The 57,671-nt window shown below is 64.9% G+C and carries 50 protein-coding genes (1 of these 50 running past the window's edge); 40 read left to right on the forward strand and 10 right to left on the reverse strand.

The window, feature by feature from the left end; translation table 11 throughout:
* The first annotated feature begins 3 nt into the window (after positions 1–3).
* From dnaA to X265_RS00055, 11 genes are all read left to right on the forward strand, one after another.
* Positions 4–1,416: a chromosomal replication initiator protein DnaA gene (gene dnaA, locus X265_RS00005; protein WP_128969527.1), complete on the forward strand. Its 1,413-nt coding sequence runs from the start codon at positions 4–6 to the stop codon at positions 1,414–1,416.
* 260 nt (positions 1,417–1,676) lie between these two features.
* Positions 1,677–2,795, forward strand: coding sequence for a DNA polymerase III subunit beta (dnaN, locus tag X265_RS00010; RefSeq protein ID WP_128963055.1), 1,119 nt, complete (start codon positions 1,677–1,679; stop codon positions 2,793–2,795).
* 199 nt (positions 2,796–2,994) lie between these two features.
* On the forward strand, positions 2,995–4,131 hold the full coding sequence (gene recF / locus X265_RS00015; protein WP_128963056.1) for a DNA replication/repair protein RecF: 1,137 nt from the start codon (positions 2,995–2,997) through the stop codon (positions 4,129–4,131).
* A 118-nt stretch (positions 4,132–4,249) separates the two neighbouring features.
* Positions 4,250–5,005 carry a hypothetical protein gene (locus X265_RS00020; RefSeq protein WP_128963057.1) on the forward strand — a complete coding sequence of 252 codons (756 nt, stop codon included), beginning with the start codon at positions 4,250–4,252 and terminating at the stop codon, positions 5,003–5,005.
* A gap of 152 nt (positions 5,006–5,157) precedes the next feature.
* Positions 5,158–5,844 carry a hypothetical protein gene (locus X265_RS00025; RefSeq protein ID WP_128963058.1) on the forward strand — a complete coding sequence of 229 codons (687 nt, stop codon included), beginning with the start codon at positions 5,158–5,160 and terminating at the stop codon, positions 5,842–5,844.
* A gap of 283 nt (positions 5,845–6,127) precedes the next feature.
* A complete protein-coding gene (gene gyrB / locus X265_RS00030) occupies positions 6,128–8,563 on the forward strand; it encodes a DNA topoisomerase (ATP-hydrolyzing) subunit B (RefSeq protein ID WP_128963059.1) in 2,436 nt (811 codons plus the stop codon).
* 160 nt (positions 8,564–8,723) lie between these two features.
* The gene (locus X265_RS00035) at positions 8,724–9,191 is read left to right on the forward strand and encodes a hypothetical protein (protein ID WP_128963060.1); all 468 of its coding nucleotides are present in this window, start codon (positions 8,724–8,726) and stop codon (positions 9,189–9,191) included.
* Between the two features lie 122 nt (positions 9,192–9,313).
* On the forward strand, positions 9,314–10,609 hold the full coding sequence (gene murA, locus X265_RS00040; RefSeq protein ID WP_128963061.1) for a UDP-N-acetylglucosamine 1-carboxyvinyltransferase: 1,296 nt from the start codon (positions 9,314–9,316) through the stop codon (positions 10,607–10,609).
* Between the two features lie 200 nt (positions 10,610–10,809).
* Positions 10,810–12,204 (forward strand): MATE family efflux transporter, encoded by a 1,395-nt coding sequence (locus X265_RS00045; protein ID WP_128963062.1) that lies wholly within the window; start codon positions 10,810–10,812, stop codon positions 12,202–12,204.
* On the forward strand, positions 12,201–12,689 hold the full coding sequence (locus tag X265_RS00050) for a DUF2867 domain-containing protein (RefSeq protein ID WP_128963063.1): 489 nt from the start codon (positions 12,201–12,203) through the stop codon (positions 12,687–12,689). The genes X265_RS00045 and X265_RS00050 overlap by 4 nt, the downstream gene beginning before the upstream one ends.
* On the forward strand, positions 12,686–13,336 hold the full coding sequence (locus X265_RS00055) for a 2-hydroxychromene-2-carboxylate isomerase (RefSeq protein WP_128963064.1): 651 nt from the start codon (positions 12,686–12,688) through the stop codon (positions 13,334–13,336). The genes X265_RS00050 and X265_RS00055 overlap by 4 nt, the downstream gene beginning before the upstream one ends.
* 31 nt (positions 13,337–13,367) lie before the next feature.
* On the opposite strand, the gene X265_RS00060 is transcribed toward X265_RS00055, so the two are convergent.
* Positions 13,368–13,772 carry a VOC family protein gene (locus X265_RS00060; RefSeq protein WP_128963065.1) on the reverse strand — a complete coding sequence of 135 codons (405 nt, stop codon included), beginning with the start codon at positions 13,770–13,772 and terminating at the stop codon, positions 13,368–13,370.
* 41 nt (positions 13,773–13,813) lie between these two features.
* Entirely contained in the window at positions 13,814–14,929 is a 1,116-nt protein-coding gene (locus tag X265_RS00065) for an FUSC family protein (protein WP_128963066.1), read from the reverse strand.
* A 119-nt stretch (positions 14,930–15,048) separates the two neighbouring features.
* Between X265_RS00065 and X265_RS00070 the strand changes: the two genes are divergently transcribed.
* The gene (locus tag X265_RS00070) at positions 15,049–16,419 is read left to right on the forward strand and encodes an MmgE/PrpD family protein (protein WP_128963067.1); all 1,371 of its coding nucleotides are present in this window, start codon (positions 15,049–15,051) and stop codon (positions 16,417–16,419) included.
* Between the two features lie 4 nt (positions 16,420–16,423).
* On the opposite strand, the gene X265_RS00075 is transcribed toward X265_RS00070, so the two are convergent.
* Both X265_RS00075 and X265_RS00080 read right to left on the reverse strand, forming a co-directional pair.
* Positions 16,424–17,851 (reverse strand): serine hydrolase domain-containing protein, encoded by a 1,428-nt coding sequence (locus tag X265_RS00075; RefSeq protein ID WP_128963068.1) that lies wholly within the window; start codon positions 17,849–17,851, stop codon positions 16,424–16,426.
* A 145-nt stretch (positions 17,852–17,996) separates the two neighbouring features.
* Positions 17,997–19,058 carry an AraC family transcriptional regulator gene (locus X265_RS00080; RefSeq protein ID WP_128963069.1) on the reverse strand — a complete coding sequence of 354 codons (1,062 nt, stop codon included), beginning with the start codon at positions 19,056–19,058 and terminating at the stop codon, positions 17,997–17,999.
* A gap of 222 nt (positions 19,059–19,280) precedes the next feature.
* On the opposite strand from X265_RS00080, the gene X265_RS00085 reads away from it, so the two are divergent.
* The 3 genes from X265_RS00085 (at position 19,281) to X265_RS00095 (ending at position 23,632) form a co-directional block, all read left to right on the forward strand.
* Positions 19,281–20,198 (forward strand): pirin family protein, encoded by a 918-nt coding sequence (locus X265_RS00085; RefSeq protein WP_128963070.1) that lies wholly within the window; start codon positions 19,281–19,283, stop codon positions 20,196–20,198.
* 62 nt (positions 20,199–20,260) lie between these two features.
* The gene (locus X265_RS00090) at positions 20,261–21,175 is read left to right on the forward strand and encodes a phosphoribosylaminoimidazolesuccinocarboxamide synthase (RefSeq protein ID WP_128963071.1); all 915 of its coding nucleotides are present in this window, start codon (positions 20,261–20,263) and stop codon (positions 21,173–21,175) included.
* A 240-nt stretch (positions 21,176–21,415) separates the two neighbouring features.
* Entirely contained in the window at positions 21,416–23,632 is a 2,217-nt protein-coding gene (locus X265_RS00095) for an SLC26A/SulP transporter family protein (RefSeq protein ID WP_164938345.1), read from the forward strand.
* A gap of 18 nt (positions 23,633–23,650) precedes the next feature.
* Here the strand turns inward: X265_RS00095 and X265_RS00100 are convergent, their stop codons facing one another.
* The 3 genes from X265_RS00100 to X265_RS00110 form a co-directional block, all read right to left on the reverse strand.
* Positions 23,651–24,736, reverse strand: a complete 1,086-nt coding sequence (locus X265_RS00100; protein WP_128963072.1) for an SbmA/BacA-like family transporter — start codon at positions 24,734–24,736, stop codon at positions 23,651–23,653.
* 118 nt (positions 24,737–24,854) lie between these two features.
* Complete coding sequence (locus X265_RS00105) at positions 24,855–26,348, reverse strand: NAD-dependent succinate-semialdehyde dehydrogenase (protein ID WP_128963073.1); 1,494 nt, start codon at positions 26,346–26,348, stop codon at positions 24,855–24,857.
* A 111-nt stretch (positions 26,349–26,459) separates the two neighbouring features.
* Positions 26,460–26,780, reverse strand: coding sequence for a hypothetical protein (locus X265_RS00110; RefSeq protein ID WP_128963074.1), 321 nt, complete (start codon positions 26,778–26,780; stop codon positions 26,460–26,462).
* 332 nt (positions 26,781–27,112) lie between these two features.
* Between X265_RS00110 and X265_RS00115 the strand changes: the two genes are divergently transcribed.
* A complete protein-coding gene (locus X265_RS00115; protein ID WP_128963075.1) occupies positions 27,113–28,306 on the forward strand; it encodes a serine hydrolase domain-containing protein in 1,194 nt (397 codons plus the stop codon).
* Positions 28,307–28,472: 166 nt separating this feature from the next.
* Entirely contained in the window at positions 28,473–30,125 is a 1,653-nt protein-coding gene (locus tag X265_RS00120; RefSeq protein ID WP_244659405.1) for an AMP-binding protein, read from the forward strand.
* Positions 30,126–30,297: 172 nt separating this feature from the next.
* Here X265_RS00120 and X265_RS00125 read toward each other — a convergent pair whose 3' ends face one another.
* A complete protein-coding gene (locus X265_RS00125) occupies positions 30,298–31,299 on the reverse strand; it encodes an adenosine kinase (RefSeq protein ID WP_128963077.1) in 1,002 nt (333 codons plus the stop codon).
* A gap of 125 nt (positions 31,300–31,424) precedes the next feature.
* On the opposite strand from X265_RS00125, the gene murJ reads away from it, so the two are divergent.
* The 3 genes from murJ (at position 31,425) to X265_RS00140 (ending at position 34,871) form a co-directional block, all read left to right on the forward strand.
* The gene (murJ, locus tag X265_RS00130) at positions 31,425–32,957 is read left to right on the forward strand and encodes a murein biosynthesis integral membrane protein MurJ (protein WP_128963078.1); all 1,533 of its coding nucleotides are present in this window, start codon (positions 31,425–31,427) and stop codon (positions 32,955–32,957) included.
* Between the two features lie 69 nt (positions 32,958–33,026).
* On the forward strand, positions 33,027–34,079 hold the full coding sequence (gene trpS / locus X265_RS00135) for a tryptophan--tRNA ligase (protein ID WP_128963079.1): 1,053 nt from the start codon (positions 33,027–33,029) through the stop codon (positions 34,077–34,079).
* Between the two features lie 222 nt (positions 34,080–34,301).
* Entirely contained in the window at positions 34,302–34,871 is a 570-nt protein-coding gene (locus X265_RS00140) for a NifU family protein (RefSeq protein WP_128963080.1), read from the forward strand.
* 202 nt (positions 34,872–35,073) lie between these two features.
* Here X265_RS00140 and X265_RS00145 read toward each other — a convergent pair whose 3' ends face one another.
* Positions 35,074–36,045 (reverse strand): IS110 family RNA-guided transposase, encoded by a 972-nt coding sequence (locus tag X265_RS00145; protein ID WP_128963081.1) that lies wholly within the window; start codon positions 36,043–36,045, stop codon positions 35,074–35,076.
* 400 nt (positions 36,046–36,445) lie between these two features.
* Between X265_RS00145 and tsaB the strand changes: the two genes are divergently transcribed.
* From tsaB to trmB, 12 genes are all read left to right on the forward strand, one after another.
* On the forward strand, positions 36,446–37,138 hold the full coding sequence (tsaB, locus tag X265_RS00150; RefSeq protein WP_128963082.1) for a tRNA (adenosine(37)-N6)-threonylcarbamoyltransferase complex dimerization subunit type 1 TsaB: 693 nt from the start codon (positions 36,446–36,448) through the stop codon (positions 37,136–37,138).
* Positions 37,135–37,620 (forward strand): ribosomal protein S18-alanine N-acetyltransferase, encoded by a 486-nt coding sequence (gene rimI / locus X265_RS00155; protein WP_128963083.1) that lies wholly within the window; start codon positions 37,135–37,137, stop codon positions 37,618–37,620. The genes tsaB and rimI overlap by 4 nt, the downstream gene beginning before the upstream one ends.
* Before the next feature lie 38 nt (positions 37,621–37,658).
* A complete protein-coding gene (locus tag X265_RS00160) occupies positions 37,659–38,114 on the forward strand; it encodes a Fur family transcriptional regulator (RefSeq protein ID WP_128963084.1) in 456 nt (151 codons plus the stop codon).
* A gap of 5 nt (positions 38,115–38,119) precedes the next feature.
* Complete coding sequence (locus tag X265_RS00165) at positions 38,120–38,800, forward strand: HAD family hydrolase (protein ID WP_128963085.1); 681 nt, start codon at positions 38,120–38,122, stop codon at positions 38,798–38,800.
* 139 nt (positions 38,801–38,939) lie between these two features.
* On the forward strand, positions 38,940–40,337 hold the full coding sequence (gene miaB / locus X265_RS00170; RefSeq protein ID WP_128963086.1) for a tRNA (N6-isopentenyl adenosine(37)-C2)-methylthiotransferase MiaB: 1,398 nt from the start codon (positions 38,940–38,942) through the stop codon (positions 40,335–40,337).
* A 64-nt stretch (positions 40,338–40,401) separates the two neighbouring features.
* Positions 40,402–41,400 carry a PhoH family protein gene (locus X265_RS00175; RefSeq protein WP_128963087.1) on the forward strand — a complete coding sequence of 333 codons (999 nt, stop codon included), beginning with the start codon at positions 40,402–40,404 and terminating at the stop codon, positions 41,398–41,400.
* Between the two features lie 60 nt (positions 41,401–41,460).
* Positions 41,461–41,970: an rRNA maturation RNase YbeY gene (gene ybeY, locus X265_RS00180; RefSeq protein WP_128963088.1), complete on the forward strand. Its 510-nt coding sequence runs from the start codon at positions 41,461–41,463 to the stop codon at positions 41,968–41,970.
* Positions 41,970–43,088 carry a hemolysin family protein gene (locus X265_RS00185; RefSeq protein WP_128963089.1) on the forward strand — a complete coding sequence of 373 codons (1,119 nt, stop codon included), beginning with the start codon at positions 41,970–41,972 and terminating at the stop codon, positions 43,086–43,088. The genes ybeY and X265_RS00185 overlap by 1 nt, the downstream gene beginning before the upstream one ends.
* Entirely contained in the window at positions 43,085–44,698 is a 1,614-nt protein-coding gene (gene lnt, locus X265_RS00190; RefSeq protein WP_128963090.1) for an apolipoprotein N-acyltransferase, read from the forward strand. The genes X265_RS00185 and lnt overlap by 4 nt, the downstream gene beginning before the upstream one ends.
* Before the next feature lie 224 nt (positions 44,699–44,922).
* Positions 44,923–45,336 (forward strand): helix-turn-helix domain-containing protein, encoded by a 414-nt coding sequence (locus tag X265_RS00195; protein ID WP_128963091.1) that lies wholly within the window; start codon positions 44,923–44,925, stop codon positions 45,334–45,336.
* A gap of 117 nt (positions 45,337–45,453) precedes the next feature.
* Complete coding sequence (locus tag X265_RS00200; RefSeq protein WP_164938347.1) at positions 45,454–46,581, forward strand: M20 family metallopeptidase; 1,128 nt, start codon at positions 45,454–45,456, stop codon at positions 46,579–46,581.
* Positions 46,578–47,288, forward strand: coding sequence for a tRNA (guanosine(46)-N7)-methyltransferase TrmB (gene trmB / locus X265_RS00205; protein WP_128963093.1), 711 nt, complete (start codon positions 46,578–46,580; stop codon positions 47,286–47,288). Before X265_RS00200 ends, trmB begins: the two co-directional genes overlap by 4 nt.
* Here the strand turns inward: trmB and X265_RS00210 are convergent.
* On the reverse strand, positions 47,285–48,367 hold the full coding sequence (locus X265_RS00210; RefSeq protein WP_128963094.1) for a DUF2336 domain-containing protein: 1,083 nt from the start codon (positions 48,365–48,367) through the stop codon (positions 47,285–47,287). The two genes, trmB and X265_RS00210, sit on opposite strands and share 4 nt — an antisense overlap.
* A gap of 374 nt (positions 48,368–48,741) precedes the next feature.
* Between X265_RS00210 and rimP the strand changes: the two genes are divergently transcribed.
* The 8 genes from rimP to pnp all read left to right on the forward strand — a co-directional run.
* The gene (rimP, locus tag X265_RS00215; protein ID WP_128963095.1) at positions 48,742–49,497 is read left to right on the forward strand and encodes a ribosome maturation factor RimP; all 756 of its coding nucleotides are present in this window, start codon (positions 48,742–48,744) and stop codon (positions 49,495–49,497) included.
* A 2-nt stretch (positions 49,498–49,499) separates the two neighbouring features.
* Entirely contained in the window at positions 49,500–51,110 is a 1,611-nt protein-coding gene (gene nusA / locus X265_RS00220) for a transcription termination factor NusA (RefSeq protein ID WP_128963096.1), read from the forward strand.
* 23 nt (positions 51,111–51,133) lie between these two features.
* Positions 51,134–51,817 carry an RNA-binding protein gene (locus X265_RS00225; RefSeq protein WP_128963097.1) on the forward strand — a complete coding sequence of 228 codons (684 nt, stop codon included), beginning with the start codon at positions 51,134–51,136 and terminating at the stop codon, positions 51,815–51,817.
* Positions 51,818–51,886: 69 nt separating this feature from the next.
* Positions 51,887–54,577, forward strand: a complete 2,691-nt coding sequence (gene infB, locus X265_RS00230) for a translation initiation factor IF-2 (protein ID WP_128963098.1) — start codon at positions 51,887–51,889, stop codon at positions 54,575–54,577.
* A 156-nt stretch (positions 54,578–54,733) separates the two neighbouring features.
* Positions 54,734–55,177 (forward strand): 30S ribosome-binding factor RbfA, encoded by a 444-nt coding sequence (gene rbfA, locus X265_RS00235; protein WP_128969083.1) that lies wholly within the window; start codon positions 54,734–54,736, stop codon positions 55,175–55,177.
* Positions 55,174–56,292 carry a tRNA pseudouridine(55) synthase TruB gene (truB, locus tag X265_RS00240; protein ID WP_164938348.1) on the forward strand — a complete coding sequence of 373 codons (1,119 nt, stop codon included), beginning with the start codon at positions 55,174–55,176 and terminating at the stop codon, positions 56,290–56,292. Before rbfA ends, truB begins: the two co-directional genes overlap by 4 nt.
* A gap of 2 nt (positions 56,293–56,294) precedes the next feature.
* Positions 56,295–56,564, forward strand: coding sequence for a 30S ribosomal protein S15 (rpsO, locus tag X265_RS00245; protein ID WP_008540131.1), 270 nt, complete (start codon positions 56,295–56,297; stop codon positions 56,562–56,564).
* 465 nt (positions 56,565–57,029) lie between these two features.
* Positions 57,030–57,671, forward strand: partial view of a polyribonucleotide nucleotidyltransferase gene (pnp, locus tag X265_RS00250; protein WP_128963099.1) — the start only. The gene runs 1,521 nt beyond the window's last position; 642 of the gene's 2,163 nt are visible here — the first part of the coding sequence; it begins with the start codon at positions 57,030–57,032; its stop codon lies beyond the right edge, outside the window.

The following is a 57,671-nucleotide window of genomic DNA, read 5'->3' on the forward strand; positions in this document are numbered from 1 at the left end:
ATGATGACGACATCGGAACAGGATCGCTGGTCACGCGTGAAGAATCGCCTGCGCTCGAACGTTGGCGAAGACGTCTATACGAGCTGGTTTGCGCGCATGGATCTGGAAGGCGTGCAGGACGAGAGCGTGCGTCTCTCGGTGCCGACGCGCTTCCTGAAGAGCTGGATCCAGGCCCATTATGCCGAGCGCGTGCTGTCGTGCTGGCAGGCCGAGATGCCGGAAGTGCATCGCATCGACCTCACCGTTCGCTCCGCCGTGCGCCCCGTGGTGCAGCCGAAGGAAGCGCCCGCCCCGGTCGAAGCCCGCCGTGCCCCTGCGCCGGAATTGCGCTCGACCGCGACCGCGCCTGTCTCGGCCAATCATGATGCGCTCGGCGGCTCGCCGCTCGATCCGCGCCTGACCTTCGCGAGCTTCGTCATCGGCCGCTCCAACACGCTGGCCCATGCGGCCGCGCGTCAGGTCGCGGAAGGGCGCCGCGGCGATCCCGTGATGTTCAACCCGCTCTATATCCATGCGGGCGTCGGCCTCGGCAAGACGCATCTGCTCCAGGCGGTGACCTGGGCCGGCAATTCCGGCAACGAGCGCAAGGTGCTGTACCTCACCGCGGAAAAATTCATGTACGGCTTCGTCGCCGCGCTGAAGACGCAGACGGCGCTGGCCTTCAAGGAAGCGCTGCGCGGCATCGACGTGCTCGTCATCGACGATCTCCAGTTCCTGCAGGGCAAGTCGACGCAGGCCGAGTTCTGCCACACGCTGAATGCGCTGATCGACGCCGGCCGTCAGGTCGTGATCGCGGCCGACCGTCCGCCGTCCGATCTCGAGAGCCTGGACGACCGCGTCCGCTCGCGCCTCGCCGGCGGCCTCGTGGTCGAGATGGGCTCGCTCGGCGAGGAGCTGCGCCACGGCATTCTCAAGTCGCGTGTCGCAGCGGCCCGTACCCATCATGCGACTTTCGACGTACCGGAAGAGGTGCTGCATTATCTGGCGCGCGCCATCACTCATAACGGCCGCGACCTCGAGGGCGCGATCAACCGCCTGCTGGCGCATTCCAAGCTCAACAACCAGCCGGTGACGCTGGAGATGGCCGAGCGCGAGGTTCGCGATCTGATCCGTCCTTCGGAGCCGAAGCGGATCAAGATCGAGGACATCCAGCGCGTGGTGGCGCGGCAGTATAATGTGAGCCGGTCCGACCTGTTGTCCTCGCGCCGCACCGCCAATGTGGTGCGCCCGCGCCAGGTGGCGATGTATCTCGCCAAGACGCTGACCCTGCGCTCGCTCCCCGAGATCGGCCGCCGCTTCGGCGGACGCGACCACACCACGGTGCTGCACGCGGTCCGCAAGATCGAGGCCCTGGTCTCCAAGGACAACGCGCTGTCCGAGGAAGTGGAGTCGCTGAAGCGCCAGCTTCAGGAATAAACGCCTAAGGCGCTCCTGCCATTCTGCCGCCGCCCCGGCCTCGCCTGGGCGGCGGCTTTCGTCTGGACGGTAAATCGTGGGAATCGTGCGGAACTGGCGCCCGATCCCTTGAATCCCGGGGCCATCCGCGCCACCTTGCGCGACCCTGACGGCTTTGGTCATATCGGCTCGATGACCCCGGCCTTCCGGGGTCTTCGGTGCCGCGGCGCGCTGTCCTCCGCCCGGCTTTTTCCATCTTTGGGGATCGGGCGAGTAGTGCAATGAAGGTTACGGTCGAACGCGCGCAACTCCTGAAATCGCTGGGCCATGTCCACCGCGTGGTCGAGCGCCGCAATACGATTCCGATCTTGGGCAACGTGCTGGTCCGCGCCGAGAACGCGAAATTGTCGCTGAAGGCGACCGACCTCGACCTCGAGGTGACCGAGACGCTGCCGGCGGAAACCGCCACGGCCGGCTCGACCACGGTGCCGGCTCACATGTTCTACGACATCGTGCGCAAGCTGCCTGACGGGTCGCAGATCGTGCTGGAGGCCGACGGCGACCGCGCGGTGCTGGCGATCCGCGCCGGCCGCTCGCGTTTCACGCTGCAGACGCTGCCGGAGAACGATTTCCCCGACCTCGCGGCCGGCGACCTCTCGCACTCGTTCAACCTCGCCGCCAAGGACGTCAAGCGGCTGATCGACCGCACCCAGTTCGCGATCTCGACCGAGGAGACGCGCTATTACCTCAACGGCATCTACCTGCACGCCGCGGGCACCGCGAAGGCCGCGACCCTGCGCGGCGTCGCCACCGACGGTCATCGCCTCGCCCAGCTCGACCTGGTGCAGCCCAAGGGCGCCGAGGGCATGCCCGGCGTGATCGTGCCGCGCAAGACCGTCGGCGAGGTGCAGCGCCTGATCGAAGACACCGAAGCCGAGATGACGATCGAGCTGTCGCAGGCCAAGATCCGCTTTACGATCGGTAACGTCGTGCTGACCTCGAAACTGATCGACGGCACCTTCCCCGATTACGGCCGCGTCATCCCCCAGGGCAATGACAAGGAGCTTGTCGTCGACAAGAAGGATTTCGAGAACGCGGTCGACCGCGTCTCCACCATCTCCAGCGAGCGCGGCCGCGCGGTGAAATTGTCGCTGTCGCCGGGCAAGCTGGTGCTGTCGGTGACCAATCCGGATTCCGGCAGCGCGACCGAAGAGCTCGAGGTCGAATACGCCTCCGACGCGCTCGATATCGGCTTCAACTCGCGCTATCTGCTCGACATCGCCGCCCAGATCGAAGGCGACGTCGCAGTGCTGCGCCTCGCCGACCCCGGCTCGCCGACCCTGGTGCAGGACAAGGACGACAAGAGCGCGCTCTACGTGCTGATGCCGATGCGGGTGTGAGGGGCGTTTTCCCGATCATCCATCGGAACCGTAGGGTGGGCAAAGCTTGCGCGGTAGCTCGAAGAGCGCAGGCAAAAGCGTGCCCACCGTGCATCTGCGCGGATCTGGACGAGACGTGGGCACGGCGCGCGCAGAGCGCGCCTTTGCCCGCCCTACGGCATGCTCCCCCGAAGGGAGCGCGTGCCACAACGAACAGCCTATGACCCCTTCCCGCATTCATCGCCTGACGCTGACGCATTTTCGCAATTATCGGGCGGCGGGGCTCGAGACGGCGGCTGACATGGTGGCGCTGGTCGGGCCGAACGGGGCGGGCAAGACCAATTGCATCGAAGCGATCTCGTTTCTGTCGCCCGGCCGCGGCTTGCGGCGCGCCACGCTGGAGGATGTCGCCGACAACCAGGGCGACGGCTCCTGGGCGGTCTCCGCGCAGGTCGAGGGCGCGCTGGGCCTTGCCACGCTCGGCACCGGCATCGAGCCGCCGCGCACGGATGCCGCCGTCAGCCGACGCTGCCGCATCGACCGCGAGCCGGTGAGTTCGGCGGCCGCTTTCGGCGACCATATCCGCATGGTGTGGCTGACGCCGGCGATGGACGGGCTGTTCATGGGTGCCGCGTCCGAGCGGCGGCGTTTCTTCGATCGCCTGGTGCTGGCGATCGACAGCGAGCATTCCAGCCGCATCAACGCGCTGGAGCGCTCCTTGCGCTCGCGCAACCGGCTGCTCGAAACCCGCAATTACGACGACCATTGGTGTGATGCGATCGAGCGCGAGACCGCCGAGCTTGCGGTCGCGGTCGCGGCCACGCGCGGCCAGACCGCGGCGCGCCTCACCGGCATGCTGAATGCGCGCGCGCAGGCCTCAGCGTTTCCTTCGGCGCAGATCGCACTCGACGGCTGGATGGAGAACGCACTGCTCGCAGAGACCGCGACGTCCGTCGAGGACCGCTACCGCCAGATCCTGCGCGACAACCGGCCGCGCGATGCCATCGCCGGCCGCACCACCGACGGCCCGCATCTCACCGATCTCCAGGTCGTCTATGCGCCGAAAAGCATGCCGGCGCGCGATGCCTCCACGGGCGAGCAGAAGGCGCTCCTGATCGGCCTCGTGCTGGCGCACGCGACGCTGGTCGCCGAGATGACCGGCATCGTGCCGCTGCTGCTGCTCGACGAAGTCGTCGCTCATCTCGACCCGAACCGCCGCGCCGCGCTGTTCGACGAGCTGCGCAAGCTCGGCGCGCAGGTGTGGCTGACCGGCGCGGACCCGGCGGCCTTTGCCGAGATCGGCGCGGGCGGCGAAGTCTTTGACGTCGAGAGCGGACGCGTTTCCGCCCGGCGATAGCCCGCTTCGTTGAACCCGGCATATTCGGCCCGCGACTAGGAATGTGAGGCCGCTGCTTGCGGTGTCGCAGCCGTTGTAATCGCGCGATCGACACGCGCGATATCCCTGGAGAGAGACCATGACGGTAAGGCAAGGGACGAAGGTCCCGGCACGATGGCGGCTGCTCGTATGCGGCCTCGCTTTGCTCGCAAGCTGCGCGCTTGCGGCGAGCGCCGGCGCCTGGATGCCGCGCCTGCCGCTGCTGTTTTCGTCTGCGCTCACGCCGGATCCCGATGCCGCGCTGCCCGCGCCGACCCGGGCCAGCTACCGCGAGATCGGCACCACCAAGATGCTGGGCGTCGAGGCCCCGCTGCGGACCAGGCTCACGGCCCGCATTCCCGCTGAGCTCAGTGACGTTCTCGCCTTCTATCGCAATGAACTCGACAAGCTCGACTGGCACGAACAGCACGATGACGCTGATATCGCCACCGATCACATCAGGCTCGCCTACACGACGCCGCTCGGGCCGGCGGTGCTGGAGCTCGACCGCAAGGACTCGAGCACGTCAGTCAATCTGGTGCAGCGAAACATGCAGGCCGCGACCATGGCGCGTGTCATGCCGAGGCCCGGCCGGGCGTCATTAATGCTCACCAATCTCAGCGACAAGGAAGCAGTCCTCAAACTCGACAACCAGACCGTCGCGCTCCCCGCCCGCGCCGGCAAGGAACGTCCCGAGGCGCCGCTGTTCAACATGCCTCCGGGCAAATATTCGTATGCATTGGAAGTCAACGGCCGCCCGGAGCGCGGCGCCACGATCGAGCTCGCGGCCGGTGAGGCCTGGGAGGTCACGGTCGGGCCCGAGGGCGACCTCTGGTCACCGCTGCAGCTGTATTGAACCTGCCCCTTTCGCGATTTGCTGCGGGGGCTCGGGACGTGAGTTTGAACCGATCAGGTTCGCGGGGCGACTAGTCGTCGAGAGACGGCCGCGACCGTGTCGCCGCTGCCTTGCGCGAAGATCGAGACGCGCAACATCCCCGGAGAGTGGGCATGACGACGGTAAGGCGCGGGACGAAGGTCCCGGCACGGTGGCGGCTGTTGGTATGCGCCCTCTTGCTGCTTACAAGCTGCTCGCAGGAGCCGTTGACCGCGGCAGACCCCCACGCCGACCTGCCCGTGCCGACGCGCGCCACCCAGTCGAGCTTCAGCACCACGCACGCGTCGGGCATCGAAATCCCGTTCCGGACCGAGCTCAAGGCGCAGGTGCCCGCAGAGCTCAGCGACGTCCTCGCCTTCTATCGCGCGGAACTCGGACAGCGCGGCTGGCAGGAGCTACCGGAGGGCACCACGCTCGCCGCCGACCACACGTTGCTCACCTTCGCTTCCCCGAAGGGGCCGGGCCTGCTGACGCTCGACCGTGCCAAGGGCGAGACCACGGTCGAACTGGTGCAGCGAAATAAGGAGGTCGCGGCCAAGGCCAATGTCCTGCCGATATCAGGACAAGCGCGGCTGGTGTTCGGTTATCTGGTGCCTGATGTGGCTTCGCTCGCGATCAACGGCCAGGTCATCGAGATCGCGGGCGGCGCCAACCATCCCCAAATGCTGGATCTGCCGCCCGGCACGTATTCCTACACGCTGGTGGTATCGGGCCGTCGTGTATGCAGCGATACCGTTACCGTGGCCGCCGGCGAGGCTTGGGCACTTCACGACGATCGAAAGCCGTCGCAATTGTACTAACCCCGCGGGCTGTTCCCGGGCGCCACGACCGCTCTCGAAAGGCCTCCGCACCCCCCGCAAAATCCACGTCTTTAGGGACCCAAAACGGGGCCTCGAATCGGGCTTTTAGGCAGCCCCGGAATCGGCCTCCACACGCCTTGAAAATCGGCCCAAAAACCCTATCTGCTCAAAGGGTTGCCAGGCGATACTTTGCGCTAGGCGCAAGCCCTCTTTCGTGGCACAAATAGCTTCCAGATCAGCGCCTTTTGCGCGGCTGATTCGGGCGACATTTCGAAGGCCTCTCATGACAGAACCTGCTCGGCAGCAAGCTGCCGAAAACGAGACCTCTTCCGCGAGCGAATACGGCGCGGAATCGATCCGCGTGCTCAAGGGGCTGGATGCCGTCCGCAAGCGCCCCGGTATGTATATCGGCGACACCGATGACGGCTCGGGCCTGCACCACATGGTCTATGAGGTCGTCGACAACGCGATCGACGAAGCGCTGGCGGGCCATGCCACGCGCGTCGACGTCATACTGAATGCCGACAATTCCGTCACCGTGCGCGACGATGGCCGCGGCATTCCCGTCGACATCCACAAGGGCGAAGGCATCTCGGCGGCCGAGGTCATCATGACCCAGCTCCACGCCGGCGGAAAGTTCGACCAGAACTCCTACAAGGTCTCAGGCGGTCTGCACGGCGTGGGCGTCTCCGTCGTCAACGCGCTATCGAGCAAGCTCGGCTTGCGCATCTGGCGCGACAACAAGGAGCACTACATCGAGTTCGCCCATGGCGATGCGGTGGCGCCGCTCAAGGTCGTCGGCGATGCGCCGGGCCGACGCGGCACCGAGGTGACGTTCCTGGCCTCGACCGAGACGTTCAAAAACATCGAATATGATTTTGCGACGCTCGAGCATCGCCTGCGCGAGCTCGCCTTTCTCAATTCCGGCGTCAACATCGTCCTCTCCGACATGCGCCACGCGGTCGAGAAGCGCGAGGAGATGCACTATTCCGGCGGCGTCGAGGAATTCGTCAAATATCTCGATCGCAACAAGAAGGCGATCGTGCCGGCGCCGATCATGGTGCGCTCGGAAGCCAACGGCATCGGCGTCGAGGCCGCGCTGTGGTGGAACGACAGCTACCACGAGAACGTGCTGTGCTTCACCAACAACATCCCGCAGCGTGACGGCGGCACCCATCTCGCCGGTTTCCGCGGCGCGCTGACGCGCCAGGTCAACGGCTATGCCGAGACCAACGCGAAAAAGGAAAAGATCGCGCTGACCGGCGACGATTGCCGCGAAGGCCTCACCGCCGTCTTGTCGGTGAAGGTGCCGGATCCGAAGTTTTCGTCGCAGACCAAGGACAAGCTGGTGTCCTCGGAAGTACGCCCCGTGGTCGAGAACGTCCTCAACGAGGCGCTCCAGGCATGGTTCGAGGAGCATCCGTCCGAGGCCAAGATGATCGTGGGCAAGGTGATCCAGGCCGCCGCGGCCCGCGAAGCCGCGCGAAAGGCGCGCGAGCTCACCCGCAAGAGCCCGCTCTCGGTCTCCTCGCTCCCCGGCAAGCTCGCCGACTGCCAGGAGAAGGATCCGGCCAAGTCGGAACTCTTCATCGTCGAGGGTGACTCCGCAGGCGGCAGCGCCAAGCAGGGCCGCAACCGCGAATTCCAGGCGGTATTGCCGCTGCGCGGCAAGATCCTCAATGTGGAGCGCGTCCGCCCCGATAAGATGTTGTCGAGCGAGCAGATCGGCACGCTGATCACCGCGCTCGGCACCGGCATCAGCGACGAATTCTCGGTCGAGAAGCTGCGCTATCACAAGATCATCGTGATGACGGATGCCGATGTCGACGGCGCCCATATCCGCACGCTGCTGCTGACGTTCTTCTACCGGCAGATGCGCGACATCATCGACGGCGGCTATCTCTATATCGCGCAGCCGCCGCTGTATAAGGTTTCACGCGGCAAGTCCGAGCAGTATCTGAAGGACGAGCGCGCGCTGGAAGATTATCTGATCGACGCCGGCCTCGATGACTGCGTCTACATTCCCGGCACCGGCGGTGACCGCACCGGGCGCGATCTGCGCGCGCTGGTCGATGACGCTCGCGTGGTCCGCAGCATCCTGCGCAATCTCCATAGCCGCTATAACCGCAAGGTCATCGAGCAGGCTGCCATCACCGGCGTGCTGAACAAGTCGGTCTATGGCAACCCCGAGAACGCTGCGGCCGCGGCTCAGTACATCGCAACCCGGCTGGACAGCCAGGCCGAGGAGGTCGAGCGCGGCTGGGTCGGACAGTTCGTCGAAGGCCAGGGTTTCCTGTTCGAGCGCACCGTGCGCGGCGTCAAGGAAGCCGCCGTCATCGACGACGCGCTGCTGGGCTCCGCCGAGGCGCGCAAGCTCGACGAGTATACGACCAGGCTACAGGACGTCTATGCCCGCGCCGGCAGGCTGCGGCGCAAGGACACCGAGCACGTGGTTCACGGCCCGGTCGATCTGTTCGAGGCGGTCACCGAAGCCGGCCGTAAGGGTATCACGCTGCAGCGTTACAAAGGTCTCGGCGAGATGAACCCCGAGCAGCTCTGGGAGACCACGCTCGACACCGACGCGCGTTCGCTGCTGCAGGTCAAGGTCAAGGAGGTCGACGAGGCGGACGACATCTTCACCAAGCTGATGGGCGACGTGGTCGAGCCGCGACGCGACTTCATCCAGGAACACTCGCTGAGCGCGACGATCGATATTTGAGGGCGGCGCGTTTTGGCTTGATCGCTGCGAACCACGGACGCAGATCACCTCTCCCCGTCGTGGAGAGGTGGCAGAGATCGTCTTCCTGAACCTTCCCGCCCGCCAGCACGACGAAGTAGCGTCAACCCATGAGCCAATTCCGGCCGGGAAACGCCATGTCATGAGCGCTCCAGCGGTAAAGCCCGTTGCTCTCCCTTCACGCCGGCTTGGCGTGATCGGGAGCCTCATCGGGGTGCTGGCCTTCATTGCGGCCGTGCTGCCGCATTGGGTCGTGCCGATCATCTATCCGCCGCCCCCGGCGGACCAGGTGATCGTCGATACCGGGCACCGCATCAAGGACCGCATCATCGCGCGCGTGAAGGGCGTGGAGTATCAGTCGCCGAAGGTCGAGAAATCGGCCGGACGGAGCTGGAGCGAAGCGGCTTCGATCACTGCCATTTCGCTCGGCCTGCTTGCGATCCTGCTCTCGGTCCTCGCGCTGGTTTTCAGGGAGGAGCGTCTCCTCGCAGCCGTCGCCGCAACGCTCGGCACCGGCGCTATTGCGATCGAAATCTCCTTCGTCGTGATCGGGGCGCTGATCCTGATTGCGATCCTCTATGTGGTGGGAAATATCATCGGCTTGTTCTAGTCCTTTCGGGGTCGACAGACGGGCTCGGGCCGCGGTCGCGACAATTGCTACCGCGCTCAATTCCCTATAGTTTCCGCCTCCAAAGCAGCCCGCCCACCCTCAACAGAACAGCGAGAACCACCGTGGCGCCCATTCAATACATCGTCGAGGGCGGTCACCGGCTCTCGGGTTCGATCGAGCCGGCCGGCAACAAGAATTCGGCGCTGCCGATCATCGCGGCCGCGCTGCTCACCGAGCATCCGGTGACGCTGGAGAACGTGCCGCGCATCCGCGACACCGAGACGCTGGTCGAGCTGATCCGCTCGGTCGGCGCATCCGCCGAATGGACCGCGCGCAATACGCTTCACATCCACGCCAAGAGCATCCGCGCCGCCGATCTCGATCCTGAGCTCTGCGTGCGCATCCGCGCATCCATCCTGCTCGCGGGTCCCCTGCTCGCGCGCTGCGGCGAGGTGATGCTGCCGCCGCCCGGCGGCGACGTGATCGGGCGTCGGCGCCTGGACACCCACATGCTGGCGCTGGAGCAACTCGGCGCCAAGGTCACCGCGACCGACCGGCTCGAATTCCGCTGCCCCAAGCTCACCGGCGCCGACGTGTTCCTGGACGAGCCGAGCGTCACCGCGACCGAGAACGCGCTGGTCGCCGCGGTCGCGGCCGACGGCGTCACCTATTTGCGCAATGCGGCGTCCGAGCCGCATGTCCAGGACCTCGCCAACTTCCTGGTTGCGCTCGGCGCGAAGATCGACGGTATCGGCACCAACACCATGGTCGTGCATGGCCCGGCGACGCTGGGAGAAGCGACCTATCGGATCCAGCCCGACCATATCGAGGTCGGCTCGCTGATCGGCCTTGCTGCCGTGACGCGCTCGCCGCTTCGCATCGTACGTGCAGGCGTCGAGCATCTGCGCTCGATCCGCATGGGTTTTGAGCGGCTCGGCATCGTCTGCCGCGTCGAGGGCGACGATCTGATCGTGCCGTCGAACCAGACTTTGAAGATCCAGGACGATTTCGGCGGCCACGTGCCGAAGCTGGAGGACCAGCCCTGGCCGGCCTTCCCGGCCGACCTGATGTCGATCGCGATCGTCACCGCCACGCAATGCGACGGCGTGATCCTGATGTTCGAGAAGATGTTCGAATCGCGGATGTTCTTCGTCGACAAGCTGATCGCGATGGGCGCGCGCATCGTGCTGTGCGACCCGCATCGCGCCATCATCGCCGGGCCCAGCCGTCTGCGCGGCGCCTCGATGATCTCGCCCGACATCCGCGCCGGCATGGCGATGCTGCTCGCCGCCGTCTGCGCCGAGGGCACCTCGACGATCAACAACGCCGACCAGATCGAGCGCGGCTATGAGCGCATCGACGAACGGCTGAACGCGCTCGGCGCGAAGATCCGCCGCGTTCCGGAACGGAAGGGCTGAGGAGCTCTTCGGCTCCACAAACAGTCCCGTAGGGTGGGCAAAGCGAAGCGTGCCCACCTTCTCTCTCGAATCATCGACAGATCGTGGGTACGGCGCAAGTGCGCCTTTCCCCACCTACGATGCGAGCTAGCGGAGAGAGCTCCGCACGCCTTGCACGAAGAGCCATGTTTTCGACGTGCGGTCGTGCTATTGACGCCGCCATGCTCGACACCGTCCAGCCACACCAGCAGCCGCAAACCGGCGTGCCGCAAAACCATCTCGCGCGGGAATTCGCCGAGACGCTGCGGCTGGCCGTGCCGATGATGCTGACGCAGCTCGGGCAGATTGCGATGATCACGAGCGATCTGGTGCTGATCGGCCGGCTCGGCGAGGATGCGGTGGCGGCTGCGGCACTTGCGCAAACCGTCTATTTCGTCAGCTTCACCTTCGGGCTCGGCCTGATGGCTGCGGTGTCCCCGCTGGCCGCGCAGGCGTTCGGCGCCGGCGACGTCAGGCGCATCCGCCGCTCCTTGCGCGTAGGCCTGTGGGTCGCGTTCCTCATATCGCTGCCGATGATGGCCTCGCCGCTTTATGGCGAGCACATCCTGATCGCGCTCGGACAGGCGCCGCATTCCGCCGGCCTCGCTCAGCGCTATCTGAACGGCCTCGCCTGGGGCATCGCGCCGGCGCTCGGTTTCATCGCGCTGCGCAGCATGATGAGCGCTGTGAACCGGCCGCAGCCGCCGCTGTGGATCACGCTCGCAGCGATTCCTGCGAATTTCGCGCTGGTCTATTGCCTGATCCATGGCCTGTTCGGCCTGCCGGAGCTCGGTCTGTTCGGCGCGGGGCTTGCGACCACGCTGGTCAATCTCGGCACCTTCATCGCCGCACTCGCCATCGCGGGGTGGCACAAGCCGTTCTCGGACTATCATCCGCTGGCGCATCTGTGGCGGATTGACTGGCCTTTGACGCGCCAGCTGATCGTGATCGGCGCTCCGATCTCGTTCTCGCTCCTGCTGGAATACGGCCTGTTCTCCTCGGCCGCACTCCTGATGGGCCTGATCTCGACTACCGCGCTCGCCGCGCACCAGATCGCGCTCCAGGTCACGGCCGTGCTGTTCATGGTCCCGCTCGGCATCGGCATGGCCGCGACGGTGCGCGTCGGTCACGCCTTCGGCCGCGACGATCCGGCGGGCGTGCGACGTGCGGGCCTCGTCGCAGCGCTGCTCGGGATCGCGTTTGTATCAGCGCTGACCGTTGCCATTATCCTCGGCCGCTACGAGCTGGGACGGCTGTTCTTCGGCAACAGCGAGGCCAGCGCGCCGACAGTCGAGCTGACCGCGACATTGCTGCTGGTCGGCGCGACCTTCTTCATCGCCGACGCGCTGCAGACCATCATGGGCGGCGCGCTGCGCGGCATCAATGATACCAGGATGACGCTGGTGTTCGCCGCCATCGGCTACTGGTGCGTCGGCTTCCCGATCGCCTGGACGCTCGCGTTCCACGGCGGCCTCGGCGCGGTCGGTGTCTGGACCGGATTGTCGATCGGATCGTTCGTTTATGCCGGCCTGTTGATCTTGCGCTTCCGCATGTTGACGCGCAAACTGCTGGAATGACGGGATCCGTTCGCGAAATTACGCCTGATGTCGATGCCGGGACGGTGCTGTCGGGCGCCCAGTTCATCGACGCCTTTCGCGTCGAGGTCGGTGCGGCGCAATTGAGCGCCCGCGAGGCCTGTACCCGAATGGTGCTGCACGGGCCGCGCTGGATCGATGCGCTGACGCGCTTGCGCAACATTCTGGTGAGCCCTTTCGGTTTGAAGACATCGGGTGAAGGCGCTTACGCACCCGGCGGCCTGATCGGCCTGTTTCCGGTGGTGAGCGAGACGCCCGAGCGGCTGATCGCCGGTTTCGACGACTATCATCTCGATTTCCGTATCGTGGTCGATGTCGCCGGCGAAGCGACGCTTCGCCATGTCACCGTGACCACCCTGGTGAAAACGAACAATTTGCTCGGACGGACCTACCTCGCGTTGATCACGCCGTTCCACAAGCTCGTGGCCCGCGGCATGATGGGCCGAATTTCGGAGCCGGCGCGATGACATTGTCCGTCGACCTGTTCTACTCCTATCGCAGTCCCTTCAGCTATCTGGCTTTGCCCAGGACACTGAAGCTCGTCGCGGAATATGACCTCAAGGTCAATCTGCGGCCGGTCTATCCGCTCGCGGTCCGCGTGCCCGGGTTCTTCAAGAAGGCCAGCCCGAACTTCATCCGCTATGTGGTGCTCGACAGCACGCGCGTGGCGGAGCACGAAGGCATTCCGTTCCGCTTTCCGCGGCCCGATCCGATCGTGCAGGACAAGACGACGCTCGATGTCGCGACCGAGCAGCCCTACATCCATCGCCTGACGCGATTAGGCGCCATGGCGCAGCTCGAAGGGCGCTCGCTCGAATTCACATATGCGATCGCGCGCGTGCTGTGGGATGGTTCGGTTGCCGGGTGGAACGAGGGCGATCATCTGGCGCGCGCCGCCGCGAAAGCCGGCTTCGATCTTGCCGCCATGGATGCCGCGATCACCGCCGACCCGGATCGCTACGAGCAGGTGATCGCGGAGAATGAAAAAGACCACGCCGCCTCGGGCCACTGGGGCGTGCCGACCTTCGTGTTCGAGAACGAGCCGTTCTTCGGTCAGGACCGCATCGACCTGCTGGTCTGGCGCATGCAGAGCAAGGGCCTGACGAAGCGCTAGAACGTGCGCTCAATGGCAGCAATGCAGGCCGTCACGTTCGAACCGGCTGCCCGAGCCCCAGCAAGTTACCTTCGCTATCGCGAAACCACGCGCCCCGCTCTCCAATTCCCTTGCTGGGATAGTTCCCGGTAATCTCAGCTATGCCATCGACCGTCTTCAGGCCGGGCAGATCGTACTCCTCGAATTCGACCCCGCGCGCGCGAAGCTCGCGTACGGTTGCCTCGATATCCTCGACTTCCCAACCCATTTGCGTATGCGTGCCGGATTGCATTCCGCCTGAGAGGAATATCGCGAACTCACCCCCAGCGCAGACGTAGCGGAGTCCACCTCTGCGTTCTTCCACCGGCCTGAGCCCAAGTTTTTCGGCGTAAAATGCCCGCGCGCGCTCGAGGTTTTGGGCCGGAAGCCGCGTTGCAACCTTTGCGTTGCCCAACATGCTCTCTCCTTTCCTCTCGGTCCAGGACCTGCTTGCCTTCCCTACTCTGCCACGCGCACGGACTTGTCGCGCGCGGCCTCCGACCATTCGCCGACGACGCGGTCGAGATCGCAGAGGTTCTGGTGCATCTGCTCCAGCGAGAAACCCAGCGCGAAGAAGCGTTCCGCGGTATCGCTTGCATGGCCGCGGATCAGGCCGTCCTGGCGTACCGCCGCGACCGCTTCGGCGTAATGCTGAAGCGCGAGATGGACAGGATGGATCGGCGGCGCGCCGGCGCCCTCGCGCAAGGCTTCGGCCGCCGACTTCAGAAAGCGTGCGATCGCAGCGCCGACCTCCGCCAGCGGCGCGGCAAGGCGGACCTGCACCTCGACCGGCAGCGGCACCACGGTGGCACGGCCGATCATCACGACGTCGTGGCGCAGCCGCAAGATCGTGCGCAACAGGGGGCCGGTGTCGGGACCGCTCGACAGCCGCGCCGAACGCTCGCGCTCGGCCTCGGCGCCGATCGCATTCATGTCCACGATGGCGGTGCCGATGCCGTCCTGGATCCGGTGCAGCGCGTCGTTGTCGCGGCCGCGGGTGAGGCCGGCGAGCAGTTCGGTGAAGGCCTCCGCGATCAGCTCGAGCAGCTTCGCGGCGCTGGCGCGGATCTGCCGCACCGCGCGCGAGGGCAGCACCAGGAAGGAGACCAAGAGCCCGGTGATGGCGCCGACCGAGACCTCGCTGACGCGATCGATAGCGGACGCCAGCGGATCGGCATGATGCATGGTCGGCACCAGCAGCACGATCACCGCGGTCACGGTAGCGGTGCTCAGGTTCGGATAGATCGCGGCGAGGAGCGCGAGCGGCGCGACCGCAAGCACCAGCAGCCCCAACAGCCCCGCTTCGCTGGAATAGGGCAGCGTGACCGCGATGGCGCCGCCATAGATGGCGCCGCCGATCGTGCCGAGCATGTAATCGCGCGTCGCCTTCAGCGAGCGGCCGACGCTCATCTGGGTCACGATCAGCGAAGTCAGGACCGCCCAGAGTGGCAACAACAGATGCAGCGCGGTCGCGAGCGCATAGGCGGCCGTCGCTGCCACCGTGACCCGGATCGCCAGCCCCAATTGCGTCCGTCGCGGCCGGACCCGGTCGAACAGCTCTTTCGCACCTGCCATCGTCTGATGTCCCGATCCTCTCAAGGCCAGGCAAAAGCATAGCTGATGCCCGCGGCCCCAAGGCTGCTTGAAAGGCAAAATCAGCCCGCCTAACTTGCCGGCCAAAACGAGGAAACACGATGGCCCACGAAACCGCAACGCTCGCCGCCTATGTCGCCAAGCTGAAATTCGCCGATATTCCGGCGGAGGTGCTGGAGCGCGCCAAGGCGCTGACGCTGGACTTTTTGGGCAGCGCCATCCGGGCCCGGCGAGAGGCCGAATCCACCCCCTCGCTGCTGAAGATGCTGGAAGCGCTGGCGCTCGACACCAAGGGCTGCTCGACCGTATTCGGCGACAGCAAGACCTGGACGCCGGCGGTGGCGGCCCTGCTCAACGGCGCGCTCGGCCATTCCCTCGATTTTGACGATACGCATGCGGATTCCTCGCTGCATCCGAGCGCGCCGGTGGTTCCGGCCGCCTTCGCCGTCGGCGAGATGGTCGGTGCTTCCGGCCGCGACGTGCTGACCGCGATCGTCGCGGGTTATGAGGTCTGCTGCCGGCTCGGCAACGCGCTCGACCCGACTTCGCATTATGCGCGCGGCTTCCACCCGACTGCGACCGCCGGCACCTACGGCTCGGCCGCAGCGGCAGCGAAATTGTTCGGGCTCTCCGAGCCGCAGATCATCGCCGCCTTCGGCGTTGCCGGCAGCCAGGCCGCGGGCTCGCTGCAGTTCCTGATGAACGGCGCCTGGAACAAGCGCTACCAGGTCGGCGCCGCCGCCATGAACGGCGTGATCGCAGCGACGCTGGCGCGCAACGATTTCGTCGGTGCGACGGAATCGATCGAAGGCAAGCACGGCCTGCTCACCGGCTACACCGACGATCCGCATCCGGGCAAGGCGATCGCCGAGCTCGGCAAGACCTATGAGACCATGAAGATCGGCGTGAAGCCGTATCCGAGCTGCCGCTACACGCATGCCGCGATCGACGCGCTGATCGCGATGCGGCGCGAGCACAATCTGACACCCGACCAGGTCAAGCGCGTCGAGATCGGCCTGCATCGCAACGGCATCACCCTCACAGGCGACGCCACGACAAAGCGGCATCCGACCTCGATCGTCGGCGGCCAGTTCTCGATGTTCTTCACTGGCGCGCTCGCGCTCGACCAGGGCTCGTTCGGCTGGGACGATTACGCGAGGCTCGGCGATGCCGCGATCGACGCGCTCGCGGACAAGTTCGACGTGGTGCAGGACGAACGGCTCGAGATCGGCCGCACCCACCCCTTCGGCGCGCGCGTCAGCATCACCACGGACGATGGCGTGCACGAGCGGCTTTACGCCGACCCTTCCGGCGAGCCCAATTCGTTCCCCGACGCACAGGCGATGCAGCAGAAATTCCTGACGCTGGCACGGCCCGTGCTGAACGCACGGGCCGACAAGTTCGCCGATGCGATCATGACGCTGGAGCGTTTCGACCGCGTGGCCAAGGCGACGGAGCTGGGACGGCAGTAGCCGTCTAGTTCGCTCCCGCCAGCTTTCCCTTCTCGCGCGTTGCGGCCACGACATCACGCACGAGATCGAACACGCCGTCGGCTTGCGGCGGGAAGTTCGGTGAGCGGCCGAGGCGCACGATCACAAGCTTCTCCGACGGGATCACGATCGTGTACTGGCCGATCGTGCCCTTGGCGAAGAAGGCATCGCGCGGCCAGCCGTGCTCGACGCGAAATTTCGCGCCGAAGCTGTTGCCCTGATTGGTCCAGAAACCGGCGCCGATGCCGACCCACGCGTTGGGCGTGGCCGATGCCGAATAGTTCACCCAGCCCTCGGGCAGGATACGCTTGCCACCGACGACGCCGTCGTTGAGATAGAGCTGGCCGAAGCGTGCCCAGGCGCGCGCGGAGGCCATCATCTCGCCGGCGCCTTCGATCGTGCCTGAAGCATCGAGCTGGAGCGTGACGTCGGTCATGCCGAGCGGCGCGAACAATTCGCGGCGGGCAAAGCGGAGCGCGTCGCCCGGCTTGCCGCCGGCGGCGTCGCGAATGAGATGCGAGAGGATGATGGTGTTACCGTCGTGATAATTCCACGCGGTGCCCGGCGCGGTCGCAAGCGGCGCGCGCTCGGCAAAGCCCGCCATGTCGTCCTCGACGTATTTCATGGTGTTGACCGGCTCGAGCACGGAACCGAGCGAGGCCTGCAACGAACTGCCGAGCGCAAGGCCGGCGGTGTGACGCAGCAATTGATCGACGGTGATGGCGTGACGCGGATCTTCAGGATTTTTCCAGGCGGCGACCGGCGCGGGCCCATCCAGCTTGAGCTTGCCCTGGCGCACGAGAATGCCAGAGAGTGCCGAGACCACCGACTTCGTCATGGAGAAGCCGAGCAGCTGCGTCTGCGGCCCGATGCCGTCGGCATAGCGTTCGGCGATGACGCGGCCGCCCTTCATGATGACGATCGCGCGGGTGCGGCGATAAGGCGGCTGCGCGGGCTCGGTGAAGGCGCGGTCGAGCGCGGCTGACAGCGCGTCGCTTTGCGGCGGCACCAGTCCGGCGCCGGCGATATCGGGGAGCAAGACCGGCTGCTTGTCGTCAGGCGGCAAAGCGACACCGGCAATCCCCTGGCCGTGCTCGAGCGTGCAGCCGAGCCCCTCGCGATAGACCGCATGGCTGCGGCCGATGCCGAACAGGCTGACCGTGACATCCTTGCGGGCGCGGTCGATCTGCAAATTCATCGCCCAGGTCAGGAGGCCGCTGCCCGGCATCGCGTCGGTCGTTTCAGTGAGGTCGCGCATGGGATCAAGGCCGGAGACGAACGTCTCTGAGCAGAGCGTGTGCGCGATGAAGCCGGTGGCAATCTTGGGCACGTTACGGGCCCGAGCCGTGCCAAGCGCGAGGCCGGCACAGGCGATGGCGGTGGTAGCGAGGATGATCTTGCGGCGAGGGGTCACGGGCTTTCTCCGGCTGCGGGGCGAGTGCGGGAGAGCAGGCCGGATGCGGGCGATACGCGCTCGCCGGGTTTGGAAATCGGCCTCGTCGAAATTGATCGGGGCTCGTCGATTCTGGAATTATTGTGCGATTTCAAAGGCCTGAAATCTAAGCCGCATCGACCTTGAGCCGGCGATATTCCGTCGGCGTCACCCCGGTCACCGCCTTGAAGGCACGGTTGAACGGGCCCAGCGACTGGAAGCCGGCGTCCATCGCGATGGTGATGACGGGAACCTCGGCCTGCGCGGGATCGGCGAGGGCGGCCTTGGCCTCCTCGATCCGGTGGTTGTTCAGGAATACATTGAAGTTGCGATAGCCGAGCCGCTGGTTGATCAACCGGCGCAGCCGGTATTCCGGAATTTTCAGCCGGCCTGCCAGTACGCCGATGGTGATGTTCTCGTGACGATAGATCCGCTCGTCCGCCATCAGGCGCATCAAGGCATTGATGAGCTTTTGGTCGGCCGAGGCATCCGCCGCAGGCTGACTGAAAACACGGGGCGGCGCGGGCTCCCCCGCAGCCGGAAACAGATCCGCGCCGTCCACGCGCATCATGGCATAAACGATCGCCGCGACGGTGCAGGCGAGCACGCCGGCGTTGATGGTTTCGGCTGCAGTGCCGATGTGGTGGCCCGCGGTGGCGATCTGGAGCACCGCGTTCAGCCCACCATAGAGCGCGATTGCACAGACTATGAAGACGCGAACGCGGCGGCGGCGCTCGACCAGGTCGGCCGGCCAGGAGGCGATCATCTGCCAGAGCGCTAGCACGATGAAACCGAGAGCGATCAGATTGACCACCGTCACCGAGAACCGCACATGGCCGCTGGGTGCAATCCAGACGCAGCCTGCGAAGCTGAAGGCCGTCACCAGCGCCCAGATCAAGCCGTGCCACCAGCGGATGCGAAACTCGTCGTCGAACAGGGCGCGCGTGAACAACCAGAACACCACGATGGTGCCGGTCGATATTGCGATCAGCGGTGCATGCCAGAGCGGGACCCGCGACGTGACATCCATCGAATAGCTCACCGCATGCGCGGCCGAACCCAGCGCGAAGGCCGCGCCGAGGCGAGCAGCGAGCACTTTGCGGAAATCGGCGAGCAACGACGCTGCCAGCACCAGCAGCAACGCGACGCTGGCAGCGCGAAAGGCGAGGTCGAGGGTGGGAAGGGTCATGGGGCGATGTGAACGATCACGGTTAGGATCGATCGAACATCGTTCGTTGGAGTATTTTTTTCAAGGACCATCCTCGCTCTCCGCTGTCATCGCCCGGCTCGACCGGGCGATGACAGCGGAGCATGTGGCGCTAATACCACGCCACCTCCGCGCCGCCCCATTGTGGGGACGCCGATGCGAAATTCTGCTACGCTCGGGCTCGCAATTGAGAAGGAGTCCACCATGAGCTGGCAACCCTCCAACGATCCCGTGCTCGGCGATCCCATGTCCTGCGATGCGCTCGATCTCGTCATCGTGCCGCGCACCCGCGACCTCGGCGATGGATTCGCGGTGCGGCGGGCGCTGCCGCATGGCAAGCGGCAGATGGTCGGGCCCTTCATTTTCTTTGATCATTTCGGTCCGGTGCAGTTCGTCTCCGGCAAGGGCATGGACGTGCGGCCGCATCCGCATATCGGGCTTGCCACCGTCACCTATCTGTTCGACGGGTCCATCATGCATCGCGACAGCGAAGGCAATGTGCAGGAGATCGCGCCCGGCGCGATGAATTTGATGACGGCGGGCCGCGGCATCGCGCATTCCGAGCGGACGCCGGATGCACAGCGCGCTTCGGGCCAGCAGATGCTCGGCCTGCAGAGCTGGATCGCGCTGCCTGAAGGCTCGGAAGAGATCGATCCCTCGTTCCAGCATTATGCGGCGGGGGATCTGCCGATGATCTCGGAGCGCGATTTCACCGCGCGGGTGATTGCGGGCTCTTCATTCGGCATCTCCTCGCCGGTGAAGATGGTCTCGCCCTGGTTCTACACCGAGGTCACGGCCGCCGCCGGTGCGACCGTGCCGCTCGACCCCGACCACGAGGAGCGTGCGATCTATGTGGTCGACGGTGAGGTCGAGATCGCAAACGAGCGCTATGAGGGGCCGCGGCTGCTGATCTTCCGACCCGGCGATCGCATCACCGTGAAGGCGCTGAAGGCCACGCGGATGATGTTTCTGGGTGGCGATGCGCTGGAAGGGCCGCGGCACATCTGGTGGAATTTCGTTTCCTCCAGCAAGGAGCGGATCGAGCAGGCCAAGCAGGACTGGAAAACCGGCCGCTTCGCCGCAGTTCCGCAGGAACATGAGTTCATTCCGCTGCCGGAATAGGCTAATCCGGTGTCCGGCCGCACCACCAGGCGCGGCCGGACTTATTTCCTGAAGGCTCTGCCATGACCACCATGCTCTCCAGCGACCTGCCCCTCGCCAAGATCGGCCGCGGCAAGGTGCGCGATATCTACGCCGTCGACGACGACCGCCTGCTGCTCGTCACCACCGACCGCATCAGCGCCTTCGACGTCGTGATGGCAGAGACCATCCCGATGAAGGGCGCGGTCCTCACGCAGATCAGTGCATACTGGTTCAACAAGCTCGAAGGCATCGTGCCGCATCACATGATCAGCGCCGATACCGACGAGATCATCAGGGCCGTGCCGGCCTTGAAGCCGCATCGCGCCGAGATTCTCGGCCGGACCATGCTGTGCAAGCGCACCACCGTATTTCCGATCGAATGCGTGATCCGCGGCTATCTCTCGGGCTCGGCCTGGAAGGAATATGCACAGAGCGGCACGCTGGCGGGCGAAAAGCTGAAGACCGGTCTCGTCGAAAGCGAGAAGCTCGATCCCGCGATCTTCAGCCCCGCGACCAAGGCCGAAAGCGGTCATGACGAGAACATCACCATCGCGAAGATGCGTGAGGTCGTGGGCGACGAGGTCGCCTATACGCTCGAGAGCATGACGCGCGCGATCTACACGCTCGGCGAAGAGCTGGCGCGCGAGCAGGGCATCATCATCGCCGATACCAAGTTCGAGTTCGGCCGCGACAAGGACGGCCGAATCATCCTGATCGACGAAATCATGACGCCGGACTCGTCACGCTTCTGGGCGGTCGATACCTACAAGCCCGGCCAGCCGCAGGCCAGCTTCGACAAGCAGCCCTTGCGCGACTATCTCGACGTCGAACGCCGCGCGGGCCGCTGGAACGGCGACGCCCCGCCGCCACCGCTACCCGCGAGCGTGGTCGATGCGACCAGCAAGCGGTACCTCGAAGCCTATCGGCGCGTGACGGGGATGGAGCTGAAGATTTAGCTCGTCCGCTGCCGCACACTCGATCGTTTCGAGCGAAGCGAAACAATCCAGGATCCCGCCGCGGAAACGATCTGGATTGCTTCGCTTCGCTCGCAATGACGTGGAGAGGCTGGTGCACTCCTCGAGGTCTCCGACGCCGCCTTTTCCTTCATCAATGGCCGTTGAGGGACCCGGGCACCCGATTGCGCTAGGCTCCCCGTTCTCATCGCGCGAGCAGCGAGGAAGGGCAGGCGTCGGGGCGTGGCAGATTCAACGATCCAATCCAGTCCGTTGCTCCGGTTGAATCCGGCGATCACACGTGCTCTGAATGATGTGCTCGGCGGTGCTGCCGCCAGCGTCCTGACCGTCACCCTCGGCCTGTCCTATTCGGTCCTGATCTTCGCCGGTCCGCTGGCGTCATATTTGAGCACAGGCGTCGGCGTCACCTTCATGGCATCGGCCGTTCTGGCCCTCGTCGTTGGGCTCGGAAGCTCGCTGCGCTTTGCGATCGCCGCGCCTGAGGCCTCGACGGCCGCCATGACGGGGATCGTCGCCTCATCGCTGGTCGAGCGGATCACCGCCGTGGATCCTACCGCACCGCTTCTGGCGCCGGTGCTCGTCACCTTTGGTCTCGTCAGCATCGCCACCGGCCTCGTGCTCTGCACGTTCGGCGTCACGCGGATCGGCCGTGCCATCCGGTACGTACCGTATCCGGTGGTCGGCGGCTTTCTGGGCGCGACCGGCTGCCTGATCCTGCTGGGCGCCATCAGGGTCATCACCGGCCAGCCGCTTCAACTGGCAACCCTTGGACGCTTTGCCAACACGACCACGGTGTTCGAGCTCAGTGCCGCCTGCGCGATGGCCGCAGTGCTCTATCTCACCTGGCACCGCTCGCGCACGCCGATCGGACTGCCGCTGATCCTGATCGCGGGCACGATCGCCGCGCATGTCGCGTTCTGGGTCGCCGGCATTTCCCCGGCGGAAGCACAGGCGCTGGGATGGACGTTTCATCCGCCGCAGCAGATCGGGCTGGAATGGCCATGGTCGGTGCAGGCGCTCGCCCATTATCCCTGGTCCACGCTGCCCGAATTGTCCGGCAATCTCATCGCGGTGATCTTCGTCACGGCATCGAGCACGCTCTTCAACACCACCGGTGTCGAGGTCGCGACGCACCGCGAAGCCGACCTGGAGCGCGAATTGAACGTCACCGGCATTGCCAACATTCTCTGCGGTGCGCTGGGCGGGTACACCGGCTGCATCTCGGTCAGCCGCTCCATCCTCAACTTTTCGGCCGGGGGACGCGGCCGCCTCTCCGGCCTGACCTCCGCGGCGATCTCGGCCTCGATGCTGGTCGTTGCGCCGACGCTGCTCGGCTTCATGCCCAAGCTCGTGCTGGGCGGGCTGCTGGTCTATCTCGGCAGCGACACTCTGCACAAATGGATCGTGCAGTCGCGACAACGGCTGTCGGCGCCGGAATATCTGTCGCTGCTTGCCATCATCCTCATCATCCTGAAATGGGGTTTCGTCGCCGGCATCCTGATCGGCATCGTGATCGGATGCACGATCTTCGCGCTGAGCGCCGCGCGCGTCAGCTCCGTCAAGTTCGGCTTCGACGGCACCGAATATCGTTCGTCGCTCGACCGGCCGCGCGACGAACAGGCGCTGCTGGCGGCCCATGGTCGCAACATCCAGGGCCTGATGCTGCAGAGCTATCTGTTCTTCGGCTCGGCCAACCGTCTCTACCAGCACGTCAAGGGCCTGCTGCACCGGCACCCGGAATGCCGCTTCCTCGTGTTCGATTTCAAGCTCGTGACGGGGATCGACTCCTCGGCCGCCTACAGCTTCGACCAGATCAAGCGCACGGCACGGGACCGCGGCATCGAGCTCGTGCTGGTGCATCTTCCGCCGGGCGCCGCCAAGGCACTGCGCGCCAGCGGCTTCATCTCGCCCGAAGTACGGATCACGCAGGAGCTCGATCATGCGCTGGAATGGTGCGAGAACGATATCATTGCCCGGCATCGCGGCCAGGCGCGGGAAGAGGCTTCCTTGCGCGACTGGTTGACTCAGATCCTGGGCGACGAGGACGACGCTGCACGACTGGGCCGTCGCTGCGAACGTCTCGAGGTCAGGGCCGGCGAAATCATCGTGCGGGCCGGCGAAGCCGCCGATTCCATGCATTTCATCCTCGATGGCCGCGTCGGGATCATGATCCCCGCCGAGCAGGGCGGCATGACCCGGGTCCGCAGCCTCGGGCGCTGCACCACGATTGGCGAGATGGGCCTGGTCGCGCGGACCACGCGCAGCGCGACGATCCAGGCCGAGATCGACAGCGTGCTCTACGTGCTGGGCGCGCAGCAATTCGACGCGATCAAGGACGAGGATCCCGCGCTCAGCCAAAAGCTGCTGACCTATTTCGTGTCGGTCATGGCCGAGCGGCTGACGTTCGCGAACCGAACGATCGCGGTGCTCAGGCGATAGCGAAAGAGATCCGGCAGGCTAGGACCGGATCGCCTGGTCTTCATCCAGGGCGAGCAGGAGTTCGGCCACCCGGTTGGCGGAGGCCGTCCATTCTGCGAGCTTGGCGTAGTTGTCCGTGAACCAGTTGAATGCGGTCTGGACGACGACAAAGGCCGCCGATGCCTGCACCACCTCGCCAAGCGTCATCGCATCGACCAGATATTTGGGAAGACACAGCAACAGACCGATCACCGGCGTAATCAGAAGACTGGTGTAGGTGACGAGCGTCATCCGCATCAATTGCCAGCAATAGATGCGCCAGATCGCGATCACGGCCTTCAACGCCGAGACGACGGCGTGGAGGCCATTCGGCCGATCCTCGGAAACGACCTTCCCTTCACCGCTCTCGCGAACATGCGTCCCGATCGCCCGCAGTTCGGCCTCCATGCGCTTGTTCTCTTCGATGACCCGCGTCAGATGCCCGGCCGTCAGCCAGATGCCGAGCGCCAGCAACGCGGCATAAACGATGACGGCAAGCACGAGATAACCGGGAATCGTGAAGTCCATCCCATCGAGATGGACCTGCAAATTGCCGCCGACGGACCAGAGCACGCCGATAAACGTCCCGATGGTGAGCAAGGACTGAAGCAGCCCGGTGGCGAGATCGACCGGCAGGTCGGTCGCGACCCTGGCGTCGTCGGCGATACGATATTCGGGTGCCTCGTGGTGTCCGGCGAGGGCACCTGACCTCGCAGGGTGAGAACCTCCCAGCCACTGGCCATAGAGGCGATTGCTCAACCATTCGCGCCAGGAGCGCTGCAGGGTCATCCGCCCCCATACCGAGAAGACCGTCAAGGCGATACTCGCCACCGCCAGCGGCAGAAACCGGTACGCCTGGTACAGCAGCTCTGCCTGATCCTTGCGGCCGATGGCGTTGAAGAAGTCCCGATTCCAGAAGTTCAGGGCGTATTGGGTCAGGAGTTGCAGGATCACATTGACGATCAACCCGAGGACGAGAGCCCATGCGACCCAGGCGGTGGGGCCCCGCCAATATCCTGAAGCGCTCTTCCAGAAGCGGCCAAGCAGCCGCTTCTCACCCGGAACGAAAGAGGTCCTCGTCAGCATTCGCGAGCCGCAATCCTGGGTGCGGCACCACCCTATGATGCCGCTCGCGCCAAATTACGGTGTCAAATTACGGTGTCTTGCTCGAGGCCATTTGACCTGCGTCAAGCGGGTCCGACGGCTACACCCCGGCCATCATAACGTATTTGATCTCGACGTATTCTTCCATGCCGTGACGGGAGCCTTCGCGCCCGAGGCCGCTTTCCTTGACCCCGCCGAAGGGCGCGACCTCGGTGGTGATCAGGCCGGTGTTGACGCCGACCATGCCCGATTCCAGCGCTTCGGCGACGCGCCAGACGCGGCCGATGTCGCGGGAGTAGAAGTAGGACGCGAGGCCGAACGGCGAGGCGTTGCACATGGCGATGACGTCGGCCTCGTCCTTGAAGCGGATCACCGGCGCGAGCGGGCCGAAGGTTTCCTCTTGCGACACCAGCGAGTCCGGCTTGACGTCGGCGAGCACGGTCGGCTCGAAGAAGGAGCGTCCGAGTTCGCTGCGCTTGCCGCCGGTCACGACCTTGGCGCCGCGCTTGACGGCATCCGCGATGTGACGCTCGACCTTGTCGACCGCCTTCATGTTGATCAGCGGACCTTGCGTGACGCCGCTCTCGGTGCCGTCGCCGATCTTCATCGCCGCGACCTTCGCCGACAGCTTCTTGACGAACTCGTCGTAGATCTTGTCCTGGGCATAGAGGCGGTTGGCGCAGACGCAGGTTTGGCCCATGTTGCGATACTTCGACACGATCGCGCCCTCGACCGCGGCATCGATGTCGGCGTCATCGAACACCACGAACGGCGCGTTGCCGCCGAGCTCGAGGCCGAGCCGCTTCACGCCGACCGAGGCCTGCTGGTAGAGGATCTTGCCAACCGCGGTCGAGCCGGTGAAGCCGACAAAGCGCACCGCTGGATGCTCGCACAGCACCTTGCCGATGGGGGGCGCGTCACCGGTGATGATGTTAAGCACGCCCTTGGGGATACCGGCCTTCTCGGCAAGCACGGCCAGCGCGAGCGCCGACAGCGGCGTCTCGTTGGCCGGCTTCAGCACCACGGTGCAGCCCGCGGCGAGCGCCGGCGACACTTTGCGCGTGATCATGGAGTTCGGGAAGTTCCACGGCGTGATCGCGCCGCAAACGCCGATCGGCTGCCTGATCGCCAGCAGCCGCGCATCGGGGCGCTGCGACGGGATGGTCTCGCCATAGACGCGACGCGCTTCCTCGGCGAAGAACTCGATATAGGCGGCGCCGATGTCGACCTCGCCGAGCGCTTCCGACAGCGGCTTGCCCTGCTCGGAGGTGAGGATCAGCGCGAGATCCTCGCGATTGGCGATGATCAGCTCGAACCATTTGCGCAGGATGTTGGAGCGCTGCTTGGCGGTGTGCTTGGCCCAGGCCGGGAACGCGCGCTGGGCGGCTTCGACCGCCTTGGTGGTGTCGTCCGCACCCAGCTGCGGCACCTTTACGAGCTCGACACCGGTCGCGGGATTGTTTACCGCGAAGACCGGCGTACCGACCCAGGCGCCGTCGATGTAGCAGGCCTCCTTCAGCAGCGACGGGTCCTTCAACCGGTCACGCAGGGTGGCAGTGGCATGCTGGGCGCGTGCGGCAGCGGTTGGCGTCATGGCGTTACTCCCTCGGGGGCGGTCAGGATCAGCCGGAATATAGGGGCGGACGGAGAGCAATGCACCGTCCGACAACGCACAGCTGATGGGAGATACGCTGGCAGCGGCGGGTTACGCCGCGCCGCTCATGTAGGTCTCACGCCGGCCGATCATGCGTTCGGCGGCCGCCTTCGCGTCGGCTTTCGAGGAGGTCGCGCAGGTGCGATATTCGAGATCGGGCACGTCCGACGGGTTGCGGCGGCCGAACCAGCTCTTCGAACCGACCGGCAGCAGCGCCAGCGCCTGCGCCAGATTATCGACCGCGCCGAACGAATAGAGCGCGCCTGATCCGGCGACCCGCACTTCATAAATGCCAGGCGAGATTGGCGCTTCCAGATTGTCGCCCCGTCCGGGACGGGGATAGCGCTTCCATTCGCTCCAGGTCGAAATCATCTCATGTCCCCTCGCGGCCGCCAGGACCGCCAAATTTGCATCAAATCCAAACGTCAGCCGCAGGCCGGGCCGCAAGCTGAACGTCGCAACGCACAAAATGTTTCAAGCGTTCAAACGCCCGAAACATATCGCCGCGGCCATCCAAGGTCACGGACAGTAGCGGCCATCCACCGCAGATTGTGAAGGTGTTGCAGATTAGTCGTCCCGCGCGGGGCCGGAACCGTCAAGTCACGACATCGCGACCGGAGCGCAGGTTGAGATGCTTGCCGCGCGCGACCTCCGGGAGGACAATCCGATCACTTCCAACAATAATCAAACCGGAGGAAACGCGGATGCAAAGCAAAGCTGAGATCGACGAGGTTCTGCGTAAGACAAGCGACGCCAAGGAAATCCCCGGCGTCGTTGCGATCGCCGCCAGCGGTAACGACGTGCTGTACCAAGGCGCGTTCGGCAAGCGCGATCTCTCCAAACCCGAAGCGATGACCTTGGACAGCGTGTTCTGGATCGCTTCGATGACGAAGGCGGTGACATCGGCCGGCGCGATGCAGCTGGTCGAGCAGGGCAAGCTATCGCTCGATGCGCCGATCGGATCGCTGTTGCCCGATCTCGCCAATCCGCAAGTGCTCGAGGGCTTCGATGCCAAGGGCGAGCCAAAGCTGCGGCCGGCGAAAAGCGCGATCACGCTGCGCCAGCTGATGACCCACACCGCGGGCTTCTGCTACGACATGTGGAATCGCGATTTTGCGGCTTACATGGAGAAGACCGGCACGCCTGGAATCATCACCTGCCAGAACGCCGCACTGAAGACGCCTGTGATGACCGATCCCGGCACGCGCTGGGAGTACGGCACCAATATCGATTTCGTCGGCAAGGCGGTGGAAGCTGCGAGCGGCAAGCGGCTCGATGCCTATCTTCGCGATAATCTGTTCACGCCGCTCGGCATGGGCGACACCGCCTTCAAGATCAGCGATAACATGCGCAAGCGTCTGGTCGGCATGCATGCGCGCGGCGAGGATGGCCAGCTCGCCGCGATCCCGTTCGAGCTCGAGCAGAGCCCCGAATTCCACATGGGTGGCGGCGGTCTCTATTCGACCGCGGCCGATTACATCAAGTTCACCCAGATGATCCTGAACAAGGGGCGCGGCAACGGCAACCAGGTGCTGAAGCCGGAGACGATCGCCGTTATGAGCCAGAACCAGATGGGCGACCTCAATATGACCAGGATGGCCACGGCGGCGCCCATCTATACTAACGACGTCGATCTGTATCCGGACCAGGTGAAGAAATGGGGCCTCAGCTTCATGATCAACACCGCAAAGACGCCGGAAGGCCGCAGCGCCGGCAGCCTCGCCTGGGCGGGCCTTGCCAACACCTACTACTGGATCGATCCGGCGCGCGACGTCACCGGGGTGATCCTGATGCAGCTCTTGCCGTTCGCCGACGCGAAATGCCTGCAGGCCTTCGCGGGATTTGAGCGTGGCGTCTATGCCGGGCTCGATGCCGGCAGCGGCAAGAAGGCGGCATAACTCCTTAGTATGAGGCGCGCAGTGTCGCGCGCCTTCCCGGCAACGGATAACCTCGTGCCCGAAAGCCATCGGCTTGAACGGCACGAGGCGAGGAAGGTTCGAGGAGATGAACTTGGCGCACGATCTTGCAGACAAGGCCGAAAGCTACGTTTGCGGCATCTCGGACATGCCGCTGCTCGGCGACACCATCGGCCGCAGTCTCGACCGTGCGGCACGGCGCTGGGGTGATCGCGAGGCACTGGTCTCGCCCAGCCACAGCGTGCGATGGACCTGGACGGAATTCGCCGAGCGCGTCGATGCGCTGGCAGCAGGCTTTCTTGCGCTTGGACTCGCGCGAGGCGAGCGGATCGGCATCTGGTCGCTGAATCGGCCGGAATGGACGCTGACCCAGTTCGCAGCCGCCAAGGCCGGCCTGATCCTGGTGACGATCAACCCCGCCTATCGACTCAGCGAGCTGGAGTTCGCGCTGAAGAAGGTCGGCTGCGCGGCGATCGTCACCGCGACGGCCTTCAAGACCAGCCAGTACATGGAAATGCTCAACACGCTGCTGCCGGAGCTGAAGAGCGCCACGCCCGGACAGTTGCGGGCAGCCCGGCTGCCCGCCTTGCGGATGGTGATCCAGATCGGCGGTCCGGCCGCAGCAGGCACGATCCCGTTCGAGGACGTCGCGCGCATGGGCAAAACCGAGCATCGCGAGGAGCTTGCAACGCTCGGCGCTGCGCTTCAGTTCGACGATCCCGTCAACATCCAGTTCACCAGCGGCACCACGGGATCACCAAAAGGCGTGACGCTGACGCACCACAACATCCTCAACAACGGCTACTTCACCGGACGCGCGATGCGCCTGACGGAAGCGGATCGCATCTGCATCCCGGTGCCGCTCTATCATTGCTTCGGCATGGTGATGGGCAATCTCGCATCCGTCACCCTCGGCGCGACCATGGTCTATCCCGGCGAGGGCTTTGACCCGCTCGCGACGCTGCGCGCGATCGAGCAGGAAAAATGCACGACGCTGTACGGCGTGCCGACCATGTTCATCGCCGAGCTCGATCACCCCGAGTTCAAGACGTTCAACCTGGCATCACTGCGTACAGGCATCATGGCCGGCGCGCCCTGCCCGATCGAGGTGATGAGGCGCGTTAACACCGAGATGAACATGCGCGAGGTCACGATCGCCTATGGCATGACCGAGACCAGCCCGGTCAGCTTCCAGAGCGCGACCGACGATCCGCTCGAGCGGCGCGTCTCCACCGTCGGGCGGGTTCATCCGCATGTCGAGGTGAAGATCGTCGATCTCGAGGGGCGGATCGTCAAGCGTGGCGAACGCGGCGAGCTCTGCACCCGCGGCTACAGCGTCATGCTGGGCTATTGGGAGGAGAAGGAGAAGACCGCCGACGTGCTCGATTCCGCTGGATGGATGCATACCGGCGACCTCGCCGTCATCGACGACGAGGGCTATTGCAACATCGTCGGCCGCATCAAGGACATGGTGATCCGCGGCGGCGAGAACCTCTACCCGCGCGAGATCGAGGAGTTTCTGTACCGTCACCCCAAGATCCAGGATGTGCAGATCTTCGGCGTGGCCGACACCCGCTATGGCGAGGAGCTCTGTGCCTGGATCCGGGTCAGGCCTGGCGAGACACTGACCGCGGAGGAGATCCGCGCCTTCTGCGACGGCCAGATCGCCCACAACAAGATCCCGCGCTACGTGGAATTCGTCGACGAATTCCCGATGACCGTGACCGGAAAGATCCAGAAATTCGTGATGCGGGACGCGGTCGAGCAGCGGCTGGGGTTGAGGGCCGCAAAGACGGCGTGAGGTGCTGACGCCCCCCACAACGGCTGTCATTCCCCGCAAAAGCTGGGAATCCACTACGCCGCGGCCTCTCGATTTAACAACTAACGTCTCTGGAATACTGGGTCGCCCGGTCAAGCCGGGCGACGACAGCGGAGTGTGACGCGCGCACCTGCGTCAGGCCATCAGCAGAGCCTTAAACCGTCAGCCCGCGCTGCTGGGCCAGCTCCTTCAGCGACACGAGCGGGCGCGCGCCGATGTGCTGGATCACTTCGGCCGCGGCAAGCGCGCCGAGTTCGCCGCACTGCTTGTGCGAGAGGTCGCGCGAAAGGCCGTACAGGAAGCCTGCGGCGAACAGATCGCCGGCGCCGGTGGTGTCGACCAGTTGCGAGATCGGCGAAGCGGGAGCCGCAACAGCATCCGTCGGCGTCACCACCACGCAGCCCTTTTCGCTGCGGGTCACCACGCCGAGCCTGACGTCGTTGCGCAATTGCTTGAGCGCGGTGTCGAAGTCGGAGGTCTCGTAGAGCGAGTGCAGCTCTGACTCGTTGGCGAACACGATGTCGGCGGTGCCGTTCCGCATCAATCCCAGGAATTCGTCGCGGTAGCGACCGACGCAGAAGGAGTCCGACAGCGTCAGCGCCACCTTGCGGCCGGCCTCGTGGGCGATCTTGGACGCCTTGAGGAAGGCTTCCTTTGCGCCCGGCGGATCCCAGAGATAGCCTTCGAGATAGACGATCTTGGCGGCGGCAATCTCGGCCGGATCGATATCGGCCGGCGACAGGTCCTGCGCTGCGCCGAGATAGGTGTTCATGGTGCGCTCGCCGTCGCCCGTGACCAGGATGTAGGAGCAGCCGGTGGCGGGGCCGTCCTTCGCAGCCGGCGTGTTGAAGGCGACGCCGGCGGCGCGGATATCGTGGACATAGAGCTTGCCGATCTGGTCGTCCTTGACCTTGCCGACATAGGCCGCACGCGCGCCGAAGCTGCCGATGCCGACGATGGTGTTGGCGGCCGAGCCGCCCGAGACTTCCGTCGCCGGGCCCATGTCGGCGTAGATGGCGGCGGCCCGCGCCTCGTCGATCAGGGACATGCTGCCCTTGGCCATGCCATGCTTGACCAAAAAGGCTTCATCGGTCCGGACCAGCACGTCGAACAGCGCGTTGCCGATACCGAGAACGTCATATTTCACGTCAGCCATTCACCTTGATCCTGCTTGGCGGATTGCGAACCTTACGGAAATCCGCTTCCTGTCGGCTTGAAATCTGGCCCGCGGCCTATCACGACCGGCCCTACGCGGGCAAGCAACGGTATTATGCACGCGCAATGATCCGCTCCTTCCTGACCGTCTCGACGGGAACACTGGCCTCGCGCCTCCTGGGCTTTGCCCGCGATTCCCTGATCGCGGCGCTGCTCGGCACCGGCGCCGTGGCGGATGCATTTCTCGCCGCCTTCCAGCTTGTCAACGTGGTGCGGCGGCTGCTCAGTGAAGGAGCCCTCAATGCGGCGCTGATCCCGGCCTGGCTGCGCGTTCGTGATCGTGATGGCGCGGAGGCCGCTTCTGCCTTTGCGGGGCGCGTGCTCGGCACGGTCAGCGCGACGCTGATCGTGATCTCGAGCGGAATCGCTGTTTTGATGCCGCTGATCATCATGATCATCGCGCCGGGCTTCGTCGGGAGCAGTACGCTCGATCTTGCCGTCCAGAACGCGCGGCTGATGCTGCCTTATCTCGCCTTTGCCGGCCCGGTCACGGTGCTGATGGGATTGCTGAATGCGCAAGGGAGATTCGCGCTCACCGCGTTCTCGCCGCTGCTGTTCAATATCGCGCTGATCGCGGCCATCGGCGCGCTGCTGCTATGGCGGACCGATGCGGCGCTCGCCGCGTGGACGCTCGCTGCGACCGTCGGCGTCGCCGGCCTGCTGCAACTCGTGATGCTGGGGTCGCAGCGAAGCGCGCGCCTCGCGACACCGTTGCGCGCAAGCTTCGACAAGGAGATGCGCGGCTTCTTCGCCAAGGCCATCCCCGGCATGATCGCAAGTTCGGGCCCACAATGGCTGATGGTCGCGGGCGCGATCATCGCCTCCGCAACACCGTCGGCCGTGTCCTGGCTCTATTTCGCCAACCGCCTGATCGAGCTGCCGCTCGGCATTGTCGGCGTCGCCATGGGCACGGTGCTGGTGCCGGAGCTGACGCGTGCAGTCGGGAGCGGCGACCCCGAGGCGGTTGCGCATGCGGAATCGCGTGCGCTGGAGCTTGCGATCGGGCTCGCGCTGCCCGCCACGCTTGGCCTCGCCGTGCTCGCCGAGCCGATCGTGCGGCTGCTGTTCGAACATGGCGCCTTCGGCGCCGAGGACAGCGCGGCGACCGCGCATGCGCTGATGTGGCTGGCGCTGGGCCTGCCGGCGCATGTGTTGATCAAGGCGCTGTCGCCCGCCTTCTATGCCCGCAGCGACACGATGACGCCGCTGCTTGCAACGGCCAAGGGCTTTGTGGTTGCGGTCGTGCTCGCCGTGCTGCTCGGTCACGTCTTCGGCGCGAGCGGGATCGCCGCGAGCATCGCGGCCGGCGCCTGGAGCAGTGCGGCCTCGCTGCTTCGGAAAGGCACCAGCGAATTCGGTTTCTCGATCGATGCGACGGCACGCGCCCGGCTGCCACGGATCGTGCTGGCGGCCGCCGCCATGGGCGCCCTGCTCTGGCTGACGGCGGGTCTCGTCCCTGCCGAGGCCCACGGGTTCATCCGCTTCATCGTGCTGGGCCTGCAGATCACCGCCGGCATTGCCGTTTACGGCATGCTCCTGCAAGTCCTCGGAGCAGCTTCCTGGCGCGAGGCTGTTGCCGCCCTGAAGCGGTCCGCCTGACGAATTGCCCTTGACGGAGCAGCGCCGCTGTTGGAAACGACGGCCGGCGACCTCTCAGGAAGACTGACCATGCCATTCGTTGAACGGGTTTTTTCGGGCGTCCAGCCGACGGGCAATCTGCACCTCGGCAATTACCTCGGCGCCATCGTCAACTTCGTGAAGATGCAGCAAACCCATAACTGCATCTATTGCGTCGTCGATATGCACGCGATCACGCAGGGCGTCGACGTCTGGGGCGGGCCGACCGAGCTCGCGCGCGTCACCCGCGAGGTGACCGCGGCGTTCATCGCCAGCGGCATCGATCCGAAGAAGCACATCGTGTTCAACCAGAGTCAGGTCTCCGGCCACGCCGAGCTCACCTGGATCTTCAACTGCGTTGCGCGCCTGGGCTGGCTGAACCGCATGACCCAGTTCAAGGAGAAGGCCGGCAAGGATCGCGAGAACGTCTCGGTCGGGCTCTACGACTATCCCGTGCTGATGGCCGCCGACATCCTGCTCTACCGCGCCACCCACGTTCCCGTGGGCGAGGACCAGAAGCAGCATCTCGAGCTCTCGCGCGACATCGCCCAGAAGTTCAACAACGATTTCGGCGACTCGATCCGCAGCCACGGCTTCAATGATGGTCTGTTCTTCCCGCTGCCGGAACCCTTCATCACCGGCCCGGCGACCCGCGTGATGAGCTTGCGCGACGGCACAAAGAAGATGTCGAAGTCGGATCCGTCAGACAATTCGCGCATCAATCTGACCGACGACGCCGACACCATCGCGCAGAAGATCCGTAAGGCAAAGACCGATCCGGAGCCGCTTCCGAGCGAAGAGAAGGGCCTGGAGGCGCGCCCCGAAGCCGACAATCTCGTCGGCATCTTCGCGGCACTCTCCGACCGTTCAAAGGCGGACGTGCTGCGCGATTTCGGCGGCGGCCAGTTCTCCAGCTTCAAGAACGCGCTGGCGGAGCTGTGCGTCACCAAGCTGGCGCCGATCGCCGGCGAAATGAAGCGCCTGGTCGCCGATCCCGGTCATATCGACGCGATCCTGAACGACGGTTCCGACCGGGCCCGTGCCATCGCTGACGAGACCATGACGCTCTCGAAGGACATCGTCGGCTTCATCCGCCGGCGTTGAACTCCAACTGCGTAGATGTGTCTCTTCTAGGCACGGCTCACCAGAAGTCCGTCATTGCCCGGGCTTGTCCCGGCCATGACGGTGCGATGTTATTTCGCCGCCTTAACCCTCTGAAATAACTGCGAAATGGCCGTCTTCCCCCTTGACCGTGCGTTCCCCGTCGCCATCTGCTAGGGAATAGCGCACGCGCCGGCCTTGAACCGGCGACGTCTGGAGAAAGCCATGTTCATTCAAACCGAAGCCACCCCCAATCCCGCCACGCTGAAGTTCATCCCCGGCCGCGTCGTGTCCGATGGCAGCCCGATGGAATTTTCGAGCCGCGAAGCTGCCGGCCGTTCGCCGCTCGCGGAAAGACTGTTCGAGGTGCCCGGCGTCACCGGCGTGTTCTACGGATCGGATTTCATCACCGTGACCAAAGCGAGCGGTGAATGGCAGCAGCTCAAGCCCGCGATTCTCGGCGCCATCATGGAGCACTACATGTCCGGCGCGCCGCTGCTCGCCGACGGCGCAGCGCAAGCCGATGTCGATCTCGACGACGAGGACGAGTTCTTCGACGAGGCCGATGCCGAGACGGTCGACATGATCAAGGATCTGATCGAGACGCGCGTGCGTCCGGCAGTCGCCAATGACGGGGGCGACATCACCTTCCGCGGTTTCAAGGACGGCATCGTCTATCTCAACATGAAGGGCGCCTGCTCGGGCTGCCCGTCCTCGACCGCGACGCTCCAGCACGGTATCCAGAACCTGCTCAAGCACTTCGTACCCGACGTGGTCGAAGTCCGGCCCATGTAATCAGGCGCCGTAGCAACCATTAAGTCGCCCCCGATGGCCTTGATGGTGACGCCGCGCTTGCGCCCATCAAGGCGTGGCTTGGCAGCAGCTGATGTAAGGCGGGAGCAGAGCGACGGCCAGCCTTGACGGCCGCCGCGCGCGGCGTCTTTGTTGCGGCAGGTCGGGACGAAGAAACGGTCGCCTAGTCGAACAAAGAAACGGGTCAGGCGGCGGGCCGCTTGGCGAGTTGAGGCAGCTCTGCCACCCAGGGAGTTCCGCGGGCGACGACGGCGTTGATCGTGACGAGCAGCTTTCTGGCGCAGGCGATGAGCGCGCATTTGTGGCCTTTGCCGGCGGCGATCAGGCGGGCGTACAGAGCCTTGAGCTGCGGATTCCAGCGGAAGGATGCCGCAAGGGCCGCGGTGTAGAGCGCCCGGCGCAGGCGTTCGCGGCCACCCTCGATGTGACGGGCGCCGGCGCGATTGCCGCTGTCGTCGTCGTAAGGCGCCAGCCCGCCGAGAGCTGCAGCGGGCCCACGCGTGATGTTGCCGACCTCGGGCATCCTGACCAGGACGGCAACCGCGGTCGGCAGGCCGCAGCCGGCGACGCTATAGATCAGATCGAGCCGTGCGGCCAGATCAGGGTGCTTGCGGATCGTCGCCAGCAGCGCTTTGAGTTCAGCTCGTTTGGACTTGGTCAGGAGCGCGATCTGCGCCTTCCAAACCCCTTGAATCCGCGTGTCGCGGCAACTCTCAAGCCGGTTCTTCAGTCTTGCGATGTCCTCCGTGATCTGGTCGATCATCGTCAGATGCTCGGCAAAGGGCTGCAGACGCGGATCCGGAGCGGGATGGATCGTTTTGACCGCAGCAGTGCACATCGCGATCAGCGCCGCGTCGATCGTATCGTTCTTGGCCAGCAGCTGATGGAACGTGGCATAGGCACGGACCTGCTTGGGCTGAAACAGGACGACGACGAACCGCTTGCGTCGCAGCTCAGCGACGACAGCCCGCTCATAGCCTCCGCTTGCCTCGATCCCTATCCGCTTGACCTTGTGGCCCTTCAGCCACTCCACCAGCTCCTGGCGGCCTTCTACCGTATTGTCGACCTGCAATCGCTCCGAGCTGCCGTCGACCGCCACGTCGAGCTTGTCTTTGCCGGTATCGATCCCGGCACAGATCATGATATGCTTGGCCATCTTCCTCGACCCTCCCTTGTGAATGCGAACCTGAAGTTCGTTCAACCATGCGGGTCCCGCTGAAGTGCCGACCGCGATCTTGCTACGAAACGCAGCCCTTCAGGGCTTCGGTGGGCATCGATCCGATCGATCGGCGGCCCAGCTCGGGCGGCCACCCGGGCTGGGCCATTCCTCACGGAACGTGGCCATCCTAACCCGGCGCGCTAATACAAGGGTGGGCAAACGCGCACTTGCGCCGTGCTCACCATGCATTCGGAAAGGAAACGGTGGGCAAGCTTCGCTTTGCCCACCCGACGAAGTGCGGCGATATTTGGGGGCTACGAAGAGTGCGCGACGAATGGCGAATGGCATTCCGATCGGCTAGACTATTCGCTATTCGCCATCAGTCGTTCGCTTTTCCATGCTGATCCTTGCCATCGATACCGCGCTCGAGGCGTGCGCGGCCGCCGTGCTCGACACCGATGCGGGCGAGCTCCTTGCGCGGGAGCAGCTGCTGATGAAGCGCGGTCACGCCGAGGCACTGATGCCGATGATCGCGCGCGTGATGCAATCGGCCAATCTCGCCTTCACCTCGCTCGATCGCATCGCGGTCACCCTCGGTCCAGGAAGCTTCACCGGCCTGCGTGTCGGCATATCGGCCGCCCGCGGCCTCGCGCTCGCGGCGAAGCGGCCCGCCGTCGGCGTGACCACCTTGTCGGCTTACGCGGCGGCTATCATCGGCCAGAGCGGAACAGCGCCGGTAATCTCGGCGATCGATGCCCGGCACGATCATGTCTACTTCCAGATTGTCGCCGGCGACGGCAGCCAGCTGGTCCAGCCGGCCATCGCCCCGATCGACGAAGCCATCGCGACCTCGCAATTCGGCGCGCCGCATCTGGTCGGTAATGCCGCAAATATCCTGGCCGACCGCTGGCCGAAGGATGGGCCGCAACCGGTCGGAGTTGACGCGCAGCCCGCGCCCGACATCAGCTGGGTGGCCTGGCTCGGCGCCGCGGCCAATCCCGACACCAATCCGGCGCGGCCGTTCTACCTGAAAGCGCCCGACGCAAAACCGGCCGCACAGCCGCCGCTCGTCCAAGCTGCAAGCTCATGATGAGATGGCTTTCGGAATGGTGGCGCGGCGGCACCGCCTCCGTCGAGCCGGCCTCCGCGCGCGATGCGGCGCGGCTGGCGCAGCTTCACGGCCAGTCTTTCGCGCACGGCTGGGGTGAAGGCGAATTCGAGACCATGCTCATCGAGAGCAACACGCTGGTCCATCGCTTGCGCATGGGCCGCAAGACCATCGGCTTTGCGGTGTCGCGGATCGGCGCGGACGAAGCGGAAATCCTCTCGGTTGCGGTCGATCCGGCCTATCGCGGCCGCGGCCTCTCCCGCACGCTGCTGATGACCCATCTTGGCCATCTCGCCGGCCGCGGTGTGCGCACGATATTTCTTGAAGTCGAGGAGAACAACCAGCCGGCCCGACGGCTCTATGCGGGATGCGGATTCGTGGTGGTCGGGCGCCGCGAACGCTATTATAAGCAGGCCGACGGGGAACAATTGAACGCACTACTGATGCGACGTGACTTGTCGTAACATCAATCGCAGAAAGCGCCCCGTCGGGCGGACACGATATGACTGGACTTAAACCTTCTTCCGCATCCAAGGCGACCGGCATCGAGGCGCGTTGCGCCGCAACCGGAATGCGCATGACCGAGCAGCGCCGGGTCATCGCCCGCGTGCTTGCCGAAGCGGTCGATCACCCCGACGTCGAGGAATTGTACCGCCGCTGTGTCGCGGTCGACGACAAGATCTCGATCTCAACCGTGTACCGCACCGTCAAACTGTTCGAGGACGCCGGCATCATCGAACGCCACGATTTCCGCGAGGGACGCGCGCGCTACGAGCAGATGCGCGACAGCCACCACGATCACCTCATCAATCTGCGCGACGGCAAGGTGATCGAGTTCACCTCGGAGGAGATCGAAAAGCTGCAGGCGGAGATCGCCCGCAAGCTCGGCTACAAGCTGGTCGATCACCGGCTCGAGCTCTATTGCGTCCCGCTCGATGACGACAAACCGACGTCTTAAGTTGCGTGCCGATAGATCTCATTATCTTCGATTGCGACGGGGTGCTGGTGGACAGCGAGGTGATCTCCTGTCGCGCGCATGCGGATGTGCTGACGCGGCACGGTTATCCTATTACCTCGGAACAGGTGTTGGTCCGTTTCCTCGGTGTCTCCGAGAAAGACGCACGGCGGATGGTCGAACAGGAAATTGGTCGCAGTCTCCCCGACGATCTCGAAAAGCAGGTGAATGCGGCCACGCTGCAATTTTACGCCAGCGATCTGCAACCGATCACCCATGTCGCCGCCGCGATCGGGGCAATCGACTTGCCGAAATGCGTGGCATCGAGCGGTACACCCGACAAGATCCTTCACGGCCTGACCTGCGCCGGATTGTACGACCTGCTCGCTCCGCACATCTTTTCGGCGAGCCAGGTCGCACGCGGCAAACCCGCGCCCGATCTGTTCCTGTTTGCTGCCGACCAGATGAAGGTCGCGCCGGAACGGTGCATCGTGATCGAGGATAGCGTCCCCGGAGTGACCGGCGCGCACGCCGCCGGGATGACCGTGCTGGGCTTTTACGGCGGCAGCCACTGCCCGCCGGGTCACGCCGAAAGGCTGCGGGCGGCGGGCGCCAACCTGACGTTCGAGGACATGCGCCAATTGCCGGAATTGGTCCGGCAGGTCGCGGCGGACGCCCTAACGGGCTGAATCGGGTCCAAAATCTCCAAATTCAGGGCTGAAGCGGGCTGCGAGTGGCGGCAATATCCCGTATGGCCCTCCATTCGCTGGATTTTCAGCCCCTCAGCCTATATCTGAGGGCCGTCCTCCACCGCCATTTTCGGGTTCCATGACGCCGCCGCGCAAGCTGCACATCAAATCATATGGTTGCCAGATGAACGTCTACGATGCCCAGCGCATGGTGGACACGCTGGCTCCGGAAGGATTCGTGGAGACCACGAGCGCCGAGGACGCCGACCTCGTCATCCTCAACACCTGCCATATCCGCGAGAAGGCCTCCGAAAAGGTCTATTCCGAGCTCGGCCGCTTGCGCGTCGCCAAGGACGAGGCCGCGCGCGGCGGCCGGACGATGCAGATCGCGGTCGCCGGCTGCGTGGCGCAGGCGGAAGGCGAAGAGATCGTGCGCCGGGCGCCCGCGGTCGACGTCGTGGTCGGCCCGCAGAGCTATCATCACCTGCCCCAATTGTTGAAGCGCGCCGGCAGCGAAGGCCGCGCGATCGAGACCGAATTTCCCGCCGCCGACAAGTTCGGCTTCCTCGCCCAGCCCAGGCCCGACGCGATCCGCGCGCGCGGCATCTCAGCGTTCGTCACGGTGCAGGAAGGCTGCGACAAATTCTGCACTTTTTGCGTGGTGCCTTACACGCGCGGCGCTGAAGTCTCGCGGCCCGTCGCGAAGATCGTCGACGACGTGAAGCGCCTCGCCGACAACGGCGTGCGGGAGCTCACGCTGATCGGCCAGAACGTCAACGCCTATCACGGCGACGGACCCGACGGAAAAAGCTGGGGTCTTGGCCGATTGCTGGAGCATCTGGCCAAAATTCCCGGCATCGCGCGGCTGCGCTATTCGACCAGCCACCCCCGCGACGTCGATGACAGCCTGATTGAGGCCCATCGCGACCTCGATGCCTTGATGCCGTTCGTGCACCTGCCGGTGCAGTCCGGCTCCGACCGGATTCTGGCCGCCATGAACCGGAAACATACCGCCGATGATTATCGCGAGGTCATCGATCGTTTCCGTACGGCGCGCCAAGACATTGCTTTTTCATCAGATTTTATCGTCGGCTTCCCAGGCGAGAGCGAGCAAGATTTTGTCGCCACCCTCGCACTTGTCACGCAAATCGGCTACGCTGCGGCCTATTCGTTCAAATACTCCGCCCGGCCGGGAACGCCGGCTGCGGATATGCAGGAGACGGTGTCCCCCGCCGAGATGGACCAGCGATTGGAGCGGCTCCAGGAACTGATCGACAGCCAGCAATCGGCCTTCAACAAGGCTGCGATTGGCTCAACGGTCGACGTGCTGTTCGAACGTCCGGCGCGCAAGGAGGGCCAGATCGTCGGCCGCACCGCCTTCCTCCAGCCCGCGCATGTGATGGCCTCGCCCGACATCATCGGACAAATCCTGCCGGTCAGGATCGACAGCCTCGAGCGCTACAGTTTCCTCGGCGAGCTTGCCACGCCACGCAATGCGCGCGAGCCCGCTTTATCATCCATCGCCACTGGAGCCTGAACCCTTGCCAAAAAGCGCATCGGATTCGTCTTCTATCGCTCCCAGCCGCAAGTTTGACCGCGACATGCAAGTTCCGCCCGAGACCCAGGTCGTCATCGATTTCGACGATAACCGCGCCGCGTCCGCGCTGGTCGGGCCCTATGGCCAGAATCTGGCGCAGATCGAGCGCAGGCTCGGCGTCGTCGTCGACTCCAAGGGTAACCACATCACCATCGGCGGCACCCGCGACGGCTGCGACGCGGCGCGCCGCGTACTGGAAACCCTCTACGCCCACGCGGTGAAGGGGCAGGATGTCGACCAGGGCGAGGTCGAAGGCGCGATCCGCGCCGTGATCGCACAAGGCTCGCTGTTCGAGTTCGATGCCAAGTCGGCGAAGTCGAGCTTCGACAGCATCAATTTGCGCAAGCGCCCGGTGCGCGCGCGCACGGCGGCGCAAGACTCCTACATCCGCGCGTTGAAGCGCCACGAGCTGGTGTTCGGCATCGGCCCCGCCGGCACCGGCAAGACCTGGCTCGCGGTTGCGCATGCCGCGCAGTTGTTCGAGCGCAAGGAGGTCGACAGGATCATCCTGTCGCGTCCGGCGGTGGAAGCCGGCGAGCGGCTCGGCTTCCTGCCCGGCGACCTCCGCGAGAAGGTCGATCCCTATCTTCGCCCGATCTATGATGCCCTCTACGATCTCATGGATGCGCGCATCGTCGAGCGCGCGCTGCAGACCGGCGAGATCGAGATCGCGCCGCTCGCCTTCATGCGCGGCCGCACGCTGACCAATGCCGCGATCATCCTCGACGAAGCGCAGAACACCACATCGATGCAGATGAAGATGTTCTTGACCCGTCTCGGCGAGAACAGCCGCATGATCGTCACTGGCGACCCCTCGCAGATCGACCTGCCGAACGGCCAGACCTCGGGTCTCGCCGAAGCGACCCGGCTGCTCAATGGCGTCGAAGGCATCGCGCAAGTTCATTTCAAGGCCGAGGACGTGATCCGCCACGAGCTCGTGGCACGAATCGTCGCCGCCTATGAAGGGTCGCCGCAGCGGCCGCCGGCCGGTAACAAATCCTGACGAGATAACAGCGGGACCGTCCGGGCGCGAACACGGCGCCCAATCGTTCCGAACAAAGCCATGTCGCATCCCAACCTTCCCATCACCGAGGTCCTCGTCGTCGCCGACTGCTGGCAAAGCGAGCCTGACGCCGAAGCCGTGATCCAGCGCGCCGTCGCCGCCGCCGCCGAATCCGTCGACGAAGACGTCGCGGATGCGGAAGTGGCGGTGATGCTGACCGACGATGCCGGCATCCGCACGCTCAACAGCAACTGGCGCGGCATGGACAAGCCGACCAATGTGCTGTCGTTTCCGGCGCTTCAGCCGGAGGGCGAATGGAAGCCGGGCGATGCGCCGCGCATGCTCGGCGACATCGCGATCGCCTTCGAGACGATGCGGCGCGAGGCGGACGAGGAACACAAGCCGTTCGAACATCATTTGAGTCATCTCGCGGTGCACGGTTTCCTTCACCTGATCGGTTACGATCACGAGAACGACGACGACGCGGAAGAAATGGAAGCGCTCGAAACCGAGATCCTGGCCCACCTCGGCATCCCCGATCCCTATGCAGACCGCGCGGGGTCGCACTGATGCCGGATTCAGATCCTGTTCACGACAATCCGCGCAACACGACGAATCTGCCGGCCGTCGTGACGCCTGGCGAGGTCATGCGCCCGACCGCGGAAGGTTGGCTGCTGCGCGCGATCCGCACGCTGTTCGGCTGGAAGGCGGGATCGGTACGCGACGATCTCCAGGTCGTGCTCGATGCGACGGCGCCCGGCGACACCGGCTTCTCCGCGGTCGAGCGCACCATGCTGCGCAATATCCTCGGCCTGCACGAGCGCCGGATCGCCGACGTCATGGTGCATCGCGCCGACATCGTCGCGGTGAAGCGCGACATTCCGCTCGGCGAATTGATGGACCGCTTCGAGAGCGCGGGCCATTCGCGCCTCGTCGTCTACAACGAGACGCTCGACGATCCCGTCGGCATTGTCCACATCCGCGATTTGCTCGCCTTCATGACCGTGCGGGCGCGCGTCTCGGAGGCCACCAAGACCAAGCGCAAGAAGCCGCTGCCGGCCGGGCTGGACCTGAAAGCGGTGGACCTCGCGCTGCCGCTGCAGGACGCGCGCATCATCCGCAAGCTGCTCTATGTGCCGCCGTCGATGCGCGCGATCGACCTGCTGGCGCAAATGCAGGCCACACGCATTCATCTCGCGCTGGTCGTCGACGAATATGGCGGCAGCGATGGCCTCGTTTCCCTCGAGGACATCGTCGAGCAGATCGTTGGCGAGATCGACGACGAGCATGACAGCGACGAGCCGCCCTCGATCGTGCGGCTGCCCGACAATGCCTTCATTGCGGACGCCCGCGCCAGTCTCGACGACGTCCGCACCGTGATCGGCCAAGACTTCGTCATCGGCGAGGCCGGCGAGGAGGTGGAGACGCTGGGCGGTTATCTCGTCAGCTTCGTCGGCCGCCTGCCGGTGCGCGGCGAGGTGATCTCGGGCCCCGGCACTTACGAGATCGAGGTGCTCGATGCCGATCCACGCCGCGTCAAGCGGCTGCGCATCTCGACCCGGAAGGAACGCCCCGCGCCCCGCACCCAGCGCGAGCGAAGCCGCCGCGAGGCGGCGCCCGACAGCGGTCAGCCGCAGGCCGGCGACACGCCAGCCCCGCCGCCAGCCGACGGGACCGGCCCGCAGTGAGCGCCTTCCAGCGGTTCAGGCAGATTGCGCTTGCCGTCGTCCTTACCTGGGGATGGAAACGCGCGCTGCTGGCGATGGCGTGCGGCGCGCTATCGGTGCTGGCGCTGGCACCATTCAACATCTTTCCGGTGCTGTTCATCACCTTCCCGGTGATGGTCTGGCTGATCGACGGCGCCGGTGCCGGACGATATGGCGGCGTCCCTGCCGCAGCGCTGACAGGCTATTGGTTCGGACTCGGCTATTTCGTCCCCGGCCTCTACTGGATCGGCTACGCCTTCTTCGTCGACGCCGACGTGTTCGCCTGGCTCACGCCGTTCGCCGTGCTGGGGCTGCCGGCCTACCTTTCGATTTTCACGGCGATCGGTTTTGCGCTGGCGCGACTGCTCTGGACCAAGGATGCCACCCGTATTCTCGCGCTCGCCGCGAGCCTCACGGTCGGTGAATGGTTGCGCGGCCACGTGCTCACCGGCTTTCCCTGGAATGCCTTCGGCTATGCGCTGTCGGAGCCGTTGGCGCTGGCGCAGACGGCTTCGCTGATCGGCCAATGGGGCATGACGTTCCTCACCGTTGCGATCTTCGCGAGCCCCGCGGTGCTGATCGACCGCACGCGCGATCGCAGCCCGGCATGGCGCGTGCCGGCCGCGGCGATTGCGCTGCTGGTCGTCATGGGAATCTTCGGCGCCATCCGCATGTCGCTGCATCCGACCACGATGGTTGCAGGTGCCAAGCTGCGCCTGATGCAGCCCAACCTCCAGCAGGACCTTAAATTCAACTACTCCGCCAAGGCGGAGGTGATGAGGAAATATCTGGCGCTGTCGGACCGTGCGTCCGGCCCCCAAGCGACTGGCGTGAGCGCTGCCACCATCCTGATCTGGCCGGAATCTGCTTTTCCGTTCTTCCTGACCCGCGAAGCCGATGCCATGGCGCAAATCGCCGAGCTGCTGCCTAAAGGCACGGTGCTGATTACCGGCTCGGTGCGCGCGCCCGATCTGCCACCGGGCACACCGATCACGCGGGCCTACAATTCGATCTACGTGATCGACCACGACGGCAGTGTGCTCGCCGTTTACGACAAGCTGCATTTGGTTCCGTTCGGCGAATATCTTCCGTACCAGAGCATCATGGAGAAGCTCGGCTTCGAGCAGCTGACGCGGATGCGCGGCGGCTTCATCGCCGGGACGGTGCGGCACGTGCTGCCGGTGCCAGGTGCCCCGCCCGCGTCGCCATCGATCTGCTACGAGGCGATTTTTCCCGGCGAGGTTGGGACGCGTGACGAGCGCCCGGGTTGGATGGTGAACCTCACCAATGACGGATGGTTCGGTATCTCGACCGGTCCCTATCAGCATCTGGAGCAGGCGCGGATGCGTGCCGTCGAGCTGGGACTGCCGCTGGTCCGCTCTGCCAATACCGGTATCTCGGCGGTGATCGATCCCATGGGGCGCACGGTGGCCAGCCTCGGCCTCGGGATCGAAGGCATCTTGGACGCAGGCCTGCCCACCGCAATTCCGCCCACGATCTATGCGAAGGTCGGTGACATCCCCGCGGCCATGCTCGTTGCGCTGGCCGTGATTTTGGCGGTGCGCCGTCGTGTTGCCAAACGGCACCCCTGATCGCGCTAACGCTTTCCGGCAAGACGGCGGAAACTTTTGACAACCGTAGTCCCACGGTTGACAGACTGCATGCGGCCTCCCCATTCTGCACCGGCTGCGCAAGACAGGGGTGCATTGCTAAATTTCTCCGCAATGTTTCCCCAATCAGAGTGAAGTTTGGCGTCGCTGGCACCTGAGGCAATTCTTTCGATTGCGCCGACGGTGATGTTTGGAGGGCTGAGGAAATGTCGAAAGCGCCCAACCCTGTTGACAAATATGTCGGCAGTCGCGTGCGCATGCGCCGCATCATGTTGGGCATGAGTCAGGAAAAGCTCGGTGAAGCTTTGGGCCTGACATTCCAGCAGATTCAGAAGTACGAGAAGGGCACGAACCGGGTCGGCGCGAGCCGAATCCAGCAGATTGCCGAGATTCTTCAGGTGCCGGTGTCGTTCCTGTTCGAGGGCGGACCGAGCGGCGTGCCCGGCCCCGACGGCTTCGCTGAAGGTGCATCGCCCTCTTACGTGTCCGACTTCCTCGCGACGTCGGAAGGGCTCGCACTGACCAAGGCGTTCACGCGAATCACCGATTCGAAGCTGCGTCGCTCGATCGTCGATCTCGTCGAGCAGATCGCCGCACGCGAAGGCCCGGACAAGCGCTGACGCGCGCTATTCATTCCGATTTGAGACTGCGCCAAATCTGGCCTATGTCGTCATTTGCGGACTGCGCTTTACGCTGTCTCCGCTGAAGTGATGCGATTCGAAGGCACAGATACGTCCATGACGAAATCCAATTCGTTCGATTCCCAAACTATCCTCGCTGGTATCCGCCGCTGGGTGGAGATCGAGACGCCGACGGAAGTGCCCGAACAGGTCAACAAGCTGACCTCGATGGTTGCCGACCATTATCGCGATCTGCCCGTGACGCTCGAACGCGTTGCCGGCGTCGACGGCTGTGGCGATCATCTCGTGGTGCGATCGACCTGGGGGCAGGACCGGCCCGGTATTCTGGTGCTCAGTCATCTCGATACCGTTCACCCCCTCGGCTTCATCGCGCGCCTGCCGTTCAAGGTCGAGGGCGACAGCGCATTCGGTCCCGGCATCTACGACATGAAGGGCGGCGCCTACATCGCCTATCACGCGTTTCGCGAACTCTGCGCCGCATCCGATCGCCCGCCGCTCGGCATCACCCACCTGTTCACCTCCGACGAGGAGATCGGCAGCCCGACTTCGCGTGCGCTGATTGAGAACGAGGGGCGCAAGGCCAAGTACGTGCTGGTGACGGAGCCGGCGCGCGACGGCGGCAAGATCGTCACCGGACGCAAGGGCGTCGGACGATTCGAGGTCTTCATCAAAGGCGTGCCCGCGCATGCCGGCTCGCGCCCCGAAGACGGCCGCAGCGCCATCCGCGAACTCGCCAACGTCATCCAGGCGCTGGAAGCAATGAACGACCTGAAGCGCGGCGTCACCGTCAATGTCGGCGTGGTGCGTGGCGGCACGCGCCCCAACGTCACGCCGGAAGAGGCCTATGCCGAAGTCGATCTGCGCGTGCCTGGTTTCGAAGATGCGGAAGAGTTCGTCGGCAAGATCCTCGGCCTGACATCGAAGACTGACGGCGTGACCGTGACCGTCACCGGCGAGCTCAATCGTCCGCCCTACGAGAAGGGCAATGCCGGCGCCTCCCTGTACGAGCATGCCAAGACGCTCGCCGCCGAACTCGGCTTCGAGCTGATCGACACCCACACCGGCGGCGGCTCGGACGGCAATTTCACGGCGCCGCACACCGGCACGCTCGACGGGCTCGGCGTCGACGGCAAGGGCGCGCACACTCATTATGAGCAGCTCTATGTCTCCTCGCTCGAGCCGCGCGCGCGGCTGCTCTACCGCCTGTACCAGACGCTGCGATGAGCGAACGCAAATCAGATCCCGACCGCAGCGAGGGCGAGCGCGCCTTCTTCGGGCGGCGCAAGGGCCACAAGCTCAGGCAGCATCAGGCCGAACTGATCAATCATCTGCTGCCGCATCTGTCGCTCGACATCACTGTGCCGCGGCCGGCGAATGCCGCCGAGATCTTCGATCCCGCCGCCGAAGATCTGCGGCTCGAGATCGGCTTCGGCGGCGGCGAGCATCTCGCGGCGGAAGCGCAGAACTTTCCGACGACCGGCTTCATCGGCTGCGAGCCCTACGTCAACGGCATGGCCAAGATCCTGGCGCAGATCGAGGCCGCCAACATCGGCAACATCCGCCTGTTCGCCGGCGATGCGGCCGAGCTGCTCGCCTGGTTACCTGATGCCTCGCTGTCGCGGATTGATCTGATCCATCCGGATCCATGGCCGAAACGACGACACTGGAAGCGCCGCTTCGTTCAGGATCGCACGATCGCCGCGATGGCGCGCGTGCTGAAGGCGGGCGGTGAGTTCCGTTTCGTCTGCGATATCGACGACTACTGCGCCTGGACGCTATCGCATCTTGCGCGCGCGCCGGACTTTCAATGGCTCGCGGAACGCGCAGATGATTTCCGAAAGCCTTGGGCCGGCTACACCATGACGCGCTATGGACGAAAGGCCGCGCGCGAGGGCCGCAAAGCGGCCTATCTGCGCTTCAGGCGGCGCTAGATCGTCCGCCGGTTGCGCCAGAAATTCACCACGCGCTCGGCGGTGGTCGGCATCAGGCGGGTGAAATTCATTCGCGCCGCTTCGAGATCGGCATCGGCCGGCGTGCGATGCGGTCCGTACCACATCAGGATCAGCGCGCGCACAGTGGGCCAGCCGAGATTCAGGACCCGGCCGAGGACGAGGATCGGGTCGTAGCGATCGCCCGCGATCAGGCGATCGAGGATCGAAAGCCTGACGCCGGACATCGCCGACAGCGTGGCGACCGACTCCTCGTATTTGTGCGCTTTGGCGAAGCCGAGCAGCGCACTCTCACCGAGATGGCCGTCACGATGCAGGCCGAGCACCGTGCGCTGTGCGGCCGAGAAATCGCGCCGCGGCCCGGGCGGCAACGCAGCCTCCTCGATCGCGGCCATGGCGCGCTTGATCTCGACTTGGCGGGTCGGATTGACCACGCTGGAGAGACGACGCCTGATGACGTCGAGCGTGCCGTTCAGAAGCTCCTTGAGGTTCTCGCCCGAGAGATCCTCGCGCTGGCCGATCTTGAGCGTCAGCACGCCATCCTGGCTGGCGCGCTTGATCAGCTCCGAATAGCCCCCCGGCGAGAAATGCGCACCGGCATTGCCGGCCGCGCGGCGGACCACGTCGCGATCGCCGCGCTCGACCAGCACGTCGGTGATTTGCGTCGACAGCGTCGGCCGCTCCGTCATCGCCAGCAGATGGCCCTGCCCCTTCAGCCGGGCGATCTCGACCAGTGCGGCTTCATCGAGCACGGGCGAGCGGCGCAGCACCGGACCTGCCACCGTGATCTCGTTTTCACGGGCGAGCTGGCCGACCAGATGACGCGGCGCATTGTCCACCCGCGAGAAGCGCTCGGCGAGATCGACCCGCGCGGCAAGCTCCGCATGCGGAACGAGATCGATCAGGAGATCGTCGAAGAGATCGACGAGCTCGGGACGGAGTTTTGAGGGGTCCTGGAAAAACAGCGCGGCAATGGCGCTCGCGATCTCGCCACGGCGCCGGGGATCGCCGCGTTTGACGATATCGTCCAGTCCGGGAATGAGCGACGTGGCAACGGTCATGAAACGCAACTCGAATCTGGCACGCCGTGGGCGCGCCATAGCTCAAGCCGCCCCACAAGCTCGAAATTTAGGCTTGCTTCGTGAAGGAAGCGTTGCTCCCTTGGGCGCCTGTCGGCGCTCCCGGGGCGGGTCGCCTGGGCTCAAAAAGCCCGCATCGGCCCGCAAGAGGCCTTGTCCGGACAGGCGGAAAGGGCTATATCAGCGCCAATTCATCTTCTCATACGATCCGCGTAGTGAGAGTGGGCCCGAAAGGACCCGCTCTTTTTTATTACCTGAACGCGGCTTGGCGGAAGATGCGGCCTGGTTCCGAAGCAGGCTCTGAAGTTTAAACCAAGCCTTAACCATCGACACTATCGAGCGCCTTGACCCCTGATATGACCGAACCGACCTCTGGTTCCACCGATGCCGAATTGCTGGCCGAGCCGAGGCTCGTGGTCGAGCCGGGCGTGGCGGCACGGGTGTCCGCGGTCGCGGGGCCGGTGCTGGAAGGCATGGGCTACCGCCTGGTGCGGATCCGCATCTCCGGCGAGGCCGGCTGCACCGTGCAGATCATGGCCGAGCGGCCCGACGGTTCGATGCAGCTCGAGGATTGCGAGGCGATCTCGCGGGCGCTCTCGCCCGTGCTCGACGTCGCCGACCCCATCGATCGCGCCTACCGGCTGGAAATCTCCTCGCCGGGGATCGACCGTCCGCTGGTGCGCCGCTCTGATTTCGAGCGCTATTCCGGCCATCTGGTGAAGATCGAGATGGCTGTCGCCCATGAAGGGCGCAAGCGGTTCCGCGGTACGCTCGGCGCTGTGGAAGGCGGCCGCGTGCATCTGCGTCGCGACGACGTCAAAGCGGGCGACAATCCGGACGTTCTCCTGACGATGGAAGACATCGGCGAAGCGCGGCTGGTGCTGACCGATGAGCTGATCGCTGAATCCATGCGCCGCGGCAAGGCCGAGGAGCGCCAGATGCGCCGGGATCTCGGTCTCGCGCCGCCCCAGGCGCCGCACGCCAAGATCAGCGAAAAAACCACCAAGAACACCAAGCCGAAAAAGAAACCGGCCCCGACCAATACCAAGAAACATCGTCTTGCCGCCGAACGCGCGCGGCGCGGCGAGATCGAGCCTGACGAAGGAGACTAGCCATGGCAGTCAGCGCCAACAGACTTGAATTGCTCCAGATCGCCGACGCCGTCGCCCGCGAAAAATCGATCGACCGCGGCATCGTCATCGCGGCGATGGAGGATGCCATCGCCAAGGCGGCGCGGGCCCGTTACGGCAGCGAGACTGACGTTCACGCCGAGATCGACCCGAAGAAGGGCGAGCTGCGGCTGTCGCGTCACATGCTGGTGGTCGACAAAGTCGAAAACCACTCCAACCAGATCTCGCTGGTCGATGCGCAGCGCGCCAATCCCGGCGCCCAGGTCGGCGACACCATTGCCGACACGCTGCCGCCGCTGGAATACGGCCGCATCGCCGCGCAGTCGGCCAAGCAGGTGATCGTGCAGAAGGTGCGCGAGGCCGAGCGCGACCGGCAATATCAGGAATTCAAGGACCGCATCGGCGACATCGTCAACGGCGTCGTCAAGCGCGTCGAATATGGCAGCGTGATCGTCGATCTCGGCCGTGGTGAAGCCATCATCCGCCGCGACGAGATGCTGCCGCGCGAAGTGTTCCGCAACGGCGACCGCGTCCGCGCCTACATCTTCGACGTCCGCCGCGAGACGCGCGGTCCGCAGATCTTCCTCTCGCGCACTCATCCGCAATTCATGGCGAAGCTGTTCGCGCAGGAAGTGCCTGAAATCTACGACGGCATCGTCGAGATCAAGGCAGTGGCCCGCGATCCGGGCTCGCGCGCGAAAATCGGCGTGATCTCCCGCGACTCCTCGGTCGATCCGGTCGGCGCCTGCGTCGGTATGCGCGGCTCGCGCGTGCAGGCGGTGGTGAACGAGTTGCAGGGCGAGAAGATCGACATCATCCCCTGGTCGCCCGATATCGCGACCTTCGTGGTCAATGCGCTGGCGCCCGCTGAAGTCTCCAAGGTCGTCATCGACGAGGACCGCGAGCGCATCGAGGTCGTGGTCCCCGACACCAACAACCAGCTCTCGCTGGCGATTGGTCGTCGCGGCCAGAACGTCCGCCTGGCCTCGCAGCTCACCGGATGGGACATCGACATCCTGACCGAGCAGGAGGAATCGGAGCGCCGCCAGGCCGACTTCGAGAACTCCACCCGCGTCTTCATGGAATCGCTCAACGTCGACGAGGTGGTCGGCCAGCTGCTCGCGTCCGAAGGCTTCACCTCGGTCGAGGAACTGGCGATGGTGGACCTCAAGGAACTCGCCGGCATCGAGGGTTTCGACGAGGAGACCGCGCAGGAGCTGCAGAGCCGCGCCCGTGAATACCTCGACCAGCAGGAAGCCGAGATTGAAGCCAGGCGCAAGGAACTGGGCGTCGAGGACGCCGTGAAGGACGTCCCGGGTGTGACCTCGAAGATGCTGGTGAAGTTCGGCGAGAACGACATCAAGACGGTCGAGGACCTGGCCGGCTGCGCCACCGACGATCTGGTCGGCTGGACCGAGCGCAAGGAAGGCGGCGAACAGACCAAGTTCGCCGGCGCGCTCGATGGTCTCGGCATCTCCCGCGACGATGCGGAAGCCATGATCATGCAGGCCCGCGTCAAGGCCGGCTGGATCACCGAGGCGGACCTCGCCAAGCCAGCCGAAGAGGCTGACGCGGCCGAAGATCAGCCGGCTTAAGGGCGCCGGAGGATGTCGCCCGGATGCTTGCCAGCGCTGACAGCGAACTTGACCATGGACCGCGGGCCGAAAGGTCCGCGACCATGCGCATGTGCGCGGTCAGCCGGGAGGTCCGGCCGATCGACGAGCTGATCCGCTTCGTCGTATCGCCCGCGGGCGACATAGTTCCCGACCTCAAGCGCAAGCTGCCTGGACGGGGCATGTGGGTCACGGCGTCGCGACAGGTGGTTGCGGAAGCCGTTCGCCGTCACCAATTTACCAAAGCCTTCAAGCGCGACCTGCGCATTTCCAAGACGCTTCCCGCCGACATCGAGGCGCTCCTGGTCCGGAGCGTGATCGAAGCCCTTGGGATCGCCGCCAAGGCGCGGCAGGTCGTCGCCGGGTTCGGCAAGGTCGAAAGCGCCCTGCGGGAAGGCACGGTCGAGGCCCTGATCCACGCCAGCGACGGGGCCGCGGACGGAATCCGTAAATTGGACACGCTGGCGCGGCAAAATGACGGAAATCGCGGTGTTCAGCCGCCGATTCCCGTCGTCACCGCATTGAAATCTGCAGAATTGGATTTGGCACTCACCCGGTCAAATGTGATACATGCTGCCCTGCTCGCGGGCCCGGCGAGCAAGACATTCCTGTCACGTAGCCAGATGCTGGTCCGATACCGGCTGGCGGACGATGACAAGACTGCCGAAAAGCACGGCCAGGATTTCTGAAGACAACGACGACCCGATAGGACGGTGCGGCAACGCACAACACTGATAAATCAGGATTAGGACTGCTGAATGGTTGATACCAAGACCCCTGACGACAAGAAGCTGAGCGTTCCGAGCAAGACGCTATCGCTCAAGCCGCGCGTCGAAACGGGCACTGTGCGCCAGAGCTTCAGCCATGGCCGCAGCAAGCAGGTCGTGGTCGAGAAGCGCGGCAAGCGTCGCATCGATGGCAGCCCTGAGCCGCAGGCGCCTACGGTCGTCGCAAAGCCGGCGCCGGCCGCACCTGCGCCCACCCCCTCACGTTCGGCGCCGCCGCGCAACGCCGGCTCCGGCGTCGTGCTGCGCACGTTGACCGAGGACGAGCGTTCTGCCCGCGCCAGCGCGCTCGCCGATGCCAAGGTTCGTGAAGTCGAGGAGCGCCGCCAGGCCGAGGAGGAGGCCCAGCGCCGCGCCGTCCGCGAGGCCGCGGAGCGCGCCGAGCGCGAAGCTGCCGAGTCCCGCCGCAAGGCCGAGGAAGAGCGTCATCGTCACGAGGAAGAAGCCAGGCGCAAGGCGGAGACCGAAGCCAAGAAGCGTTTTGGCGAAGGCGAGCAGCCGGCAACCGGCAACCGTCCCGCCGCAGCAGCCTCGGCCCCGGCGACCAGTGCTCCGCGGCCCGCGCCGACCACGACGCGGCCGGGAGCCGCCACGACCGCTCGCCCGGCGACCACCACGACGTCGCGGCCCGGCGGCCCCGTGGGTCGCACGCCCGCTGTCGCGGCCGGACCTGACGAAGACGATGGTCCGCGCCAGATCCGGCGTGGCCCCGGCGGCGCCGCTCGTCCCGCGGCAGCTCCCAAGACCACGCACAAGCCCGGCCCGCAGAAGGAGCGCGGCCGCCTCACGGTCGTGACCGCTCTCAACGCCGACGACGTGCGCGAGCGTTCGATCGCCTCGTTCCGCCGCCGCACCCAGCGGCTGAAGGGCCACGCCTCGAACGAGCCGAAGGAAAAGCTCATTCGCGAAGTGACGATCCCGGAAGCGATCACCATCCAGGAACTCGCCAACCGCATGTCCGAGCGCGCGGTCGACGTCATCCGCATGCTGATGAAGCAAGGCGCGATGCACAAGATCACCGACGTGATCGACGCCGATACCGCCCAGCTGATCGCCGAAGAGCTCGGCCACACCGTCAAGCGCGTCGCCGCGTCGGACGTTGAGGAAGGCCTGTTCGACCAGGTCGACGATTCCACGGACACCGAGACGCGTTCGCCTGTCGTCACCGTGATGGGCCACGTCGACCACGGCAAGACCTCGCTGCTCGACGCGCTCCGCCATGCCAACGTGGTCTCAGGCGAAGCCGGCGGCATCACCCAGCATATCGGCGCCTATCAGGTGGTGTCGCCCGAAAGCGGCAAGAAGATCACCTTCATCGACACGCCCGGCCACGCCGCGTTCACCGCGATGCGCGCTCGCGGCGCCAAGGTCACCGACATCGTGGTGCTGGTGGTCGCGGCCGATGACGGCGTCATGCCGCAGACGGTCGAAGCCATCAATCACGCCAAGGCGGCGCGCGTGCCGATCATCGTTGCCATCAACAAGATCGACAAGCCCGACGCCAAGCCCGAGCGTGTCCGCACCGAGCTGCTCCAGCACGAGGTGCAGGTTGAATCGTTCGGTGGCGACGTGGTCGACGTCGAAGTGTCGGCCAAGAACAAGACCAATCTCGACAAGCTGCTCGAGATGATCGCGCTCCAGGCCGAAATCCTCGACCTGAAGACCAACTCCGAGCGTCCGGCCGAAGGCACCGTGATCGAAGCCAAGCTCGATCGCGGCCGTGGTCCGGTCGCGACCGTGCTGGTCCAGCGCGGCACGCTTCGTGTCGGCGACATCATCGTCGCCGGTGCCGAAATGGGCCGCGTCCGCGCGCTGATCTCGGATCAGGGCGAGACCGTGCAGGAGGCCGGCCCCTCGGTGCCGGTCGAGGTGCTCGGCTTCAACGGCCCGCCGGAAGCCGGCGACCGTCTCGCGGTGGTCGAGAACGAAGCCCGCGCCCGCCAGGTCACCAGCTACCGCGCGCACCAGAAGCGCGAGAACGCGGCGGCCTCGATCTCAGGCATGCGCGGCTCGCTCGAGCAGATGATGTCGCAGCTGAAGACGGCGGGCCGCAAGGAGTTCCCGCTGATCGTCAAGGCCGACGTGCAGGGCTCGCTGGAAGCCATCCTCGGCTCGCTGGAGAAGCTCGGCACCGACGAAGTCGCAGCCCGCATTCTGCACGCTGGCGTCGGCGGCATCTCGGAGTCGGACGTGACGCTCGCCGAAGGCTTCAACGCCGCGATCATCGGCTTCTCGGTGCGTGCCAACAAGGAGGCGGCAGCCGCCGCCAAGCGCAACGGCATCGAGATCCGCTACTACAACATCATCTACGACCTCGTGGACGACGTGAAGAAGGCGATGAGCGGCCTGCTCGCGCCGACCCTGCGCGAAACCATGCTGGGCAATGCCGAGATCCTGGAGATCTTCAACATCTCCAAGGTCGGCAAGGTCGCCGGCTGCCGTGTCACCGACGGCACCGTGGAACGCGGCGCCAATGTGCGCCTGATCCGCGACAACGTCGTCGTCCACGAAGGCAAGCTGTCGACGCTGAAGCGCTTCAAGGACGAAGTGAAGGAAGTCCAGTCCGGTCAGGAATGCGGCATGGCCTTCGAGAACTATCACGACATGCGGGCCGGTGACGTCATCGAGTGTTATCGCGTGGAGACGATCCAGCGCTCCCTGTAAGTCCAAATCTTACCGAAGCGCCCGGATCTTTTTGAACTGAAATTGCGGGAGTGCGATGGCCGGATTTTTCCGGCCATCCACGCTCCATTCGTTTCAACAGGACAAATGACAATGCTCGTGTCCCAAGCGCGGGCACGACGAGGTGATTTTTCGACCATGCCGCGCCATCATCAGAAAAAGAGTTCCGCGACCGGCGGCTCGCAGCGTCAGCTGCGCGTCGGCGAGCAGGTTCGCCACGCGATAGCCGATATTCTGGCGCAAGGCAGCGTGCATGATGCGGATCTCGAAGGCCACATCATCACCGTGCCGGAGGTGCGGATGTCGCCCGACCTGAAGCTCGCGACAATCTACGTGATGCCGCTCGGTGGCCGCGATACCGAGCTCGTCATCGCTGCGCTCGATCGCAACAAGAAATTCCTGCGCGGCGAAGTCGCGCGGCGCGTTAACCTGAAATTTGCACCTGACATTCGCTTCCGCGTCGACGAGCGATTCGACGAAGCGGAACGGATCGAGAAGCTTTTGCGAACACCTGCGGTGCAGAAGGACTTGGACAAGAATCTGGAACAGGATCCGGATTCGGATCGGGAAGAAGAGCAATGATGATGGACCCGGCTCACGGCACGATCGGCAGCGACGAGGCCGATGCGCGCGACATGCAGCAAAATAATTTTGCAGATGTCGGCAGCACTGTTCAGCCGCACCAGGAAGCGCGCCGCGTCAACAACGATCCGCGCGCGAACAAGCAGAAGGGCAATCAGGTGCGCCGCGACCGGCGCGACGTGCACGGCTGGGTCGTGCTCGACAAGCCGATCGGGATGACGTCGACGCAGGCCGTCGCAGTGCTCAAGCGCCTGTTCAACGCCAAGCGCGCAGGCCACGCCGGCACGCTCGATCCGCTCGCCTCCGGCGGCCTGCCGATTGCGCTCGGCGAAGCCACCAAGACCGTTCCTTTCGTCATGGACGGGCGCAAGCGCTATCGCTTCACCGTGTGCTGGGGCGAGGAGCGCGACACCGACGACATCGAAGGCCAGGTCACCGCGACCTCGGACCAGCGTCCGACGAGGGAAGCCATCGAAGCCCTGCTGCCCCGTTTCACCGGCGTGATCGAGCAGGTTCCGCCGCGCTATTCGGCGATCAAGGTCCAAGGCGAGCGGGCCTATGACCTCGCCCGCGACGGCGAGGTCGTGGAACTGGCTCCCCGCCCGGTCGAGATTCACCATTTAACCCTTGTAGATCAACCGGATAACGATCGGGCCGTATTCGAGGCCGAATGCGGCAAGGGTACCTATGTCCGGGCGCTGGCGCGCGATATGGGCCGGATTCTCGGCACTTACGGCCATATCTGCGCGCTCAGGCGGACCCTGGTCGGCCCATTCAGCGAAAATGACATGATTCCGCTGGATCAGCTGGAGGCTTTGTGCGATAGAGCCGCGTCCGGCGAGGGAAGCCTCGCCGACGCGCTGATGCCCGTTGAGACCGCGCTGGACGACATCCCGGCACTGGCCGTCACTCGGGCTGATGCGGCAAGGCTCCATCGGGGCCAGGCCGTTTTGTTGCGCGGACGGGATGCGCCCACAAGTAGCGGCACAGTCTATGTCACGGTGGCAGGCCGTCTTTTGGCGCTTGCCGAAGTTGGCAATGGCGAAATCATCCCCAAGCGTGTGTTCAACCTGACCGGCTTGACTGCCTCAACCGGTCGCAACGAGAGAAATTGACGATGTCGATTGCCGCAGAACGCAAAGCGGAAGTCATCAAGACGAATGCCACCAAGGCCGGTGATACCGGTTCGCCCGAGGTTCAGGTCGCGATCCTGTCGGAACGCATCAACAACCTCACCAACCATTTCAAGACCCACGTGAAGGACAACCATTCGCGTCGTGGCCTCTTGAAGCTGGTCTCGACCCGCCGCTCGCTCCTCGACTACCTGAAGAAGAAGGACGAGGCGCGGTACAAGGCGCTGCTCGAGAAGCACAACATTCGTCGTTAAGAGTTCTTGCGCGCGCCAATGGCGCGCGTTTTTGCGCGTGATTTCGAGCGAAAGCGCTTGTTTTAAGGTTTTTGATCGAGGCTCACGCGGACGTCCGGTGCGAGCCCAAAGCGCGACAGCAGTCGCACTTTGGATTTTTGTTTGAGCATGATCTTTCGGAAAACCGCTTCGCACTTTTCCGGATCATGCTTAAGCGACGCTTCGCATCCGGGGCATGATCAGCGAAGACCAAAGGTTCGGTGTTCGCGTTCGTGCCGACTGACCAGTCCAGCAGCAATCCGGCGGCTGGGCGCAACGGGCAAGGTGCCCGTATGACCCGAAAGGATGGACGCCATCCGACATCCAAGAACCATGGCAGGATCGCAGGATGCTGATCGCCCGCTCCGATCAGCATCCTGCAATCTTGACATGGTTTTTGTTTTTCGAGCCGTCCCTTCTTTCGAGAACCCATGAAAGAAGACCTCTATGTTCAATAAGCATTCAGTCGAGATCGACTGGGGCGGACGCCCTCTCAAGCTCGAAACCGGCAAGATCGCCCGCCAGGCTGATGGCGCCGTCATCGCCACCTATGGCGAGACCGTGGTGCTCGCCACCGTCGTCGCGGCGAAGGCGCCGCGTGAAGGCGTCGATTTCCTGCCGTTGACCGTCGACTACCAGGAAAAGACCTACGCAGCCGGCCGCATTCCCGGCGGCTATTTCAAGCGCGAGGGCCGTCCGACCGAAAAGGAGACGCTGGTCTCCCGCCTGATCGACCGTCCGATCCGCCCGCTGTTCGTCGACGGCTGGCGCAACGAGACCCAGGTGATCGCCACCGTGCTGTCGCACGACATGGAGAACGATCCCGACATCGTCGCCCTGGTGGCCTCCTCGGCCGCGCTGACCCTGTCAGGCGCGCCGTTCAAGGGCCCGATCGGCGCAGCCCGCGTCGGCTTCGCCAATGACGAGTTCATCCTCAACCCGACGCTCGACGAGATGGTCGACACCCAGCTCGACCTAGTCGTCGCCGGCACCGCCGACGCCGTGCTGATGGTGGAATCGGAAGCCAAGGAGCTGAACGAAGACATCATGCTCGGCGCCGTGATGTTCGGTCACCGCCACTTCCAGCCC

The sequence above is a fragment of the Bradyrhizobium guangdongense genome (assembly GCF_004114975.1).
In the GTDB taxonomy this organism is placed as follows: domain Bacteria; phylum Pseudomonadota; class Alphaproteobacteria; order Rhizobiales; family Xanthobacteraceae; genus Bradyrhizobium; species Bradyrhizobium guangdongense.

Bases quoted from the DNA above. Each gene is read 5' to 3' on its own strand.
- gyrB (WP_128963059.1), top strand. From the start codon at position 6,128: ATGACAGAACCTGCTCGGCAGCAAGCTGCCGAAAACGAGACCTCTTCC.
- X265_RS00210 (WP_128963094.1), bottom strand. From the start codon at position 48,367: ATGACCGTTGCCACGTCGCTCATTCCCGGACTGGACGATATCGTCAAA.
- X265_RS00070 (WP_128963067.1), top strand. From the start codon at position 15,049: ATGGCCCACGAAACCGCAACGCTCGCCGCCTATGTCGCCAAGCTGAAA.
- X265_RS00145 (WP_128963081.1), bottom strand. From the start codon at position 36,045: ATGGCCAAGCATATCATGATCTGTGCCGGGATCGATACCGGCAAAGAC.
- ybeY (WP_128963088.1), top strand. From the start codon at position 41,461: ATGTCGCATCCCAACCTTCCCATCACCGAGGTCCTCGTCGTCGCCGAC.
- truB (WP_164938348.1), top strand. From the start codon at position 55,174: ATGATGATGGACCCGGCTCACGGCACGATCGGCAGCGACGAGGCCGAT.
- X265_RS00080 (WP_128963069.1), bottom strand. From the start codon at position 19,058: ATGACCCTTCCCACCCTCGACCTCGCCTTTCGCGCTGCCAGCGTCGCG.
- X265_RS00225 (WP_128963097.1), top strand. From the start codon at position 51,134: ATGCTTGCCAGCGCTGACAGCGAACTTGACCATGGACCGCGGGCCGAA.
- X265_RS00105 (WP_128963073.1), bottom strand. From the start codon at position 26,348: ATGACGCCAACCGCTGCCGCACGCGCCCAGCATGCCACTGCCACCCTG.
- X265_RS00090 (WP_128963071.1), top strand. From the start codon at position 20,261: ATGACCACCATGCTCTCCAGCGACCTGCCCCTCGCCAAGATCGGCCGC.
- X265_RS00060 (WP_128963065.1), bottom strand. From the start codon at position 13,772: ATGTTGGGCAACGCAAAGGTTGCAACGCGGCTTCCGGCCCAAAACCTC.
- X265_RS00045 (WP_128963062.1), top strand. From the start codon at position 10,810: ATGCTCGACACCGTCCAGCCACACCAGCAGCCGCAAACCGGCGTGCCG.
- X265_RS00140 (WP_128963080.1), top strand. From the start codon at position 34,302: ATGTTCATTCAAACCGAAGCCACCCCCAATCCCGCCACGCTGAAGTTC.
- rbfA (WP_128969083.1), top strand. From the start codon at position 54,734: ATGCCGCGCCATCATCAGAAAAAGAGTTCCGCGACCGGCGGCTCGCAG.
- recF (WP_128963056.1), top strand. From the start codon at position 2,995: ATGACCCCTTCCCGCATTCATCGCCTGACGCTGACGCATTTTCGCAAT.
- trmB (WP_128963093.1), top strand. From the start codon at position 46,578: ATGAGCGAACGCAAATCAGATCCCGACCGCAGCGAGGGCGAGCGCGCC.
- X265_RS00020 (WP_128963057.1), top strand. From the start codon at position 4,250: ATGACGGTAAGGCAAGGGACGAAGGTCCCGGCACGATGGCGGCTGCTC.
- X265_RS00050 (WP_128963063.1), top strand. From the start codon at position 12,201: ATGACGGGATCCGTTCGCGAAATTACGCCTGATGTCGATGCCGGGACG.
- X265_RS00120 (WP_244659405.1), top strand. From the start codon at position 28,473: ATGCCGCTGCTCGGCGACACCATCGGCCGCAGTCTCGACCGTGCGGCA.
- nusA (WP_128963096.1), top strand. From the start codon at position 49,500: ATGGCAGTCAGCGCCAACAGACTTGAATTGCTCCAGATCGCCGACGCC.
- X265_RS00055 (WP_128963064.1), top strand. From the start codon at position 12,686: ATGACATTGTCCGTCGACCTGTTCTACTCCTATCGCAGTCCCTTCAGC.
- rimP (WP_128963095.1), top strand. From the start codon at position 48,742: ATGACCGAACCGACCTCTGGTTCCACCGATGCCGAATTGCTGGCCGAG.
- X265_RS00085 (WP_128963070.1), top strand. From the start codon at position 19,281: ATGAGCTGGCAACCCTCCAACGATCCCGTGCTCGGCGATCCCATGTCC.
- infB (WP_128963098.1), top strand. From the start codon at position 51,887: ATGGTTGATACCAAGACCCCTGACGACAAGAAGCTGAGCGTTCCGAGC.
- tsaB (WP_128963082.1), top strand. From the start codon at position 36,446: ATGCTGATCCTTGCCATCGATACCGCGCTCGAGGCGTGCGCGGCCGCC.
- trpS (WP_128963079.1), top strand. From the start codon at position 33,027: ATGCCATTCGTTGAACGGGTTTTTTCGGGCGTCCAGCCGACGGGCAAT.
- X265_RS00100 (WP_128963072.1), bottom strand. From the start codon at position 24,736: ATGCTGACGAGGACCTCTTTCGTTCCGGGTGAGAAGCGGCTGCTTGGC.
- X265_RS00160 (WP_128963084.1), top strand. From the start codon at position 37,659: ATGACTGGACTTAAACCTTCTTCCGCATCCAAGGCGACCGGCATCGAG.
- X265_RS00195 (WP_128963091.1), top strand. From the start codon at position 44,923: ATGTCGAAAGCGCCCAACCCTGTTGACAAATATGTCGGCAGTCGCGTG.
- X265_RS00065 (WP_128963066.1), bottom strand. From the start codon at position 14,929: ATGGCAGGTGCGAAAGAGCTGTTCGACCGGGTCCGGCCGCGACGGACG.
- rpsO (WP_008540131.1), top strand. From the start codon at position 56,295: ATGTCGATTGCCGCAGAACGCAAAGCGGAAGTCATCAAGACGAATGCC.
- X265_RS00035 (WP_128963060.1), top strand. From the start codon at position 8,724: ATGAGCGCTCCAGCGGTAAAGCCCGTTGCTCTCCCTTCACGCCGGCTT.
- murJ (WP_128963078.1), top strand. From the start codon at position 31,425: ATGATCCGCTCCTTCCTGACCGTCTCGACGGGAACACTGGCCTCGCGC.
- X265_RS00125 (WP_128963077.1), bottom strand. From the start codon at position 31,299: ATGGCTGACGTGAAATATGACGTTCTCGGTATCGGCAACGCGCTGTTC.
- X265_RS00200 (WP_164938347.1), top strand. From the start codon at position 45,454: ATGACGAAATCCAATTCGTTCGATTCCCAAACTATCCTCGCTGGTATC.
- dnaN (WP_128963055.1), top strand. From the start codon at position 1,677: ATGAAGGTTACGGTCGAACGCGCGCAACTCCTGAAATCGCTGGGCCAT.
- X265_RS00185 (WP_128963089.1), top strand. From the start codon at position 41,970: ATGCCGGATTCAGATCCTGTTCACGACAATCCGCGCAACACGACGAAT.
- X265_RS00115 (WP_128963075.1), top strand. From the start codon at position 27,113: ATGCAAAGCAAAGCTGAGATCGACGAGGTTCTGCGTAAGACAAGCGAC.
- dnaA (WP_128969527.1), top strand. From the start codon at position 4: ATGACGACATCGGAACAGGATCGCTGGTCACGCGTGAAGAATCGCCTG.
- X265_RS00110 (WP_128963074.1), bottom strand. From the start codon at position 26,780: ATGATTTCGACCTGGAGCGAATGGAAGCGCTATCCCCGTCCCGGACGG.
- X265_RS00025 (WP_128963058.1), top strand. From the start codon at position 5,158: ATGACGACGGTAAGGCGCGGGACGAAGGTCCCGGCACGGTGGCGGCTG.
- rimI (WP_128963083.1), top strand. From the start codon at position 37,135: ATGATGAGATGGCTTTCGGAATGGTGGCGCGGCGGCACCGCCTCCGTC.
- miaB (WP_128963086.1), top strand. From the start codon at position 38,940: ATGACGCCGCCGCGCAAGCTGCACATCAAATCATATGGTTGCCAGATG.
- X265_RS00175 (WP_128963087.1), top strand. From the start codon at position 40,402: ATGCAAGTTCCGCCCGAGACCCAGGTCGTCATCGATTTCGACGATAAC.